This is a genomic window from Streptomyces sp. JLBG701 (genome assembly GCF_058544905.1).
The window spans coordinates 4,020,217-4,076,630 of sequence record NZ_CM178588.1 but is presented as its reverse complement, the minus strand read 5'-3'; the positions used below and the strand labels follow the sequence as shown (position 1 = coordinate 4,076,630).

Annotated in this window: 52 protein-coding genes and 1 pseudogene (2 of these 53 only partly in view); 26 read left to right on the top strand and 27 right to left on the bottom strand. The window is 69.2% G+C overall.

The window, feature by feature from the left end; genetic code table 11:
• A protein-coding gene (locus AC5DRG_RS18670) for an ROK family transcriptional regulator (RefSeq protein WP_491811675.1) crosses the window boundary here: on the bottom strand, positions 1-619 show its 5' portion. The gene continues 593 nt to the left of window position 1, outside the view; the window shows 619 of its 1,212 coding nt (coding positions 1-619); the start codon lies at positions 617-619; the stop codon falls past the left edge of the window.
• A 244-nt stretch (positions 620-863) separates the two neighbouring features.
• Positions 864-1,697 carry a hypothetical protein gene (locus tag AC5DRG_RS18665; RefSeq protein ID WP_491811674.1) on the bottom strand — a complete coding sequence of 278 codons (834 nt, stop codon included), beginning with the start codon at positions 1,695-1,697 and terminating at the stop codon, positions 864-866.
• Positions 1,698-2,049: 352 nt separating this feature from the next.
• On the opposite strand from AC5DRG_RS18665, the gene AC5DRG_RS18660 reads away from it, so the two are divergent.
• The 4 genes from AC5DRG_RS18660 (at position 2,050) to AC5DRG_RS18645 (ending at position 3,736) form a co-directional block, all read left to right on the top strand.
• Complete coding sequence (locus AC5DRG_RS18660; protein ID WP_491811673.1) at positions 2,050-2,289, top strand: hypothetical protein; 240 nt, start codon at positions 2,050-2,052, stop codon at positions 2,287-2,289.
• Positions 2,286-2,933, top strand: a complete 648-nt coding sequence (locus tag AC5DRG_RS18655; protein WP_491811672.1) for a hypothetical protein — start codon at positions 2,286-2,288, stop codon at positions 2,931-2,933. The genes AC5DRG_RS18660 and AC5DRG_RS18655 overlap by 4 nt, the downstream gene beginning before the upstream one ends.
• Before the next feature lie 8 nt (positions 2,934-2,941).
• The gene (locus tag AC5DRG_RS18650) at positions 2,942-3,235 is read left to right on the top strand and encodes a hypothetical protein (protein WP_491811671.1); all 294 of its coding nucleotides are present in this window, start codon (positions 2,942-2,944) and stop codon (positions 3,233-3,235) included.
• Positions 3,236-3,370: 135 nt separating this feature from the next.
• The gene (locus AC5DRG_RS18645) at positions 3,371-3,736 is read left to right on the top strand and encodes a hypothetical protein (RefSeq protein ID WP_491811670.1); all 366 of its coding nucleotides are present in this window, start codon (positions 3,371-3,373) and stop codon (positions 3,734-3,736) included.
• A 202-nt stretch (positions 3,737-3,938) separates the two neighbouring features.
• Here the strand turns inward: AC5DRG_RS18645 and AC5DRG_RS18640 are convergent, their stop codons facing one another.
• The 3 genes from AC5DRG_RS18640 to AC5DRG_RS18630 all read right to left on the bottom strand — a co-directional run bounded on the left by AC5DRG_RS18640 (position 3,939) and on the right by AC5DRG_RS18630 (position 4,906).
• Entirely contained in the window at positions 3,939-4,430 is a 492-nt protein-coding gene (locus AC5DRG_RS18640; protein WP_491811669.1) for a Uma2 family endonuclease, read from the bottom strand.
• Between the two features lie 72 nt (positions 4,431-4,502).
• A complete protein-coding gene (locus AC5DRG_RS18635; protein ID WP_491813080.1) occupies positions 4,503-4,688 on the bottom strand; it encodes a DUF397 domain-containing protein in 186 nt (61 codons plus the stop codon).
• Positions 4,688-4,906 (bottom strand): Scr1 family TA system antitoxin-like transcriptional regulator, encoded by a 219-nt coding sequence (locus tag AC5DRG_RS18630; RefSeq protein ID WP_491811668.1) that lies wholly within the window; start codon positions 4,904-4,906, stop codon positions 4,688-4,690. Before AC5DRG_RS18630 ends, AC5DRG_RS18635 begins: the two co-directional genes overlap by 1 nt.
• A gap of 48 nt (positions 4,907-4,954) precedes the next feature.
• On the opposite strand from AC5DRG_RS18630, the gene AC5DRG_RS18625 reads away from it, so the two are divergent.
• Both AC5DRG_RS18625 and AC5DRG_RS18620 read left to right on the top strand, forming a co-directional pair.
• Positions 4,955-7,663, top strand: coding sequence for a helix-turn-helix transcriptional regulator (locus AC5DRG_RS18625; RefSeq protein ID WP_491811667.1), 2,709 nt, complete (start codon positions 4,955-4,957; stop codon positions 7,661-7,663).
• Between the two features lie 136 nt (positions 7,664-7,799).
• Positions 7,800-8,813 (top strand): hypothetical protein, encoded by a 1,014-nt coding sequence (locus tag AC5DRG_RS18620; protein WP_491811666.1) that lies wholly within the window; start codon positions 7,800-7,802, stop codon positions 8,811-8,813.
• 105 nt (positions 8,814-8,918) lie between these two features.
• Here AC5DRG_RS18620 and AC5DRG_RS18615 read toward each other — a convergent pair whose 3' ends face one another.
• Positions 8,919-10,019 (bottom strand): mechanosensitive ion channel family protein, encoded by a 1,101-nt coding sequence (locus AC5DRG_RS18615; RefSeq protein WP_491811665.1) that lies wholly within the window; start codon positions 10,017-10,019, stop codon positions 8,919-8,921.
• A gap of 313 nt (positions 10,020-10,332) precedes the next feature.
• On the opposite strand from AC5DRG_RS18615, the gene AC5DRG_RS18610 reads away from it, so the two are divergent.
• Positions 10,333-10,869 (top strand): HNH endonuclease, encoded by a 537-nt coding sequence (locus AC5DRG_RS18610; RefSeq protein ID WP_491811664.1) that lies wholly within the window; start codon positions 10,333-10,335, stop codon positions 10,867-10,869.
• Positions 10,870-11,027: 158 nt separating this feature from the next.
• On the opposite strand, the gene AC5DRG_RS18605 is transcribed toward AC5DRG_RS18610, so the two are convergent.
• From AC5DRG_RS18605 to AC5DRG_RS18595, 3 genes are read right to left on the bottom strand one after another with little or no spacing between them, the layout of a single operon-like run.
• Positions 11,028-12,401 (bottom strand): ABC transporter permease, encoded by a 1,374-nt coding sequence (locus tag AC5DRG_RS18605; RefSeq protein ID WP_491813079.1) that lies wholly within the window; start codon positions 12,399-12,401, stop codon positions 11,028-11,030.
• A 14-nt stretch (positions 12,402-12,415) separates the two neighbouring features.
• The gene (locus tag AC5DRG_RS18600) at positions 12,416-13,117 is read right to left on the bottom strand and encodes an ABC transporter ATP-binding protein (protein WP_491811663.1); all 702 of its coding nucleotides are present in this window, start codon (positions 13,115-13,117) and stop codon (positions 12,416-12,418) included.
• Positions 13,114-13,647, bottom strand: a complete 534-nt coding sequence (locus tag AC5DRG_RS18595; protein ID WP_491811662.1) for a PadR family transcriptional regulator — start codon at positions 13,645-13,647, stop codon at positions 13,114-13,116. The genes AC5DRG_RS18600 and AC5DRG_RS18595 overlap by 4 nt, the downstream gene beginning before the upstream one ends.
• Positions 13,648-13,857: 210 nt before the next feature.
• On the opposite strand from AC5DRG_RS18595, the gene AC5DRG_RS18590 reads away from it, so the two are divergent.
• From AC5DRG_RS18590 to AC5DRG_RS18580, 3 genes are all read left to right on the top strand, one after another.
• Entirely contained in the window at positions 13,858-14,082 is a 225-nt protein-coding gene (locus AC5DRG_RS18590) for a hypothetical protein (protein ID WP_491811661.1), read from the top strand.
• On the top strand, positions 14,083-16,233 hold the full coding sequence (gene malQ / locus AC5DRG_RS18585; RefSeq protein WP_491811660.1) for a 4-alpha-glucanotransferase: 2,151 nt from the start codon (positions 14,083-14,085) through the stop codon (positions 16,231-16,233).
• A 67-nt stretch (positions 16,234-16,300) separates the two neighbouring features.
• On the top strand, positions 16,301-16,558 hold the full coding sequence (locus tag AC5DRG_RS18580) for a hypothetical protein (RefSeq protein WP_491811659.1): 258 nt from the start codon (positions 16,301-16,303) through the stop codon (positions 16,556-16,558).
• Between the two features lie 304 nt (positions 16,559-16,862).
• Here AC5DRG_RS18580 and AC5DRG_RS18575 read toward each other — a convergent pair whose 3' ends face one another.
• Positions 16,863-17,735, bottom strand: a complete 873-nt coding sequence (locus AC5DRG_RS18575; RefSeq protein ID WP_491811658.1) for a trypsin-like serine protease — start codon at positions 17,733-17,735, stop codon at positions 16,863-16,865.
• A gap of 112 nt (positions 17,736-17,847) precedes the next feature.
• Positions 17,848-18,351 (bottom strand): MarR family winged helix-turn-helix transcriptional regulator, encoded by a 504-nt coding sequence (locus tag AC5DRG_RS18570; RefSeq protein ID WP_491811657.1) that lies wholly within the window; start codon positions 18,349-18,351, stop codon positions 17,848-17,850.
• Positions 18,352-18,457: 106 nt separating this feature from the next.
• Between AC5DRG_RS18570 and AC5DRG_RS18565 the strand changes: the two genes are divergently transcribed.
• Both AC5DRG_RS18565 and AC5DRG_RS18560 read left to right on the top strand, forming a co-directional pair.
• On the top strand, positions 18,458-19,411 hold the full coding sequence (locus tag AC5DRG_RS18565; RefSeq protein WP_491811656.1) for an EamA family transporter: 954 nt from the start codon (positions 18,458-18,460) through the stop codon (positions 19,409-19,411).
• 268 nt (positions 19,412-19,679) lie between these two features.
• Positions 19,680-20,165 carry a hypothetical protein gene (locus tag AC5DRG_RS18560; RefSeq protein ID WP_491811655.1) on the top strand — a complete coding sequence of 162 codons (486 nt, stop codon included), beginning with the start codon at positions 19,680-19,682 and terminating at the stop codon, positions 20,163-20,165.
• A gap of 194 nt (positions 20,166-20,359) precedes the next feature.
• Here AC5DRG_RS18560 and pepN (AC5DRG_RS18555) read toward each other — a convergent pair whose 3' ends face one another.
• The gene (gene pepN / locus AC5DRG_RS18555) at positions 20,360-22,939 is read right to left on the bottom strand and encodes an aminopeptidase N (protein WP_491811654.1); all 2,580 of its coding nucleotides are present in this window, start codon (positions 22,937-22,939) and stop codon (positions 20,360-20,362) included.
• 229 nt (positions 22,940-23,168) lie between these two features.
• Here pepN (AC5DRG_RS18555) and AC5DRG_RS18550 point away from each other — a divergent pair, with 229 nt between their 5' ends.
• Positions 23,169-23,645 carry a DUF1203 domain-containing protein gene (locus AC5DRG_RS18550; RefSeq protein ID WP_491811653.1) on the top strand — a complete coding sequence of 159 codons (477 nt, stop codon included), beginning with the start codon at positions 23,169-23,171 and terminating at the stop codon, positions 23,643-23,645.
• Here the strand turns inward: AC5DRG_RS18550 and AC5DRG_RS18545 are convergent.
• Positions 23,642-24,658 (bottom strand): aspartate-semialdehyde dehydrogenase, encoded by a 1,017-nt coding sequence (locus AC5DRG_RS18545; RefSeq protein ID WP_491811652.1) that lies wholly within the window; start codon positions 24,656-24,658, stop codon positions 23,642-23,644. The two genes, AC5DRG_RS18550 and AC5DRG_RS18545, sit on opposite strands and share 4 nt — an antisense overlap.
• Positions 24,659-24,968: 310 nt before the next feature.
• Here AC5DRG_RS18545 and AC5DRG_RS18540 point away from each other — a divergent pair, with 310 nt between their 5' ends.
• The 3 genes from AC5DRG_RS18540 to AC5DRG_RS18530 are packed head-to-tail and all read left to right on the top strand — an operon-like array spanning position 24,969 to position 26,747.
• The gene (locus AC5DRG_RS18540; protein ID WP_491811651.1) at positions 24,969-25,502 is read left to right on the top strand and encodes a sigma-70 family RNA polymerase sigma factor; all 534 of its coding nucleotides are present in this window, start codon (positions 24,969-24,971) and stop codon (positions 25,500-25,502) included.
• Between the two features lies 1 nt (position 25,503).
• A complete protein-coding gene (locus tag AC5DRG_RS18535) occupies positions 25,504-26,289 on the top strand; it encodes a hypothetical protein (protein WP_491811650.1) in 786 nt (261 codons plus the stop codon).
• Entirely contained in the window at positions 26,280-26,747 is a 468-nt protein-coding gene (locus AC5DRG_RS18530; RefSeq protein WP_491811648.1) for a hypothetical protein, read from the top strand. Before AC5DRG_RS18535 ends, AC5DRG_RS18530 begins: the two co-directional genes overlap by 10 nt.
• 78 nt (positions 26,748-26,825) lie before the next feature.
• On the opposite strand, the gene AC5DRG_RS18525 is transcribed toward AC5DRG_RS18530, so the two are convergent.
• Positions 26,826-30,134, bottom strand: coding sequence for a S8 family serine peptidase (locus tag AC5DRG_RS18525; protein WP_491811647.1), 3,309 nt, complete (start codon positions 30,132-30,134; stop codon positions 26,826-26,828).
• A 279-nt stretch (positions 30,135-30,413) separates the two neighbouring features.
• On the opposite strand from AC5DRG_RS18525, the gene AC5DRG_RS18520 reads away from it, so the two are divergent.
• The 4 genes from AC5DRG_RS18520 (at position 30,414) to AC5DRG_RS18505 (ending at position 35,510) form a co-directional block, all read left to right on the top strand.
• The gene (locus AC5DRG_RS18520; RefSeq protein WP_491811646.1) at positions 30,414-30,851 is read left to right on the top strand and encodes an NUDIX hydrolase; all 438 of its coding nucleotides are present in this window, start codon (positions 30,414-30,416) and stop codon (positions 30,849-30,851) included.
• A gap of 245 nt (positions 30,852-31,096) precedes the next feature.
• A complete protein-coding gene (locus AC5DRG_RS18515) occupies positions 31,097-32,854 on the top strand; it encodes a TIGR03767 family metallophosphoesterase (protein ID WP_491811645.1) in 1,758 nt (585 codons plus the stop codon).
• 156 nt (positions 32,855-33,010) lie between these two features.
• The gene (locus tag AC5DRG_RS18510) at positions 33,011-34,168 is read left to right on the top strand and encodes a serine hydrolase domain-containing protein (RefSeq protein WP_491811644.1); all 1,158 of its coding nucleotides are present in this window, start codon (positions 33,011-33,013) and stop codon (positions 34,166-34,168) included.
• A 223-nt stretch (positions 34,169-34,391) separates the two neighbouring features.
• Complete coding sequence (locus AC5DRG_RS18505; protein ID WP_491811643.1) at positions 34,392-35,510, top strand: TauD/TfdA family dioxygenase; 1,119 nt, start codon at positions 34,392-34,394, stop codon at positions 35,508-35,510.
• A 23-nt stretch (positions 35,511-35,533) separates the two neighbouring features.
• Here AC5DRG_RS18505 and AC5DRG_RS18500 read toward each other — a convergent pair whose 3' ends face one another.
• Positions 35,534-36,238, bottom strand: a complete 705-nt coding sequence (locus AC5DRG_RS18500; protein WP_491811642.1) for a hypothetical protein — start codon at positions 36,236-36,238, stop codon at positions 35,534-35,536.
• 359 nt (positions 36,239-36,597) lie between these two features.
• Between AC5DRG_RS18500 and AC5DRG_RS18495 the strand changes: the two genes are divergently transcribed.
• On the top strand, positions 36,598-38,922 hold the full coding sequence (locus tag AC5DRG_RS18495) for a hypothetical protein (protein WP_491811641.1): 2,325 nt from the start codon (positions 36,598-36,600) through the stop codon (positions 38,920-38,922).
• Between the two features lie 154 nt (positions 38,923-39,076).
• On the opposite strand, the gene AC5DRG_RS18490 is transcribed toward AC5DRG_RS18495, so the two are convergent.
• Together AC5DRG_RS18490 and AC5DRG_RS18485 are read right to left on the bottom strand one after the other, a co-directional pair.
• Positions 39,077-39,298: a DUF397 domain-containing protein gene (locus tag AC5DRG_RS18490; RefSeq protein WP_491811640.1), complete on the bottom strand. Its 222-nt coding sequence runs from the start codon at positions 39,296-39,298 to the stop codon at positions 39,077-39,079.
• A gap of 4 nt (positions 39,299-39,302) precedes the next feature.
• A complete protein-coding gene (locus tag AC5DRG_RS18485; protein WP_491811639.1) occupies positions 39,303-40,223 on the bottom strand; it encodes a helix-turn-helix domain-containing protein in 921 nt (306 codons plus the stop codon).
• 165 nt (positions 40,224-40,388) lie between these two features.
• Between AC5DRG_RS18485 and AC5DRG_RS18480 the strand changes: the two genes are divergently transcribed.
• Entirely contained in the window at positions 40,389-40,805 is a 417-nt protein-coding gene (locus AC5DRG_RS18480) for an ATP-binding protein (protein ID WP_491811638.1), read from the top strand.
• Positions 40,806-40,948: 143 nt separating this feature from the next.
• Positions 40,949-42,136, top strand: coding sequence for a glycosyltransferase (locus AC5DRG_RS18475; RefSeq protein WP_491813078.1), 1,188 nt, complete (start codon positions 40,949-40,951; stop codon positions 42,134-42,136).
• Positions 42,137-42,231: 95 nt separating this feature from the next.
• Here AC5DRG_RS18475 and AC5DRG_RS18470 read toward each other — a convergent pair whose 3' ends face one another.
• Positions 42,232-43,269: a hypothetical protein gene (locus tag AC5DRG_RS18470; protein WP_491811637.1), complete on the bottom strand. Its 1,038-nt coding sequence runs from the start codon at positions 43,267-43,269 to the stop codon at positions 42,232-42,234.
• A 229-nt stretch (positions 43,270-43,498) separates the two neighbouring features.
• Positions 43,499-46,084: an aminopeptidase N gene (pepN, locus tag AC5DRG_RS18465; protein ID WP_491811636.1), complete on the bottom strand. Its 2,586-nt coding sequence runs from the start codon at positions 46,082-46,084 to the stop codon at positions 43,499-43,501.
• A gap of 157 nt (positions 46,085-46,241) precedes the next feature.
• Here pepN (AC5DRG_RS18465) and AC5DRG_RS18460 point away from each other — a divergent pair, with 157 nt between their 5' ends.
• On the top strand, positions 46,242-46,913 hold the full coding sequence (locus tag AC5DRG_RS18460; protein ID WP_491811635.1) for a mycothiol-dependent nitroreductase Rv2466c family protein: 672 nt from the start codon (positions 46,242-46,244) through the stop codon (positions 46,911-46,913).
• A gap of 7 nt (positions 46,914-46,920) precedes the next feature.
• Here AC5DRG_RS18460 and AC5DRG_RS18455 read toward each other — a convergent pair whose 3' ends face one another.
• The 7 genes from AC5DRG_RS18455 to AC5DRG_RS18425 all read right to left on the bottom strand — a co-directional run bounded on the left by AC5DRG_RS18455 (position 46,921) and on the right by AC5DRG_RS18425 (position 53,800).
• Positions 46,921-47,136 carry a hypothetical protein gene (locus AC5DRG_RS18455; protein WP_491811634.1) on the bottom strand — a complete coding sequence of 72 codons (216 nt, stop codon included), beginning with the start codon at positions 47,134-47,136 and terminating at the stop codon, positions 46,921-46,923.
• Positions 47,137-47,267: 131 nt separating this feature from the next.
• Positions 47,268-48,161, bottom strand: a complete 894-nt coding sequence (locus tag AC5DRG_RS18450; RefSeq protein ID WP_491811633.1) for a TauD/TfdA dioxygenase family protein — start codon at positions 48,159-48,161, stop codon at positions 47,268-47,270.
• 69 nt (positions 48,162-48,230) lie between these two features.
• Positions 48,231-49,565 carry an LLM class flavin-dependent oxidoreductase gene (locus tag AC5DRG_RS18445; RefSeq protein WP_491811632.1) on the bottom strand — a complete coding sequence of 445 codons (1,335 nt, stop codon included), beginning with the start codon at positions 49,563-49,565 and terminating at the stop codon, positions 48,231-48,233.
• Positions 49,566-49,738: 173 nt separating this feature from the next.
• On the bottom strand, positions 49,739-50,470 hold the full coding sequence (locus AC5DRG_RS18440) for an ABC transporter ATP-binding protein (RefSeq protein ID WP_491811631.1): 732 nt from the start codon (positions 50,468-50,470) through the stop codon (positions 49,739-49,741).
• Positions 50,446-51,294: an ABC transporter permease gene (locus AC5DRG_RS18435; RefSeq protein WP_491811630.1), complete on the bottom strand. Its 849-nt coding sequence runs from the start codon at positions 51,292-51,294 to the stop codon at positions 50,446-50,448. The genes AC5DRG_RS18440 and AC5DRG_RS18435 overlap by 25 nt, the downstream gene beginning before the upstream one ends.
• Positions 51,291-52,358, bottom strand: coding sequence for an ABC transporter substrate-binding protein (locus AC5DRG_RS18430; RefSeq protein WP_491811629.1), 1,068 nt, complete (start codon positions 52,356-52,358; stop codon positions 51,291-51,293). Before AC5DRG_RS18430 ends, AC5DRG_RS18435 begins: the two co-directional genes overlap by 4 nt.
• 218 nt (positions 52,359-52,576) lie before the next feature.
• Positions 52,577-53,800 carry an ROK family protein gene (locus AC5DRG_RS18425; protein WP_491813077.1) on the bottom strand — a complete coding sequence of 408 codons (1,224 nt, stop codon included), beginning with the start codon at positions 53,798-53,800 and terminating at the stop codon, positions 52,577-52,579.
• Positions 53,801-54,249: 449 nt separating this feature from the next.
• On the opposite strand from AC5DRG_RS18425, the gene AC5DRG_RS18420 reads away from it, so the two are divergent.
• Entirely contained in the window at positions 54,250-54,825 is a 576-nt protein-coding gene (locus AC5DRG_RS18420) for a biotin transporter BioY (RefSeq protein WP_491811628.1), read from the top strand.
• A 79-nt stretch (positions 54,826-54,904) separates the two neighbouring features.
• Here the strand turns inward: AC5DRG_RS18420 and AC5DRG_RS18415 are convergent, their stop codons facing one another.
• The gene (locus AC5DRG_RS18415) at positions 54,905-55,633 is read right to left on the bottom strand and encodes an LPXTG cell wall anchor domain-containing protein (protein WP_491811627.1); all 729 of its coding nucleotides are present in this window, start codon (positions 55,631-55,633) and stop codon (positions 54,905-54,907) included.
• Positions 55,634-55,829: 196 nt separating this feature from the next.
• On the opposite strand from AC5DRG_RS18415, the pseudogene AC5DRG_RS18410 reads away from it, so the two are divergent.
• Positions 55,830-56,414: pseudogene (locus AC5DRG_RS18410) on the top strand (serine/threonine-protein kinase); its annotated part runs 180 nt beyond the window's last position; the annotation flags it as partial.

Below are 56,414 nucleotides of genomic sequence, written 5' to 3'. Positions count from 1 at the left end.
GGCGCTGTTCGGCTACGGCGGCGAGGTTGACGTCGTTCTCGTACTCGACCGGCATCGGCAGGGCGGCGGCGAGTTCGTCGAGGAGGGTCGGGGCGTGCCAGCCGGGCAGGTGGGAGGCGTAGCGCAGTCGGCCGGTGTTGGGGTCGAAGGCGCCGGGGGTGCCGATGACCAGGCGGTGGAGGTCGCCGCGGGCGAGGCCGGCCGCCTTGACGGCTCCGTCGAGGGCGTCGGTGACCTGGCGGGCGACGGGCTGGGCGGGGCGTCTGCCGGGGGTGGGCAGCTCGTACTCGCCGACCGTCCTGCCGGTGATGTCGGCGACGGCGGCGCGGATGCGTTCGGGGGTGACGTCGAGCCCGGCGGCGTACGCGGCGGTCGGATTGACCTCGTACAGCTGGGCGTTGGGGCCGGGGCGGCCCTCGCTGGTGCCGGTGGCCAGGACCAGGCCGGCCGCCTCCAGGCGGGCCAGCAGTTGCGACGCGGTCGGCTTGGAGAGGCCGGTGAGCTTGCCGATCCGCGTGCGGGACAGGGGGCCGTGCTCCAGGAGGAGGTCCAGGGCGGCACGGTCGTTCATGGCGCGCAGGACGCGCGGGGTGCCCGGCGTACCGGCGGTTCCTGCCATGGGGACGACACCTGCCCTTTCGACTGATCAGCGGCTCGGTTGCTTGGCTGCTCAGCTTCTCATCGATCACTGTTAGGAAAGTTTCCTATCGGTGGGAGGAAAGTAGGCCTCCAGTGGTGGGGGCGTCAATGGGGGGAGCGGGCGGCAACAAAGTCGTTACTTGCGGGGGAACGGGAAACGCAGCGAGGGCTCCCCCAGGAGAAGGGGAGCCCTCGAAGCGACGGTGGAGCGAGCCGCGTATCGACTACTGCACGTCGACGTAGTCGCCCGTGGAGGTCTTCGGGGCGGTCGTGGAGGTGCCCGCGAACTTGTAGCGGTAGGAGCCGTCGGCCGAGGCCTTGACCGTGGTGGAGAGGGCGCCGGCCGTGCCGGACGTCACCGTCTTCACGGTCGTGTAGGTGTCGCTGCCCTTGGCCTTGAACTGGAGGGCCACGGACTGACCCTTGTAGCCGGAGTACTTGCTGGTCTCCCAGTTGGCGCGGGTCAGCGCGCCCTTGACGGTGAGGGTCTTGCCCTTCTTCACCGGCTCCGGGGTGGCGTTGGTGGTGAGCTTGGCGAGCCGCTTGACCTGGACCTTGCCGAGGCCGCCCCAGATGTCGTAGCTGTACGAGAAGCTGATGTGGTTGTCGGAGTCGTCGGAGTCCGACGCGACCTGGCCGTAGAGGGCGCCGACGTTCCACGTGGTCGCGTCCGCGGCCGCGTAGAGGTATTCGTACGGGTCGACCGTCATCGTGTCCGAGCAGGACTCGGTCACGGTGGTGTCGGTCGTCGCCGTCGTCGTGCAGGTCGGCGAGGCGTCGCTCTCGATCTCGTTCTGGATGCCGGCGAGCGTGCCGCGGTACAGCATGATGACCGCGGCGTTGTTCTTGTAGTCGATCACCAGGTCGGCCGGGCGGGTCAGCGTGTATGTGACCGGGACCTTCACCGTGGCCGTGGTGCCGAACGAGATGGCCTTGCCGTTGTTGACCGTCACGTCGGCGAAGGTGAGATCCGGCGTCGCGGCCAGCGCGGCGGGCGCGGCCAGGCCGGTCAGAGCCAGGGCGCCGGACACGGCGACGCCTATGGCGAGCTTGCGCATGTAATTCCCCACAATCGAAGCGGGCCCCTGGGCGTTGAGCTCCAGAACAAGGGCCCGCTGTTGGGGTGACGATAGATGGTTCACGGGTGTGACGGGAACGCGGGGATCATGTGAAGAGGATTAATTCGATCGACGCATCACGTCTTCGTCACGATCTCTGAAGTCGCAGGTCAGGCAAGTATTGTGAGCGATCGCAGGCCCTAGGCCCGTTGCGCGGTCGGCAATTGGACAGCGTTCACACGGTGTTGTCACAGGAATGGGTCGCCGGGATCGCCAAAAGCTCCGCGAGACAAGAACATCCACAGGTTCCTGCTCTTTGATCCCGCCAGATCCGACGAGCAGGAGAAGACCGATGAGACGCAGAGGGAGACGCCGACTCCTCTCTTTGACGGCGGCATCCTGCCTGCTGGCGGCGGCCGCCGTGTCCTGCAGAGTGGGCGGCGACGACGGCCGCCCGCCGACCGGGGGTGTGGGGGAGGGGCGTGCGGCCAGGGGGACCCGGCTCGTAGAGGCGAGCTTCGTCCTCGACTGTTCCGGTGTGGCCGTCCGGGCGGAGGCCTACGACTTGGTGTGCGGCGGTGATGGCCGATGAAGCAACTGACGGCGTTTACGACGCTCAAGGCGTTGCTGTCGTGCTGGCGGGCCGCGTTGGCCAGCTGCGTTCCGCTCATGAGCGGGATGCTGGTCATCACCATTCTGGATGACGGATTCACCGTGGGCGGGGTGGCCTGGGAAGTGGCGAAGGCCCTTCTGGCGTGGGGGACCGTGAGCCTGACGTGGGCTGCCGCGGCCTACCTGCTCCTGCGCCGCCGGGCGCGCGGCCTCGGCCTGGTGCCGGCCGGCGACGTGCTGGGCGATCGGCAGACGTATGTGCTCCGTGCGGTGCCCTGCGCGGACGGCTGGCAGGACCGGGTCCGCGACCAACTGGCTGCGACGGAACGGATGTTCCTGGTCGCGGAGCAGGGCCGGCAAGCGATACCGGAGGCGATCACGTTCCGCCGCCGTCTCGGCCGCCGGGACCATTCGGTCTGGGGCTCACTGACCTTCGCTCCGGCCACCTCGGGCCCGTGCACCGTCGTCCTCGACGTCGGGGACGGGGAGGACAACCTGGGAGTGGCGGGACTGCGGAAGGGGGCTCCGTTCGTGGTGGTGTGCGAACTGGCCAGGGAGCTGGGGCTGGTGGCGGTTGATGGGGATGCGGTAGCGCGCAAACTCGTGACACTGGAGCCGAGTTGATAGGCAGGGTGTACGAGTACAGCGTCGTCGTACTGAGCTGCGTCCTGCTGCCGGCGGGACTCGCGATGGTCGTGTCCGGGCGGCTGGTATGGGGGTTCGGGCAGGCGGATCGACCGCGGTGGTTGGGCGTGGCGATGCTGTGCTACGGCGTGTATGGACTCCGCGTACTGCCGGTGACGGGTGACTGGGACCTGCTGCTGTTCTTTCTGGGGGTGGTGGCGTTGAGCTTGAGCCGCTGGGCCCCGTTGAAGAGAAGGAAGCAGAAGGACGACGCATCGCCCGGAGCGACGACCGCCGACTGAACGGCAGCCCTGCCCCCTGGCATTCGGGGTCTCGCCATACGACGATGACCTGGCGCTCGTCGACGATCGGCGGGCCCGCACGATCCAACGGGGCCGGTGGCAGCGCCGGTTGACGTGAAGTGGGGGGACGGTCACGTGTCGAGTGCCGTGCAGAGATCTGGTCGTACGCCCACCGCATGGGAACTGTCGAGGCGGCGCCCCGTCCTCTTCGCCCTGTTCGAGACCGTCCTGACAGCCGCGTGCGCCTGGATGTGGGCGGTGGTGTCGGCCCTGCACAACCTGGCGGACGGCCCGGACGAGGCGGGCGAACCGGAGTCCGCCTTCAACTCCCCCTACGTCGTGGTGGCGTGCGCGGCCCTGCTCAGCATCCCCGTCACCTGGGCCCTACGCGCACTCCCGTCCCGCCGCATGCGCCGGGCGGTGGAGGGGGCGGTGGTGGCTCGGCTGGTGCTGGCGGTTCTTTTCTCGGTCTGGGTCGGGGTGGCGCTGGTGTGGGCGTAGCGAGGCTTCACATCAGGCTCGCTCGTCATGCTGGAGGGGGTGATCGGAGCGTTTGGCCCACGTCGGCAGCAGCCGACCTGCGGCTTTCCCCTCGTCGCCTGGTCCAAAGGGGCCAATCGCTGAGATTGCCCCCTCACCGACGCTCGCGATGAGGCGGCTCGCGCTGGTGCGGTCGGCGGGCTCAGCGGCTGACCAAGAGCCATCAGAAACCGCTTAGGGCGGGATACGGGGCCGGGAGGAGGAGAACGCTTCCGAGGTCGGCCTTGGTCTCGTCCGCGTAGTACGCCTCGGTCGGGTCATCGTCGGGGAGGACCGGGTTGGTGTAGCAGTGGGCCGTCTTGGTGTTGCGGTTGATCAGGACGTAGACGGGGACACCTGCGGCAGCGTAGGCGCGCAGCTTCGGGCCGGTGTCCGTCTCGTGGTTGGTGGCGGTGACCTCGCCGACCAGGGCGACCATGTCGATGGGGTGCCAGCCGGGGTAGCTCTCGTAGTACGACTCTTCGGCCGCCGTCGGCTTGCGGTGCAGGACGCAGAAGTCAGGGATGAGCAGGGCGGCTGTGTTCCCTGAACTGTCCGCGAATCGGTATCCGTTACCAGAGATCCGGCGGGGAGAACGGCACGTAGGCCCTGCCTTCGATGTACTCCGGCCGGACCGGCATGGGCGAAACCGCCTCGTACCTGGCCAGCAAACCAACCGGCTCCAGTTGGGACATGAGGTCCGGCTCGGTTGCGGGGTCGGCGTCCATCGGTGTTCTTCCAGGGGGCGTCATAGGGCTACGTGAGGGTGCGATGTCGTGAAGGATGCCCAGGCGGTGGGGGTGAGGCGGAGTATCGGGTCGTTGGGGGCCTTGGAATCGCGTACGGCTATGGTGCCGGGGACGTTGCGGGCGACCTCGACGCATTCGCCGCTCCCGCTGCTGTAGCTGGACTTCACGAAGTCGAAGCCGTTTATCAATGCATGTCCTTGCTGATGCTGTCGATCAGGGTGAGCGAGTCCCTGGGGGCCAGGCTCAGTCGTGCCGTGCGGTCGAAGAACGAGCTGTACGTGGCGCTTTCGGCTTCGTTCTCCAGCCAGACGGTGGCGGCGATGGTGTCGACGTGGACCACATCCACGGCCTCCGTCTCGGCAAAGGAGACGACGCCATGGACGGCGTGCCGTTTCCTCGCCACGATGCGCGGAGACCGACGGCATGGAGGTGCACCGTGGATGCTCCCTTTGTGGGACGTACTGAGGCGCTCGCGCTGCTGGAGCAGGCGCTGGACCGAGCGCGCACGGGCGTTCCGCAACGGGTGCTGGTGGAGGGCAGGGCGGGCATCGGCAAGACCGCTCTCGTGCGGCGGTTCGTGACCTTCGCGGGCGTGTCGCGTGTGCTCTACGCCGAGGGAGCCGAGGCCGAGTCTGGCCTGGCCTTCGGGGTCCTGGGCCAGTTGTTGGCCGACGCTCCCGGCGCGCCGGGGGGTGGCGACGGATGGGTGGACTCGCCGGCGGCGGGGGCGGGGCTGATAGAGGTCATCGACAAGGCGCAGGGTCCCGGCGGGGACACCGTGGCCGTCGTGGTCGACGACGCACAGTGGGCCGATCATCCCTCATTGCAGGCACTGACCTTCGCGGTACGGAGGCTGCGCGCCGACCGGGTGGTCGCGATCGTGGTGGTACGGGACATCCACGACCAGCTGCTGCCGGAGGGACTGCGCCGGCAGTACACGGCCGCGGACTCGGTGCGGATCAGACTCGAAGGGCTGGCCCCTGCCGAACTCAGCCTCCTCAGCCGCGGACTGGGCACGGGACGGCTCACGGCCCGGGCGGCCGCGCGGCTGCACACGCACACCGCGGGCAACCCCCTGCACGCCCAGGTGCTGCTCGAACAGGCGGGCCCCGGTCTGCTCGACGACCTGGAGCGTACCGACAGCACGCTGCCCGCCCCGAAGTCCTTCACCGCGCTCGTGCTGGCCAGGCTCTCCGCCTGCGCCCCCGAGACCGAGGCCCTGGTGTGCGCGGCGAGCGTGCTCGGCGTCCATGGCGCTCTCGACGCGGCCGCCGTACTCGCCGGCCAGGATGATCCGCTGCCCGCCCTGGAACAGGCCGTGTCCGTGGGGCTGTTGACCGAACGGGTGGGCGATCACGTGGTGCGCTTCCCGCACCCCCTCATCCACGCCGCTGTCTACCATCAGCTCGGCCCCGCCCGGCGGGCCGCGCTGCATTTGCGCGCCGCCGGCCTCACCGGAGACGAGTCGCTGGCCCTGCGCCACCGGGCCTGTGCGGCAACCGGTCCGGATCGTGCGCTGGCAGCGGACCTGGCCGCGCTAGGCCGCCGGCTCGCCTCCGAGAGGGCCTGGTCGAGCGCCGCCGGACAACTGTCCACCGCCGCCAGGCTGAGCCCCGACCGGGCCGCGTACGAACAGCTCACCCTGGAGGCCGTCGAATGCCGGCTGCTCGCGGGCGAGGTGCCCGACACCATTGAAGCCGCCCAGCGGATCCAGGGGTTCACCCAGAGTGCCTGGCGCAGCTACCTCCTGGGCCGGCTCACCCTGTCCGACATGGACCGGTCCGAGGCACTGCTGCACGACGCCTGGAAACGCTGTGACCCCGAGACCGAGCCGGTGCTCGGCGCGCGGATCGCCGGCCAGTTCGCCGCGCTGTACGGAAGCATGCTGCGCGGCACCGAACAGGCCGAGTGGGCGCAACTGGCACTGCGGCTCGCGCCCGACTCCACCGCCACCGACATGATCCGCTTTCTGGCGATCAGCGGGCAGGCGACGAGCGGCCGGGCCGCGGAGGCACTCACCGCGCTGGGCCAACTGGAAGCCGACCCCGCCGTCGCCTCGCCCGCGGAACTCGAGGAGCTGATGGGGCGGGGCGTACTGCGCGGGCACACCGGCGAACTGGCGGGCGCGCTACGGGACTTGACGGGAGTCCTCGGTGCCTGCCACTCGCGCTCGGCGATGTTCCGGGTGATCGCCGCGACCATACTCGCCTGGTACGAGTACCAGACGGGCCACTGGGACGACTCGATGGTCCACTGCGATCTGGCGCTGTCCCTGGCAGCCGACACCGACCAGCCCCACATCGCCTTCAGCTGTCACGTGAACGCCGCGCTGGCCCGCTCCGCCCGCGGCGACTGGGCCGAAGCCGCCGGACACGTGCGTGTCACCCGGGAGTACGCGGCCTCGGGCCACCCCTATCCCGTGGTGCAGGCGGCTCTCTCCGTGGCCTACCTGGCCCGCGCCCGCGGTCGCCCCGAGGAGGTCGTCGCCGCCCTGGAACCTCTGCTCGCACTCGGCAGGCGCGGCCCGTTCGAGGAACCGGGGATGATTCCCTGGCCGGATGTTCTCGCCGATGCCTGGACGGCGCTCGGCGAACACAAACGCGCTGAGGAAGCCCTGGGCCCGTACGAAGAGCTGGCGGCCGAGCGCGCCCATCACGGCGCCCTGGCGCTCGCCGCCCGCAGCCGCGGGACCCTGGAGGCCGCGCGGGGCGACGCGGCCGCGGCGGAACGGGCCTTCCGGGCCGCGCACGGCCATGCCGAGCACACCCGGGCGCCGTTCGACCGTGCGCTGCTGCACCTCGCTCACGGACAGTTCCTGCGCCGGGCCGGCAAGCGCACCCTGGCGGGCGGGCAGTTGCGGGCCGCCAGGGAGATTCTCGTACGGCTGGACGCCAAGCCCGACCTGGAGTGCTGCGAAAGGGAGTTGGCGGCCTGCGGTCTTGAGACCGGGGAGCGCAGGACCCGCGGGGCGGCTCTCCTCACCCCGCAGGAGCTGGCGGTGGCACGCAGGGTGGCGTCCGGGCTCACCAACCGGCAGGTGGCCCGCGAACTCGTCATCAGCGTCAAGACCGTCGAATACCATCTCGGCCGGCTCTACCCGAAGCTCGGCATCGACTCGCGCCACCAGCTCGCCTCCCGGCTCGCCGACGGACAGGACTAGGGAGCCCCCGGGGACGTTCCCCGGTGCCGCCGCGCGGCCTGCTCCCTAACGTCGGTTGTGCCTCCGCAGGAACACCCGCGGAGGGAAGCCCGACTCGGGGGAGCGTGCCGAAGTGCCCGTTAACACCGATTCCATCGTGACCAGTATTCCCAACGCCAAGGTCCAGGCCGTGGCCGAGCGCGTGGTGCGGGAGTTCCAGCTCGCCGCGGACAAGGTCGCGGCACACCATGGGGAACCTGCCAAATTCCCGATGCCCACAGGCGGTTCCGCGACGGAGCACCTGCTGGCCAGGCGGTTCAAGACACTTCCCGAAGGTCAGAAGAAGGAGGCCGCGGGGCGGGTCGCGGCGGACTTGAAGAACGGGGCCGCCCGGTCGAAGCGGCTCGGCGACCTCACCAAGGTCGATCTGCGGTCCCCGACTCCGGTCGAGGCCCAGGTCCGGAGCATCCCCTTCCCGGACAGGCTGAAGTTCCCGGCCGACGAACTGCGCAAGGTGCCCGCGACCGCGGTCCCGGAGAGCGCGCAAGCGACGACCGCCGTGCCGCTGAACAAGCTGGAACTGCGGATCCACCGGGTGACGTGCGTGGATGAGACAAGCGACCTGGGGGCGGACGAGATCGACCTCGCCGGCACCAGCGTCAGCGCGAGCGGCGACACCAAGAAGATCTCCCCGTTCCGGGTGCGCAGCTTCCACACCGGCGATGTGCAGACGTACATTCCGCCCAGGCAGTTCACCTCCTTCAGCCTGACCGAGGGCACGGTGCAGTTCCCGAAGTCGTACTTCGTCACCCTGGTGGTGGCGGAAGTGGACTGGGGCGGCGTCGCGGACTTCCTCGACGAGCTGCTCGCCAAGGTCAAGAAGCAGGTCGGCGTCGCGATCGCGGCCGCCGTCGGCGGGGCGCTCGGTTCCCCCGGAGGAGTCATCGGGGCCGCCATCGGCATCGCCGTGGCCGTGGCGGTGACCGAGATCTTCAAGTACCTCAGCCGCCTGTGGAGCGACGACGTCTTCACACCGGTTCCCGTCCGCACCGACATTCCGTCCCTGACCAGCCGCTGGACCGGCAACACGGACAGTCCGGAGCGCACCGTGGAGTACGCGGGGCACGGCGGCAGGTACCGGCTGGTCTACGACTGGCGGATGTTCAACTGACGTTCGGCTGATGCCGGATGTCGTGGCGTTGTGGATACGGCGGAGGCGGCGCCCGGAACACTTCGGGCGCCGCCTCCGCCGTATTGGCTGCTTCGGTTACGTCGGTTACTTCGACACGCTCGGCGGCACCAGCGGCGTAGCCGCCTGTGCCTGCGGCGACGCCGTGTTGGAGTACGCCGACGGGGCCGCCATTCCCGCCGTCGGGTCCGCGTCCGGGTCCTCCTCGGCCGGAGGCGTCGCGCCGCCGACGATGCGGATGCCGGCCTCGTTGAAGGCTCGTTTGATGCGCCAGCGGAGTTCTCGCTCCACCGTCAACGCCTTGCCCGGCATCGTCTTGGCCGAGACGCGGACGATCATCGAGTCTAGGAGGAGGCTGTCCAAGCCGAGGACCTCGATCGGGCCCCAGAGCATTTCGTTCCAGGGCTCTTCCTTGCTCATCGTTTCGCCTACCTGCGCGAGGGTCGCCTTGAGGCGGTCCAGGTCCTCGTCGGGGCGGACGGTGACGTCCAGGCCGGCTGTGGCCCAGCCCTGGGAGAGGTTGCCGATGCGCTTGACCTCGCCGTTGCGGACGTACCAGATCTCGCCGTTGTCGCCGCGCAGCTTCGTCACGCGCAGGCCTACCTCTATCACCTCGCCGGAGGCGACCCCCGCGTCGATCTGGTCGCCGACGCCGTACTGGTCCTCCAGGATCATGAAGACGCCGGAGAGGAAGTCCGTGACCAGGTTGCGGGCGCCGAAACCGATCGCCACGCCCGCGACACCGGCGGACGCCAGCAGCGGGGCCAGGTTGATCTCGAACGTGCCGAGGATCATCAGGGCCGCCGTGCCCATGATCAGGAACGAGGCGACCGAGCGCAGCACCGAGCCGATGGCCTGGGAGCGCTGGCGGCGGCGTTCGACGTTGACCAGCAGGCCGCCGAACGCCGTGCCGTCCACCGCCTGCGCGGTGCGGTTCATGCGCTCTATGAACTTGGTGATCGCTCGCCGCACGAACACTCTCAGCACCGCCGCGATCACCAGGATCAGCAGCACCCTGAGGCCGATCGCGAGCCACGTCGACCAGTTCTGCTCGATCCAGCCGGCGGCGTTCGTCGCGCTCTCCTGGGCGTCCTGGAGCGAGGGCACCGTAGGCGCCGTCTCCGAGGAGGACGGCGAGGGCGACGGCGACGGCGAAGCGGCGGCCAGTAGGACGGCGGACAAGGACACGGCAGGTACCTCCAGGTGGTGCGGTCCGCCGCCGGGAGAGGAGCTGGGTCAGCAAGGTCACGGGAAGGTCACCGGACGGCAGACTCACCACACTATCGGGGCATCGTGTGTGGATCGTTGCCATGTTCGAGGGAGAGACCGTGCTCACCTGGGGATGAACAGGTAGTGCTCCCGGGCAGTGATGAAAGGTGTGGTCGAAAACACTCCCAGCCCGTTACCGGGACATGGTGGCGCTTCCACCAGGCATGAGGGGAGACTGACTACAGATCGTCCCGGCGCGAGCCACGCGCCGCCGACGCACAAGGAGGCATCCGTGCCGCATGTCCTGGTACTCAACGCGTCGTACGAGCCACTCGGCGTCGTACCGCTCCGCCGCGCGCTCGTCCTCGTCCTGGAGAACAAGGCAGTCTCCCTGGAAGAATCCGGCGCCTTCATGCACAGCGCGACCGTCACACTCCCCGCACCCAGCGTGGTCCGGCTCAAGCGATTCGTCCGGGTTCCCTATCGGGGGCCCGTTCCTCTTACCCGCCGGGCGCTCTTCGCCCGCGACGGGGGCCGGTGCATGTACTGCGGTGGCGTCGCAACCAGCGTCGACCACGTCATCCCGCGCAGCCGTGGGGGCAAACACGTCTGGGACAATGTGGTGGCGTCGTGCCGCCGCTGCAACCACGTGAAGGCCGACCGACACCTCTTCGAGATCGGCTGGCGGCTGCGCCACAAACCTGCCCCACCCTCCGGCCTGGCCTGGCGCATCATCGGCACCGGACATAGGGACCCGCGCTGGATGCCGTACTTGCAGCCGTACGGCGCGGACGACGCGTTGGCCCGGATCGACGGCATTTCTGCCTGACGATCCGGGCTTTTGTATTGCCTGTAGTCGCTTTGCTTGTTTGTGCGCGTCTGTACGGCTGTGCTCGTGGCTTGCCCGTACGACGGTGTGCGTGACGGTGTGTGTCCGGTTGCCTAGGACCGGCCCCGGGGGTCCCCTGTGCCCCCGGGGCCGGAGTTTCATGCGTAGCGCAGCTCCGCCGGGCGCAGCGTGCGGCGCAGCAGGGGCAGCGAGGTGGCCGCCGCGAGGAGACAGGCCGCGTACACCGCGAGGGGGACGAGCAGGGCGGCGTACGGGATGGACCAGGGGACGCCGTTGGCGGCGCCGACAAAGGCGTACCAGATGCCGATCGCCATGCCGCCGACGCTCGCCAGCAGCACCGCCGGCGCGAGCGGCAGCGCCGTCTCCATGAGCAGCGCCCGGCCCAGTACCGGCTGCGGCACCCCGGCGGCGGTCTGCGCGGCGAGGCCCCGGCGGCGGGTGGCGAGTGACTCGGCGGTGCCTACGGCGAGGGCGGAGAGCGTGATCACGGTGGCGGTGAGGATCGCGGCGGCCGTCAGGTTCAGTCCCGTCGTGTAGTAGGTCATGCTCTCGGCGGTGTGGCCCATGCCGCGCAGGCCGGCGAGCAGCACCTGCCGTACCCCCACGAACCCCGTCCCCACGACCGTCACCATCAGGACGGCCGCGTGGGTGCGGGCCGCCGCCCACGGGTCGTCGCGCAGCCGTTCCGCCGCGATCAGCGTCGCCGGGTTTCCCGTGCGGGCCGCGAGCAGGCGCCCGGTGAGCCCGGCCGTGAGCCCGGCGAGCCCCACCGCGGCCAGGCCGACCACGAAGACCAGGCCGAAGACCAGCAGCGGCATCCCCAGTTTGACCGAGTTCGGCGGCATCTGCCTGCTCGTGACGGCCACGGCCCCCAGGCCCACGACCATCACGGCCAGCACCGCCCCGAGGAACACCAGACCCGGCCCGCGACCGGTGCGCGGCCGCACCCGTCGCACCCAGCCGAGCGGCGAGGCCACGACCCTCCGCAGCGCCAGCGCGCTCGTCACCGCGCCCAGCACCGGCACCCCCAGCGCGACCAGCACGATCCCCACCCAGGTCGAGGTGGCCGGGTTCTGCCACTCGCGCAGCATGAACACGACGAAGGCGACGGTGGCGACCGCCGAGCCCAGCAGACAGGCCAGCCCCGTCTCCAGCGCGGCGATCCGCCGCACCTGCCCCGGTGCGGCCCCGGCGAGCCGCAGCCCGGCCAGCCGCCGGTCGCGGTGCACGGCGCCCACGCGGGCGCACTGGCCGAGGAACCCGAGCACGGGTACCAGCAAGAGCAGCAGGGTGACGATCACCCCGGAACGCGTCCCGGGGTCGCCCAGCAGACCGGCGCCGATGGACATGCGGAAGCGCCCCTGGAGCGAGGCCAGCGTGACGGCCCCCAGCGCGAACCCCGTCGCCAGCGCCGCGCCCGCCGCCGTGAGCCCGACCCGCCACCACTCCCGCCGGTCGGATCCGCGGGTGAGCAGCCAGGCCATCCGGAGGTCGGTCCGTAGAGACGTCAGAGAAGTCAGAGAGGTCACGCGGTCACCTCCAGCGGGGTCACGGTCCCGTCGCCGAGCCGCACCTCGCGGTCCGCGTACGCCGCCACCTGGGCGTCGTGCGTGATCAGCAGGATCGCGGTGCCGGACTCGCGGGCCGTGTGGACCAGGGCCGTCATCACCTGCTCGCCCGCCAGGGAGTCCAACGCGCCCGTCGGCTCGTCCGCGAAGACGACCCGAGGGCCGGTGATCAGGGCCCGGGCGAGCGAGACCCGCTGTGACTGGCCGCCGCTCATGCCGCCCGGCCGGAGTTCCTCCTGCCCGCGCACCCCGAACCGCTCCAGCCACTCGCCGGCCTTCGTCTGCGCCTCCTTGCGCGTGGCGCCGGCCAGCATCAGGGGCAGTGCCACGTTGTCGAGGGCCGTCAGTTCGGGGATGAGCTGCCCGAACTGGAAGACCACGCCGAACTCGGTACGGCGCAGCTCGCTCAGCCGCTTCTCGGGGAGCGTGTCGAGCCGCTCCCCGTCGTACGTCACCGAGCCGGCGTCCGGGCGGACGATGCCCGCCAGGCAGTGCAGCAACGTCGACTTCCCGCTGCCACTGGCCCCGGTGACGGCGAGGATCTCGCCGGCGCGCAGCTCGACCGAGGCACCGCGCAGGGCCTCCGTCCTGCCGTGCGCCTTGACGAGGTCACGGGCCGCGAGGAGCGGTACTTCCGGGTTGCCCCCGTTGTCGTTCATGCGGTGTCGACCTCCGCGGTCAGAGTGGTCAGCCGGGCCGCCGTCGTCGTCATCCAACGGAGGTCGGCGTCAAGGTGGTTGAGGGCGTAGTCCGCCGAGAGCACGGTCGAGAGATCGGCGTCCTTGGCGGTCTTGACCGCCGTGAGCTCCCGCATCCGCTCCATGTGTGCGGCGCGCTGCGCCCGGAGGTAGGCGGCCGGGTCGCCGCCGGCCAGGATCGAGACGACGACCTTCGCGAAGATCTCGTTCGTCACGAAGGGCGCGGGCGGGGCGATCTCTCCGGCCCACTCGGCCAGTTCACGCGATCCGTCGGCCGTCGACCGGTACATCGTCCGCTCCGGGCCGCCGTCCGCGTCGGTGCCGTCGACCTCCGCGAGCCCGTCGCGGACGAGGCGCTGCAGGGTCGTGTAGACCTGCCCGTAGGCCAGCGGGCGGGCCTGCGGGAAACGTTCGTCGTGGCGTCGCTTGAGGTCGTAGCCATGGCTCGACCCCGAGGCGAGCAGCCCCAGCAGGATGTGGCGGGTGCTCATGGCGATCAGTATGCACTCGATACATGTACCGAGTGAATAGTGATCGAGGAAAACGTGGCTGTGAGGCCGGAAGACGGTGGTGAGGTCAGAATGAAACGGGACGAGATGCGCGTTCCTGTGCCCCCGCACGTCTGCCGTCGCGCCCGCTGGGTAGGGCTGCTGTAGCCCGTACGAAGCCGTACTCGACGCCATCTCGACAAGGAGGCCCCCGTGGCCGCATCGGCACACCTTCTGCTCTCGGCCTTCTCCAAACACGCGGCGGAGTCGTCCGCCCATCCCCATGTCAGTCCCGACCCCGAGCCCGCGTGCGTGTTCAGCGCCGAGAGCTCCTGCGCCGAAGCCCCCCTCACCAGCGAACCGCCGCTGCCCGACGCCGAACCCCTCACCAGCGAGCCCCCGCTCGCCGCCGCGGACTCCGACTCCACGAGGCCGTAGATGACCGCACCTCCCGCCGGGGACGCCGAAGGCACCGGGGACGCCGAGGAGCTGTCCCGGCTCGCCGAGCTGCACGGTGTCGCCACCTCCTACAGCCCGTCCCCGGACCGTGTCGTCGCGGCCTCGGACGCCGCCGTCATCCGGACCCTGGCCGCCCTCGGCGTCGACGCGAGCACCCCGCAGGCCGCCCGCACCGCGCTGGCCGCACGCGAACGGGAGCTGCGGACAAGGCTGTTGCCGCCTACGGTCGTGTGCTGGGCCGGCGCCGAGTCACCCACGCTCACCGCACTCCCGGCCGGCACCCGGCTGCACATCGAGACCGAGCAGGGCGAGACCCGCGCCGCCGCCGAACAACTCCCGCCCGGCATCCACAAGTTGACGGCCACCGCACCCGACGGGCGTTCGGCGCAGGCCCACTTGGTCGTCGCCCCGCCCCGACTGCCCACGCCCACGGGACGCTCGTACGGACTGCTCGTCCAGCTCTACTCCCTCCTCTCGCAACGCTCCTGGGGCATGGGTGACCTCGGTGACCTCGGTGAACTCGCCGGCTGGGCCGGGCGGGCGCTCGGCGCCGGATTCGTGCAGGTCAACCCGCTGCACGTGGCCGTACCCGGCGCGCCCACCGACCCCTCCCCGTACCGCCCCTCCTCGCGCCGCTTCCCCGACCCGGTGCATCTGCGGGTCGAGGACATTCCCGAGTACGCGTATGTCGAGGACCGCGAGCGGGTGCGCGGGCTGTTGGAGCGGGCCGGGCGGTTGCGTGAATCGGTGCTGGACAAGGGCGCGTTGATCGACCGGGACGCCGTGTGGGAGCTCAAGCGGGAGGCGCTGGAACTGGTGCGGGAGGTCCCCCTCGGGCCCGGAAGGCGCGCCGCCTACGTCGACTTCCTCGCCCAGGAGGGCGAGGCCCTGGAGGACCACGCCACCTGGTACGCCCTCGCGGAGGTGCACGGCTCCGACTGGCAGCGCTGGCCCGCCGGTCTCCGCGACCCCCGGTCACCCGAAACCGCCCGCGCCCGCGGCGAGTTGATGGACCGCGTCGACTTCCACACCCGCCTCGCCTGGCTCACCGACGCCCAGCTCGCCGCCGCCCAGCGCACCGCGCGCGAGGCGGGCATGCCGGTCGGGATCGTGCACGACCTCGCGGTCGGCGTACACCCCGGCGGCGCAGACGCCTGGGCGCAGCAGGAGTACTTCGCGGCCGGCATGTCGGTCGGCGCCCCGCCCGACGCCTTCAACGCACGCGGCCAGGACTGGGGCCTCCCGCCCTGGAGACCGGACCGCCTCGCCGAGTCCGGCTACACCCCCTACCGCCACCTCCTGCGCGCCCTCTTCCGCTACGCAGGCGCCCTGCGCATCGACCACGTCATGGGCCTGTTCCGGCTCTGGTGGGTACCGCAGGGACTGCCGCCCACGGAAGGGACGTACGTCCGCTACGACGCCGAGGCGATGCTCGCCGTACTGGCGCTGGAGGCCTCGCGGGCCGGATCCGTGGTGATCGGCGAGGACCTGGGCACGGTCGAGCCCGGCGTCCGCGAGACGCTCCAGGCACGCGGCGTGCTCGGCACATCCGTGCTGTGGTTCGAGCGCGACTGGGCCGGCGACGGACAGCCCCTGCCGCCGGAGCAGTGGCGCGCCGACTGCCTGGCCACCGCCACCACCCACGACCTCCCGCCCACCGCGGCCCGCCTCGCCGGCGAACACGTCGAACTCCGCCACCGCCTCGGCCTGCTGACCCGCCCCCTCGCCGAGGAACGCGCGGAAGCGGCCGCCGACACGGGGGAGTGGCTCGCCCTGCTCACCCGCCTCGGCCTGCTGCACGGCACGGGCGGTGGCATCGGCACCCCCTCGGAGGAGGCCGAGATCCAGGCCGTCCACCGCTTCCTGCTGCGCACCCCCGCCCGCATGATCGGCATCTGGCTCCCGGACGCCGTCGGCGACCGCCGCCCGCAGAACCTCCCCGGCACCTGGGACCAGTACCCGAACTGGCGCCTGCCGATCGCGGACACGGAGGGCCGCCCCGTGACCCTGGAGGAACTGGCGGCCTCACCGCGGCTGCACGCCTTGGTGGAGGTGGTGCGGGCACCTCGCGCGGGCGGTGCGACGGGGGGTGGCGCGGGCGATGTCGCGGGGGGTGCCGCGGGGGATTGAGGTGCCCGGTGTCCCCGTACGGCACCCCGGACGCGCGCCCCGTTCGGGCGTTCGCTACTTTTGCACTGTGGACAAGAAGAACGCCCTGCGCGCCGGCGCCCTGGCTGCCGGTACGACGCTGATGATGCTGCTCATGTCGTCCCCCGCGCTCGCGCTCAGCCGCGACGACGGCGACGACCCCGGCACGGGCCTGAGCGTCATCGAGACGCTGGGCCTCTACGTCGTGGCCCCGATCGCGCTGTTCGTGGTCATCGCGGGCCTGGTCATGGTCCTGGACAAGTCCAAGGACCGGGTGACGAAGCCCAAGTCGAAGGCAACCGTCTAAGGCTTTTCCGCCGAGGGCGCCGACCTCGCCGTACGTACGCGCATCCGCCGTACGTGGGTGAGGCCGGCGCCCTCGGTGTGTTCGGAGACGCTCCGGCTCACAGGCCGAGCGCCACCCGGTCGGCAAGGCGGTCCTGCGCAGCAGTGGCGGGCTGGTCCGGCTGGCCCGGGCACAGAGCGCTTCGTGTTGATCACTCCGGAGGCGCACGAGGTCCAGGGCGCCCGCCAGAGCCGCCTGACCGTGGCGCACTGGGCGGGCGAGCGCCGTACGACCCTCCTCACGCGTTCACCGGCACCCGGCGGAGCTACGGCAGCTTCACGAACGGCGACAGGAACGCGCGTGCGCCGGCGGTGTCCAGGCGGTACGACACGTTGGTCGCGTAGCACGGGGTGTCGCCCGTGATCGTGGTGGCGGCCAGGACGTTCCTGCCGTCGATCACCGCGAAGTTGGGGCCACCCGAATCGCCGTAGCAGGCGCCGCCGTTGCCCTGCGGGGCGGTCATCGCGAGGCGCACCCACGCCTTGTTGAGGGCGTCGAACGTGACGGGTGCCTTCATGCGGACGCCGCCGCCGGGGTGGGTCTGGCCGCCGGGGCCGTTCACGGCCTCCTGGGTGCCGAACCCGGCGACGAACCAGTCGGTGGAGTTGAGGCCCTGCGCGCCGAGCGCGTCGAGTTGGCCGGCGGTCGGCAGTGTCGCCGGCGTGAAGGTCCAGCGGGCCCTGACCTGTGCGGCGGGCAGTTCGATCACGGAGATGTCGTGCGGGTCGGACGCGGGCCCGGGGTAGTCGGGGTGGCTGTGAGCGGTGCCCTGGACGGCGACGGCGTTCGCCTGTGCTGCCGGGTCACCTGGGTACTTCTTCGCGGCGGCGTCGAGCCCGGACTGCACGTCCTGGTCCAGCGACACGTAGAACTTCACGTTCTCCGGCCAGTCGGTGGTGCAGTGCGCGGCCGTCAGGAACGTGTCCGCGTCGATCATGGTGCCGGAGCAGACCCAGTCGACCCGGTCCGGGGTCGCGGGGTCGTCGTCGTTGTCCCACGTGGCGACGAGCGCGCCGACCTCGGTGCGCTCGGGAGCGGGCGTCGCGTTGTAGGAGTTGATGGCCGAGGACGGCAGTGCGGTGGTGAGCACGGCCGCACAGGCCGCCGCGGTGACGGCGGTGGCGCGAATCGCAGACAAAAGAACTACCCCTTCTGCAGGTGGGAGCGGGTGTTCTCCTGTGGGAGGTGCGCCAAGTGAAGCGCCTGGGGCGGGCTACGGCAAGAGCGGGGAGCAACCATGAGAAAAGGGTCTAGGGCTCGGCCCGCCGCGTCCCCGCCAGCAACTCCCGTAGCAGGACGGCCAGTTGACCGGCCTTTTCGGCGTCGAGGGTGTTCAGGGTCTCCGTCTGGACGGCCAGGCCCGCGCCGACCGCCTCGTCGATCAGCCGCAACCCCTTCTCGGTCAGGGTCACTTGGAGGCCTCGGCGGTCGTGCGGGTCGGGGGAGCGGCGGAGCAGTCCGGCCCGTTCCAGCTTGTCCAGGCGTCCGGTCATGCCGCCCGTGGTGAGCATGAGCGTGGCCGAGAGCCGACGGGGCGAGAGGGCGTAGGGGGCGCCGGCGCGGCGCAGGGTCGCCAGGACGTCGAACTCCCCGCGCGAGATGCCGAACGGCGCGTACGACTTCTCCATCCGGTCGCCCATCGCGCGCGAGAGCCGGAAGATCCGCCCGAAGACCTCCATCGCGGCGGTGTCGAGGTCGGGCCGCACCTCCGCCCACTGGTCGATGATCGCGTCGACGGCGTCTCGTTCGCTCATGGGTCGAGTATCGGGCGGGGGATGGTCGCCCGCAAGAAAGTGGCTTGACGATAAGTAGCTTAGAGCTAAGCTACTTATCGTCGACCTACTTCGAAGGGTGCCTCCCATGGTCAGTTCAGCAACCGCCGCAAGTCGCCCGGCGCTCATAGTCCTCACCGCCCTCGCCCCCGTCTCCTGGGGCACCACCTACGCCGTCACCACCGAGTTCCTCCCGGCCGACCGCCCTCTCTTCACCGGCCTGCTTCGGGCGCTGCCCGCCGGGCTCGTCCTGCTGGCCCTGGCCCGGGTGCTGCCGCGAGGTGCCTGGTGGTGGAAGTCGTTCGTCCTGGGCGCGTTGAACATCGGCGCCTTCTTCCCGCTGCTGTTCCTGTCCGCGTACCAGCTGCCCGGCGGTATGGCCGCGGTCGTCGGCTCGGTCGGCCCGCTGTTCGTCGCCGGGCTCGCGACGGTGTTCCTGGGCGAGCGTCCGACCGTACGGACGCTGCTGACCGGGATCGCGGCCGCGCTCGGCGTCAGTCTGGTGGTACTGAAGGCGGCCGGGGCGCTCGACCCCGTGGGCGTGCTGGCCGCCCTCGCCTCGACCGCGTCGATGTCCACCGGCACGGTGCTGACGAAACGCTGGGGGCGTCCGGCGGGCGTAGGCCCGCTGGCGCTCACCAGCTGGCAGCTGACGGCAGGCGGACTGCTCATCGCGCCCGTCGCCCTCCTCGTCGAAGGCGCGCCGCCCGCGCTGGACGGCCGGGCGGCCGCCGGCTACCTCTACCTCGCGCTGGCGAACACGGCCGTGGCGTACTGGCTCTGGTTCCGCGGCATCGGCCGCCTCACCGCCACCCAGGTCACCTTCCTCGGCCCGCTCTCCCCACTGACCGCGGCCCTCGTCGGCTGGGCGGCCCTCGGCCAGGCCCTCACGGCGGTCCAACTGGCGGGCATGGCACTGGCGTTCGGGGCGACGGTGGCGGGGCAGCTCGGCTCGCGCCCCGCACCGCCGGTCTCCACCACCTCGCTACGGCGCGAGGCGGAACGGGGCTCGCGGCCGGGGGTGTTCGCGCGGACGCGGTAGCCGGCGTCACGGCGTTCCCGTGTGACGCGTTGTGCGGGCCCGGTGCGACCGTCGCGTCCGGGCTGCCGCTGCGCCGGTGACGACGTCGCCCCAGATCGACGCTCCGACGCGCTGACATGACACCCGAATGGTTACTGTCCGTAGTGCATGTGTCGCAATCCGTGTATTCCTTGGGTCCATTCCGGGATATGAACGTGGCACCGACTCGCCCCAGGGGCGCCCGTCGAGCATCCACTCCCACTACCTGCACGAAGATACGGAGAACTGCATGCGACGCGTGTTCAACACCGCGCTCATGACTCTCGCAGCATCTGCCATCGGCATCTCGACCGCGACGGCCGTGAGCCCGCACTTCGTCGGCGACGTCACCTGCACCAAGTCCCTCAGCGCCGGACTCCAGTGCAGTGGCAAGGCCGCCGGTCTCGGCAACACCCCCACCGACGCCTTCCTCACGGCGTCCTCCGTCGAGGCCGAGTACGTGTGCATCAACTACGGCGGCAACGTCGCCCCCGGCCAGGGCACCGAGTTCCAGGACGTGAAAGGCCCCGTCCAGCACATCACCCCGCACAACGGCCAGATCACCTTCCGGAACGTGAAGATCCCGCCACCGGCGACTCCCTCGCCCAGCGAGGTGTGTCCCAACGCGAACTGGCGTGTCAGCCTGATCCACCTCACCTTCAACGACGTCGAGCTGCACCTGCAGCAGAACGGCCAGGACATCCTGACGAAGGACCTCGGCGACATCGACCCGTGATCTGTCCGGGACTTGACGGTTCGGAGGGCCTTCCCATTCCGGGAGGGCCCTCCGGCCTTTACCGCGCACAGCAGGTCAGCCGGGATGACCGGCGCGGTCATCGCGAGGCAATCCCGAGTACTGCGTTTTTCCCGGGGGCGGTCGACCGATGAGCGGCCGGGGTCCGAGGAGAAGCCGGCCGCCGTCGACACCGCCTACGCCTGCGCTGCCTGCGCGTCCGCCGCCTGCGCCTTCAGGGCCCGCTCGACGCCCGAGCGGGACTCCGAGACCAGGCGACGCAGGGCCGCGTTGGGCTCGGCGGACGCCAGCCAGGTGTCCGTCTTCGTGAGCGTGTCCTCGGAGACCTGGATCGACGGGTAGAGGCCGACCGCGATCTGGTGGGCGATCTCGTGCGAGCGGGACTCCCACACGCCCTTGGCCGCCGCGAAGTACTTGTCCGTGTAGGGCGCGAGAAGTTCACGCTGGTCGGTCTGGACGAAGCCCGAGATGACCGCCTCCTGCATGGCGTTGGGCAGCTTGTCGGACTCGACGACCGACGCCCACGCCTCCGCCTTGGCCTCCTCGGTCGGGCGGGCGGCCCGGGCGGTGGCCGCGTGCCGCTCGCCGGCCGCCGTCTTGTCCCGCTCGTACTCGCCCGCGATCTCCGCCTCGTCGAACCGGCCGACCGCCGCGAGCCGTTCCACGAACGCCCAGCGCAGCTCGGTGTCGACGGCCAGACCCTCGACCGTCTGCGTACCCTCCAACAGCGCGTCCAACAGGTCCAGTTGCTCCGGAGTCCGGGCCGTCGCCGCGAACGCCCGCGCCCACGCCAGCTGGTGGTCGCTGCCCGGCGCCGAGGCCCGCAGGTGGGCGAGCGTGGCGTCGGTCCAGCGGGTCAGCAGCGCCTCGCGGGCGGTCGGGTCGGCGTACAGCTCGATGGCCAGCTTCACCTGCCGCTGCAGCGACTGCACGACACCGATGTCGGACTCCTTGCCGATGCCGGACAGCACCAGCGACAGGTAGTCGCGGGCCGCGAGTTCCGCGTCCCGGGTCATGTCCCACGCCGACGCCCAGCACAGGGCGCGCGGCAGCGACGACTCGAAGTCGCCGAGGTGCTCGGTCACGAAAGCGAGCGACTGCTCGTCCAGGCGGACCTTGGCGTACGACAGGTCGTCGTCGTTGAGGAGGATGACATCCGGGCGGCGCTTGCCCAACAGCTGTGGTACGACTGTCAGTTCGCCGTCGACGTCGAGCTCGACGCGCTCGTCGCGCAGCAGCTTGCCGCTGTCGTCGTCGAGGCCGTACAGGCCGACGGCGATGCGGTGCGGGCGCAGCGTCGGCCGGCCCTTCGCGCCCGCCGGGAGGGCCGGGGCCTCCTGACGGATGGCGAAGGAGGTGATGACACCGTCGGCGTCGGTCTCGATCTCCGGGCGCAGGACGTTGATACCGGCCGTCTCCAGCCACAGCTTCGACCAGGTCTTCAGATCACGCCCGGAGGTCTCCTCCAGCGCGCCGAGGAGGTCGGAGAGACGGGTGTTGCCGAACGCGTGCCGCTTGAAGTACGCCTGCACGCCCGCGAAGAACTCGTCCATGCCGACGTACGCGACGAGCTGCTTCAGTACGGAGGCGCCCTTGGCGTAGGTGATGCCGTCGAAGTTGACGAGCACGTCGTCGAGGTCGCCGATCTCGGCCATGATCGGGTGGGTGGACGGCAGTTGGTCCTGCCGGTAGGCCCACGTCTTCATGGAGTTGGCGAAGGTGGTCCAGGAGTGCGGCCAGCGCGACTGCGGGTGGTAGGCCTGGCAGGCGGCCTCGGCGTACGTGGCGAACGACTCGTTCAGCCACAGGTCGTTCCACCACTCCATGGTGACCAGGTCGCCGAACCACATGTGGGCCAGCTCGTGCAGGATCGTGGAGGCCCGCGTCTCGTACGCGGCGTCCGTCACCTTCGACCGGAACACGTACTGGTCGCGGATGGTCACCGCGCCCGCGTTCTCCATCGCGCCCGCGTTGAACTCCGGCACGAACAGCTGGTCGTACTTCTTGAACGGGTACGCGTAGTCGAACTTCTCCTGGAACCACTCGAAGCCCTGCCGCGTGACCTCGAAGATGGCGTCGGAGTCGAGGAACTCGGCCAGCGAGGGCCGGCAGTAGATGCCCAGCGGCACGGACTGCCCGTCCTTCTCGTACACGCTGTGGACGCTGTGGTACGGGCCGACGATCAGTGCCGTGATGTACGACGAGATCCGCGGCGTCGGCTCGAAGGCCCAGGTGTCGTCCTTGGGCTCCGGCGTCGGCGAGTTGGAGATGACCGTCCAGCCGGTCGGCGCCTTCACCGTGAACTTGAAGGTGGCCTTCAGGTCCGGCTGCTCGAAGCTCGCGAACACCCGTCGCGCGTCCGGGACCTCGAACTGGGTGTAGAGGTAGGCCTGTTGGTCGACCGGGTCGACGAATCGGTGGAGGCCCTCACCGGTGTTGGTGTAGGCGCAGTCGGCGAGGACGCGCAGGACGTTGCGCCCCTCCAACAATCCCGGCAGGGCGATCCGCGAGTCCTTGAAGACCTCGGCCGGGTCGAGCGCGTCGCCGTTGAGGGTCACCTCGTGGACGGTCGGCGCGACCAGGTCGATGAACGATTCGGCGTCGCTCTCGCTCACGTCGAAGCGCACCGTGGTCAGTGACCTGTAGGTACCGCCCTCCTGCGCGCCGGAGAGGTCGAGATCGATCTCGTACGAGTCAACGGTGAGCAGCTTCGCCCGCTGCTGCGCCTCTTCGCGAGTCAGGTTTGTGCCAGGCACGCGGTCATCTCCTCGTTATGGGTGGGTTCCGTCATCCTTCCATGCGTTGGGGCGCGCGTCCCTGGGGGCTGCGCCCCCAGACCCCCGCTCCGGCCCTGAAGGGCCTTGTCCTCAAACGCCGGACGGGCTGAGATTGCCTGGACCGGCATTGAAGGGTGCTGGTGGTGTCGGCAGCGCCATGTCCGTATTCCGCCGGTCATCCGGTTCCGCCCGCGCCAGCCTGGGACGTATGACGACGTACACCGCACGACCGATCACCCCCGCCACCCTGAAGGACCTCCGCTCCGCTGACGACGCGGGACGCGAGATGGTTCCCATGACGGACGAGGAGGGCGGCGCCCCACTCCGCTGCTGCCTGCGCCGCAGCGCGCCCGGGGAGCGGATCGCCCTCGTCTCCTACGCCCCGCTGCGCCGCTGGGCAACGGAAACGGGCGCCGACCCGGGCGCGTACGACGAGCAGGGGCCTGTCTTCATCCACACGGAGGAGTGCGCGGGCCCGGAGGGCAGCGGCCTGTCATTCACGAACGCCCACCGCACAGTCCGCCGGTACTCGGCCGAGGGGCACATCCTGGGCGGGCGGCTGGTGTCCGGTTCCGAGAGCTTCGACAGCGCCTTCGCCGAGGCGTTCGCCGACCCGCACGTGGCACTCGTCCACGTACGGGCAGTCGAGTACGGCTGTTTCCTCTACGAGGTGCGCAGGCCCTAGCCGCGCAGCTCGGCGGCGACCAGCTCCGCGATCTGTACCGCGTTCAGCGCAGCACCCTTGCGGAGGTTGTCGTTGGAGACGAAGAGGGCGAGACCGTTGTCGACGGTCTCGTCGTTGCGGATTCGGCCGACGTACGACGCGTCCTTGCCGGCCGCCTGGAGGGGGGTCGGGATGTCGGAGAGTTCGACGCCGGGGGCGGTCGAGAGGAGTTCCGTCGCGCGCTCGGGGGAGATGGGGCGGGCGAAGCGGGCGTTGATCTGGAGGGAGTGGCCGGAGAAGACCGGGACGCGCACGCAGGTGCCGGAGACCTTGAGCTCGGGGAGCTCCAGGATCTTGCGGGACTCGTTGCGGAGCTTCTGCTCCTCGTCCGTCTCATTGAGGCCGTCCTCTACGAGGTTGCCGGCGAAGGGGAGGACGTTGAAGGCGATGGGGCGCTTGTAGACCTGCGGCTCCGGGAAGTCGACCGCCCCGCCGTCGTGGGTCAGCTTGTCGGCGTCAGCCACGACCTTCTGGACCTGGCCGTGCAGTTCCGCCACGCCCGCGACGCCCGAGCCGGAGACCGCCTGGTAGGTGGTGGCGACGAGGGCTTCGAGGCCCGCCTCCGCGTCCAGTACCTTCAGCACCGGCATCGCGGCCATCGTCGTGCAGTTCGGGTTGGCGATGATGCCCTTGGGCCGGTTCGCGATCGCGTGCGGGTTCACCTCGGAGACGACCAGGGGGACCTCCGGGTCCTTGCGCCAGGCCGACGAGTTGTCGATCACTACCGCGCCCTGCGAGGCGACCTTCTCGGCCAGCGCCTTGGACGTGGCGCCGCCCGCCGAGAACAGCACGATGTCGAGGCCGGTGTAGTCGGCCGTCGCCGCGTCCTCCACCGTCACACCGTCCAGCTCCGACCCGGCGGAGCGCGCCGACGCGAACAGGCGCAGCTCGGTCACCGGGAAGGCGCGCTCCTTGAGGATCCTGCGCATGACCGTGCCGACCTGACCGGTGGCTCCGACGATTCCGACCCTCACGGCGACTCCTTCTGCGTGTTCTCTGCGTGTCTGCGGCGTTTCCATGATGCGGCCGACCCGGGTCCGCCTGTCCAATTCTTTGCGCCCTATGCCCGAACCGTGGGACACCCCGGCATGCCCAACGCTCGCGGAACTCCCGCCACACCCCTTCTGAGCTGGATAAATTCGCCCTACGATCGCCCCCGACCGCAAGCTGTGCTGCTTGCCGGAACAGTGTGACGTACGCCTCTGCAGGACCCGGAGAAACTCGGCCGAACGTTTTGGTCCGGAGCGGCGTCATAGGGGAAACGCGGGGACGGGAGGGGTGGCTTTGCTGCGCAGAAAGGCGCGCCGCGGCCAGGGGGACGACGTCATCGACGACCCGCTGGACGCGGCCCAGGAACGCCGGGTGAGAGCGGTGCTCGCACTGGGTGGGGTGCCGCAGGCGGACCTGCTGGACGGGGTACAGCAGGTACGGCTGCGGTTGCTGGAGCGGGCGGCGAGCGGGCGTGAGGCGCCGCGTGACGTGTCCGCGTGGGCGGCGGTCGTCGCCTCGAACCTGGCCATGGACTGGCATCGGGCCAAACGCCGCCAGGATCGCCTGGGGGAGCGGCTCGCCTCCCTGCGTCAGCCCACGGCGCACCCCTCCGGCGAGGAGTCCAGCGTGCTCTCCGTGGCCGTCGCCCAGGGCCTGGACGAGCTGCCCGACGCCCAGCGTCAGGTCGTCGTCCTGCGCTTCTTCGCCGACCTGCCCGTCCGGGGCATCGCCGAGGAGCTCGGCATCCCGGAGGGCACGGTGAAGAGCCGCCTGCACACGGCGGTACGGGCTCTGCGCGCCCGCCTGCACGAGGACGAGGTGGTGTGACGTGTCCGCCGACAACGAGAACCAGGAAAGCAACGAGAACCGGGAAAGCAACGCGTACGACGGCATGGACGCGCTGATGGCCGCCATCCTCGACGAGCCGCTGCCCGAGGACGCCCGCGCGGACGGCGCCCTCATCGCCGAACACCGGTCCGCGATGGCCGATGTGGCGCTGCTGCGGGAGCAGTTGGCGATCATCGGGGACGCGCTCGCCGACCCCTCGGTCGAGGAGCCCGAGCCGGAACCCGCGCCGGAACCGGTCGTCGTCCGGGTACGGCGGTCCCGTGCCCTGCGCCGTGGGTTCGCCACCGTCTGCGGTCTCGCCGCCGCCGGTGCCGTGGTCTCCGGACTGGGGTGGCTCATGGCCACCGGGGGCAGCGGGGCCATGAGCAGCAGCGACAGCGACTCCGGGAGTAGCGCGGACAAGGGGACGGTGTCCGGCGGCAGCCCGGAAGCTGCCATGCAGGACGGGCGGGCGAACTACCTCGCCTGCGCCCGCCTCGTCGCCGAAGGCACGGTCACCGACGTCGAACAGGTCCCCGGCACCGCCCAGGACCGCGTCACCCTGCACATCACCCACTTCTACAAGCCGGAGACGGGCAAGGACGAGGTCGTCTTCGTGATGCCGGAGGAGCTCGCCCGCTTCGACGAGGGGGACAAGGCCCTGATCGGCCTCCCGCGCCGCTCCGCCACCCCGGACGTGTGGGCCATCGGGGAGAAGGACATCGCCACCGAACGGAAGTGGATCGTCCGGGCGCTGCCCCAGTCGAGGTCGATGACGTGCGACTGACCGGAAGAATCGCGGCAAGGGTCGCGGCGGCCACGGCCGTCGCCGCGCTGCTGGGCACGGGCACGATGTATCTCGTGGCGCACAACGGCACCGTCGGCGGCGGCTCCGAGCCCCTGCTCACCCCCGAGGGGCTGATCGCCTGCGCCCGTGCCGTCGCCGAGGGCACGATCGAGCGGGTCGAACCGCTGGGCGGGGACGAATACCGGGTGGTGCTCGACGCCGACCGCTACTACAAGCCGGCGGACGGGCAGGGGCGCCTGACCTTCGACACCGGTTGGTCGCCGCACCCGGACTACTTCAAGGCTGGGGAACGCATGCTCGTCGTGGTGTCGAGCCTCCCCGACGAAGGGCCGGAGACCTACCGCGAAAGTGACGCCGGGGAGCTGGAAAGGGGGCGCCAGTGGATCCAGGCCGCGCTGCCGGGATCCCGGGGCGCCACCTGCGACGGCCCCGGCTGACCCCCGTACACGGCGAAGGGCGGGCGCCCGTACGGACGCCCGCCCCCATAGCCGTAGGAACTACGACTGCCGTAAGAACTACGGCGTGACCGTTTCGATCTTCACGTTGCCGAAGCCCGCGACCGTGCCGCGGGCGTTCACCAGCTGGACCTGGCCGAAGAACTCGCGTCCCTCGGGGGCGGCCGCGGCGGCGGTGACGCTGCCGGAGACCGTCGTGGACTCGCCCGTGCCCAGGTTCACCGGCGTCGACTCATCGACGGTGACGGTGCCGAGGGTGGTGGAGTAGAACACGTCCAGGTAGTCGTACGCGGTGGAGCCGGACGGCACCGAGTAGCCCACGACCTCGATGGTGTACGTACCGGCGGCCGGCGAGGCGACCGAGACGGCCTCCTCCGAGTCGCCGTCGGCGGACTGGCCGACGACCGCGCCGTCGGCGTCGTACACCGTCAGGTCGAGGTCGGCGGCCGTGTCGGAGACGTTGCCGATGGAGACGTCGAGCGACGTGGCGCCCTCGGGCACCTCGACCGTGGTGGTCTGGGTGGCCGCGTCCGCGATCGTCGGCCGGGCCGACTTGGAGGAGCCGAGCGCGCCGCCGACGAGCTTGCCGTCGATCGCCGCGAAGTTGTTCGTCACCGTCCAGGACGCCTCGGCCGGCACGCCGACCTTGGCCTCGGGCACGGTCACGGTCTCCGGGTCGAAGGCCGCGCCGAGCACGGTGACGTTCACCTTGTACGGGTTGTCGAGCAGCGGCGACGTACGACGCGACTCGACCTCGATCTCCCAGACACCGGCCTGCGGGTCCGCGTACGCACGCACGTCGGGCTTGCAGCCGTTGCCGGCGAGGTAGTTGTTGTAGCAGTACGGGGTGCCGGTGTTGTCGACCGGAACGCCGTACGGGTGGATGGCGATGAACCGGGTCTGGCTCTTGTCCGCGAGCCCGCCGATCGCGACCTCAAGGGACTTGGCGCCCTCGGGGACGGTCACGAAGTAGGACTTCGAGCTGTTGCGCTGGATCGAACCCGACGCGGAGAACGTGTAGTTCACCGGGGCCGAGACCACGACCGTCGTCAGGATCTGCTGGTCGACGCCCTCGGTCCTCGGGTCGTCGACCTCCAGGCTCGCGCTCTTGATGCCCTTGTCCTTCGGCGCGGCCTGCACCTTGACGGTGACCGGGGTGTTCAGCGGCAGGCCGATCACGTCGGAACCGAGGATCTTGAAGGTGTCGCCGGCGTTGTTCCGGAAGTACAGCTCGTGCTTGATCGCCTTGTCGGCGCCGGACGTACGGGTGATGGTGACCTCGTACGTCTTCTTCTGGCCGGCCTTGAGGCCGCCCTCACGGTCGTAGAGACCCGTGCCGTAGCCCGGGGTCTCCAGGAACTGGTCGATCGCGGTGTCGACCGGGGCCTTCACCGTGTACGTGTGGGCGGTGGCGTGGTCGAGGATCGAGTCCCAGGCGTCCACGATGTTGATGCGGCCCGCCCCCTCCTCGTACGCCTGCACCGCCGTGATGTGGTCGGCGGTCGAGGTCAGCGCGGTGCGCAGGGTCGCCGGAGTGAGGGCGATGCCCTTCTGCTTGGCGGCGCTCAGCAGCAGCGCGCTGGCGCCCGCGGCCTGCGGGGACGCCATCGAGGTGCCCTGGAGCATCGAGTAGCCGGCCGGCAGCGTGTAGCCCGCCTCGGCGACCGGGCCGCCGGGCAGCCAGGTCTGGGTGGTGTTGATCGCGGCGCCGGGCGCGACGAGCGTCGGCGTGAAGCCGCCGTCCTCACGCGGGCCCCGGGAGGAGAAGGGCAGCAGCGCGTACGACTTCGACACGGCCGAGCCGTAGTTGGCCGCCCAGGTCGCCTTGGAGATACCGGCGCCGACCGAGATGACCTTGTCGGCCAGACCGGGGTCGCCGATGGTGTTGGCACCCGGGCCGGAGTTGCCCGCGGAGATCACGAGCTGGACGCCGTAGTCGTCGATGAGGCGCGTGTACAGCTCGGCGCGCGCGTTGTTGCCGTCGTTGAGGGCCGGCAGGCCACCGATCGACATGTTGACGATGTCGACACCGCGCTTGGTGACGAGGTCGATCATGCCCTCGGTGAGCGCGATGTTGGTGCAGCCGCCGGACCAGGTGCAGGCACGGGACGACACGATCTTCGCGCCGGGCGCGGCACCGTTCATCTTGCCGCCGAACAGGCCGTTGGCGGCGGTGATGCCGGCGACGTGCGTGCCGTGCTCGGACTCGATGACGCCGATGTTGACGAAGTCGCGCTTCTGCCCGACCCAGTCGCCGCCGTAGGGGTCCATCGGGACGTCCTTGCGGATCTCCACGACGAACGGCTGGCGCTCCACGACGTCGGTCGCCGGGTTGTCGGTACCGAAGTAGCCGACCTGGAACCCGTCCTTGTACGGCTTCATCGACGTGTCGTCGCTGAAGTCGTAGTTGTTGTTGAGGTCGAGGGTGACCGTGCCGGTGGCCGCGTCGTACAGCACACCCCACGTGTCGGTGGTGTCGCCGTCCCGGTTCGCGTCACCCGCGGCGTCGCCGCCGGTGGTGGCGGACTCGCGGAACAGGCTGACCTGGTACGACCCGGCGGGCGCCGTCCAGGTCCGGCCGCCGTAGGTGAAGCTGGGGCCGGCCACCGAGGTGACCATCGGACGCCAGGTGGCGTCGCTGTCCAGGATCGGGTCGGTCGCCGTCACCCAGTCGACGATCTTCCGCTCACCGGTGGTGGTCTTCTGCAGCGCGGGGTGCGCGAGGTCCACACCGGAGTCGAGGATGCCGATCGTGATACCGCGGCCGTCCGCCTTCGGGTGGTCCTCCACGAAGTCGACGGCACCCGTCTCGAAGGACGGGTTGTACGGGTTCTCGGCGGGCGTGCTCGCGCTGGGCCCGGAGTAGGTGGCGGCCGTCGAGACGTTGGCCGCCTTCTTCGCGGTGTCCGCGGTCGGCGTCGGATCGTCGAGGGCGATCTCCTGCCGCAGGTCGATGCCGTGCACGGAGGAGAGCTTGACGGCGGCGGCGATGGCCGAGTCCGCCTTGGCGGTGGGGACGGTGGCACGGACGTAACCGAGCTTGTCGTACGTCTGGCCGACCGAGCCGCCCTTGACCGCGTCCAGCTCCTCGGCGACCTGCTCGGTCTTCCCGGGGGCGGTGGCGATCATCATCGTGACGTTCTTGTCGCCGGCCGCCTTGGCGTCGGCGAGCAGGTCGGCGTCGTCCGAACCGAGCTTGTCGTCCGCCGACTTGACGGCGGCGTCGGCCACGGCGGACGGGTCGTCCACGGAGAAGGCCATGGGTATGGGCCCCGCCGCGGAGAGCGCGGCCACCAGGCCGGCGGCCACGGCTATCCGTGCCACACGTCTCGCGCCCGATATCGGTTCGCGCTGGGGGGTGAGGGTCATCGGCATCCCTTGTAGGTAAAGGAACGAACGGGTGGCGGCCGGGGCTGATCGGTCCTGGTCGCTGTGGTCCGGAATGCAACCCCGGACGGTCGCACAGCTTTACGCATGGGAAGGATGTTTAGGGAGAGTTGACCGAATCGATATGGCCGAATGGGGAAACCCCTCTATCTCCTTTGGGGAGATGAGTTGCGAAAGGTGCAAATCGTCCAGAAGGTGAGCCGTGGGGCGTAAGCGGTTGCTGTCCTGGGCTAACTTCCTTTCGTGCGAAGGACTTTGAGGGTGGCGGCCTACGCCATATGCGTCCGCGACGACCAGATCCTGCTCGCCCGCTCACCCGCCCCCGACGGCACCCCCGAGTGGGTCCTGCCCGGCGGCGGCATGGAACACGGCGAGGATCCCTACGACACCGTCCGCAGAGAGGTGGAGGAGGAGACCGGCTACCGGATCGAGGTGACGGGCCTCCTGGGAGTGCACTCCTTCCACCGCACCTTCCTGCACCGCTTCGGCCGCAAGTCCGACCACCAAGGTCTACGGCTCTTCTACGAAGGCCGGGTCACCGGCGGCGAGTTGCGCAACGAGATCGGCGGCTCAACGGACCTGGCGGCGTGGCGGGACCTGGCGGACGTACCCGGGCTGGCGCAGGTGCCGATGGTCGATATCGGTCTGCGGCTGTGGCGCGAACGGCCGCCGGCGGGGCGGGTCGGGGGCGGTTCGTGAGGGGGGTGGAATAGCTTCAGTACCCAGAAAGATGAACGCGGAGTGACCCCCTCCCGGCCGTTCGCCCAGCGCTCGGGGGCGCGCAGGGTAGTCCAAGATCGACGTACGGTGATCGGCGCTGCGCGTTGCCGCCTCGTTTACGCGCAGGTCACCCCGGCTGCCAACGATCCAGTGAGAGCGGGATGTTCGCGCAAGCGATCGCCCGCGCCCACTGTCGACGCGTTCGCACTCGGGGAGACCGCGCCATGTCGCGCATACGCTCTGTCGCCAGCTCCGCGCTGGGGGTCAACCGCCGTACCCTTCTCGCCGCCACCGGGGCGGTGTCCCTCTCCGCAGGCGTCGGTTACGCCCTGCGGCCCACCGACAGCCAGGCCGCCACCACCAACGCGACCGCCGCCGAGGCGCCGGTCGCCGCCGCCCGCAAGGCGGACCCGGTGGCCCTCGCCCCCTACACAAGGGGCACCACCCTCTCCACCGTCGCCGCCGCCCGCACCTCCTCCGGCTACCGTCGCCTCGGCAACGGCCCCGGCTGGAAGCGCGTCGTGCGCAGCGAGTTGGCCGCACCCAAGGCCGGCCGGGCGTCCCGCCGTACCGCGCTCGCGGCGTTCGTGCAGCTCACCGACCTGCACCTGATGGACAGCCAGCACCCGCTGCGCCTCGAATTCCTGCGCTCTACGGACATACACGCATGGCGCCCGCACGAGGCGCTCTCGGTCCAGGGCGCGATCTCGCTCGTCGAGCGCGTCAACGCACTACGCGGAGCCCCCGTCACCGGCTCCCCGCTCCACTTCGCAATGACGACCGGCGACAACACGGACAACAACGCGAAGACCGAGCTGGACTGGTTCCTGAAGGTCATGAGCGGCGGCCGAATCGCCCCCAACTCGGGCGACCCGCGCCACTACGAGGGCGTCCAGAACAGCGGCCTCAAGGCGTTCTGGCAGCCGGACTCGACGACCCACGACGCCGACAAGCAGCGCGGCTTCCCGCACATCGAGGGCTTCCTGGCGGCGGCGATCCGCGAAGTCCGGAGCCCCGGCCTGAACCTCCCCTGGTACTCGACGGTCGGCAACCACGACGCCATGCCGCTCGGCACCTACGGTCACGGCGAGTCCTTCCTCACCGAGTTCGCCGTCGGCGGCAAGAAGCTGATGAACATGTCCGCCGCCGACGCCAAGAAGCTCCAGGACGCCATCAAGAGCTCCAAGGACCCGGTCGGCATCGAGTACCGCGACCTGATGAAGGCCCACGCCCGCGACCTGCGCTCGGTCACCCCGGACGAGAACCGGGCCCCCTTCACCGCCGTCGAGTACGTGAAGGCACACCTGGACCCGGCCTACCTGGGCCAGGGCCCGGTAGGCCACGGCTACTCCTCGGCGAACGTGGACGAGGGCACCCAGTACTACACCTTCCGCATCGCCGACGACGTCATCGGCATCAGCCTCGACACGACGGACGCGGGCGGCCACTACGAGGGCTCGATCGGCACGGCCCAGCTGAAGTGGCTGGACAGGACCCTCCGCCAGAACAAGGACTCGTACGCGGTCATCTTCAGCCACCACACCAGCGAGTCCATGGACAACACCCGCCGAGACCCCGCCCACCCGGCGGAACGCCGCCACAACGGCGCCGAGGTGATCGCCCTCCTCGGCAGCCACCCCAACGTCCTCGCCTGGGTCAACGGCCACATCCACCGCAACGCCATCACCGCCCACTCGGCTCCCGACGGCCGCTCCTTCTGGGAGATCAGCACGGCATCCCACGTCGACTACCCCCAACTCGCCCGCGTCATCGAGCTGGTGGACAACAAGGACGGCACGCTGTCGATCTTCACGACGTGCGTGGAATCGGCGGCTCCGCACGCCACGGACTTCACGGACCTGTCGCAGACGGGGCTGGCGGCTCTGTATCGGGAGCTGTCATACAACGCGCCGGGTGCGCGGACGGACCTGTCGGGCGAGGCGAAGGACCGGAATGTGGAGCTGGTGCTGAAGAAGGGTTGAGAGAAGAGGGGTTGAGAGAAGAGGGGTTGAGAGAAGAGGGGTTGAGAAAGGGCCGAATCCCGCTCAACCGGCGTACAGAACTCAACCTTCGTGGATAGTCGCTGTGTCCCATCCCTCGACCGAGCAGAGTGGCTCGGCCGACGGATGGGGGAAGACATGCACGTACGTACGATCCTGGTGGGGGCGACGGCGGTAGTGCTGTCGGCGACGGTGCTGGCGGGCCCGGCGATGGCGGCGTCGGCTGGTCACGGTCAGGGGGAGGGCCACGAGGCGACCCGTCGGGCCATGGAGGCGGCGGTCAAGGACGGCGTGCCTGGTGTGACGGCGACGGTGAGGGACGGCCGGGACAGGTGGTCGGCGACGACGGGCGTGGGCAACTTGGAGACGGGCCAGGCACGTTCGACGCACGACCGCTACCGCGTGGGCAGCATCACGAAGACCTTCGTGTCCACGGTGATGTTGCAGTTGGAGGCGGAAGGACGCCTGTCGCTGGACGACAAGGTGGAGGAATGGCTGCCGGGAGTGGTGAGGGGTAACGGCCACGACGGCCGGGACATCACACTCCGCCAGCTCCTCAACCACACGAGCGGCATCTTCAACTACACGGAAGACGAGACGTTCGTACGGACGTACTTCCTCAAGGCCGGCTTCCTCGAGCACCGTTACGACACGAAGAGCCCCGAGGACCTGGTAGCGATCGCCATGTCCCACAAGCCCAACTTCGCGCCGGGCACGAACTGGAGCTACTCCAACACGAATTACGTCCTCGCGGGCATGGTGATCGAGAGGGTCACGGGGGACTGGTACGGCGACGAGATCGCCGACCGCATCCTTGAACCCCTCGGCTTGCACGCGACGTCGGTCCCCGGCACGAGCGTCACGGTGCCTGGGCCCAGCAGCCGCGGCTACGGCAAGCTGGCGGAGACGACGACGGGCCCGACGTACGACGTGACGGAACTGAACCCGTCCCTGGCATCGGCGGCAGGCGAGATGATCTCGGACTCGTCGGACCTGAACCGCTTCTACGGGGCCTTGCTGGGCGGCAAACTCCTCCCGCCGAAGCAGCTGAAGGAAATGAAGACGATGGTGACAGCCGAGGGCCACCCCAACGCCGGCTACGGCCTCGGCCTCATCGAACGCACACTGAGCTGCGGCGTCCACGTCTGGGGGCATGACGGCGGCATCCACGGTTCGTCATCGGTGGCGGTGACTGCGGGGGATGGGCGGCACTCCCTGGCGTTCAACTTCAACGGGGACTGGGGTGGGGATGCGGAGGCTGTGGTGGAGGGGGAGTTTTGCGGAGGGGGTGAGTGATCCCGCAGGGGTGATGCAGTGGGCGCGTGATGGATCCGTAGCCTTTCAGGCCTCGCCGACAAATCTCCATCCGAGGCCACTGACGTGGTTGAACACGCGCGTATCCGATGGGCGATGGTGTACGGGGGTGCAGATTCGCGTTGTTGCCCTCCTGCGAAGGCAGTGAGCCGATAGGAGGCGCCAACCCGGTGACGGTTTCCATGTACTGGGTCATCATGGCGATATGACGAAGCGTGGGATCAGCCGATTAGAGTCCGCGTTCACTGCACAGCACAAAGTATTCTTGGAGGCGGCCCTTTCACGCTTCCCGGATGCTCCGAAGTCGGTCAGTGAGGTGCTCGCTGCAGCCCCGCAACCCGTGCAACCGGTGATCATCGGTGACTTGCACGCGCCCACCGAAAGCGAACTCACGGCCGTGGCGAGCGCGCTCCAACAGGGATGCGGGGTCGTCCACGTGGTTCCTCGCCAGTTCACGCTGCCGGTTGAGGGCGAGCACCACCCGTTGCTGCGGTTCGCCGCGCGACTCACGTCGCTTGGGGTGATCGGCCATCCGGTGGACCACCCAATGGAGCGGCACTCGGAAGCACGATCCCGGTTCGGCGAGTCTGACGGAACTCTGAAGCTGTACGACCTTCCTATCCCGGAAGGGTTGGACCGGTATCGGGAGCAAGCCGAGACGAGCGACCGATTCGCGGCGCACAACGACGGGCTCGGGTACGCCGGCCTCATCCAGCATGTGATCATGACTCTTGATCGCCCCCCGATGGCGGGTGGCTACACATACTTCCAGAACCTTGTCGCCCTTGCCCCAGCACTAGCCCGCAGTGACCCCGAAGCCTTCGAGGCGCTGTTCCTGCCAGATGCCATTACGGCACTCCGCCCGCGGGGGAAGGGCGCGATTCGGGTAACTTCGCCTGTCTTCTTCATCGGCCGAGCAGGCGCACCACAGGTGTTCTTCCGGATGGCGAGCGGTGAGTATCGGATCGAATGGCGAGACCATCCAGCTCTGGCACGCTCTCGTGCCGTACTGGAGCGTGCTTGCGGCCCCTTTGGGCCAGGATCTCGATTCGTGCACTTCATGCGGCCTGGCGACACGGTTCTCGTCGACAACCGGCAGGTGGTACACGGCCGTACGTCGTTCATCGATACGACCGATTCTGGACGAGTACTTGCCCGTAAGTGGTTCGTTGCGTCCGTGGGAGACGCTGCATACCGGCATGTACCGGGCGTCGCCGTGCACGAGACCTGGGCTGAACTGTTCCCGGGCCGCTTCAGCGGCACAGCCGTCGAGGGGGAGTGGCACTACGACCCGACGCTCCGGGATAATGCGCGGGTCGACTGACCTGACGCATGGCCGGATTGGTGTCAATAAAACGCGTGATGACTGGCGAGCTGAGGTTCGGTCAGCTGCGCCAGGCCAGGATCGTGCGGGGCTTGGCAGACGGCGGCGAATGGGCATTCGCCTGTGCGGGCTTGCTCAATCACGTGGGCGACCGGCTTGTCAGGGCGTGCCGGTCCGGAGCAGCGGGGCGTCTCGCGATCGCAGTAGGAGCGGCCGATCTGCCACTCGATCTCGTTGATGTCTCCGAGTGTCAGCCCGGCAGCCTTCGCGGTGCAGCGCATGGCATCCTCAACCGCCACACGTAGGGTTGTGACGCTGTCGAGGTCACTAGCGCGACCTGCATGCGCCCCGAGCCAACGCTCATCCTCGTGTGTGACACGTCCCGTGCGCAAGTAGAGCCGGATGAGGTGGTACTCAATCGCCGGGAGCAACTCGTCTGGGTCGGTAGGGGCGATGATGCCGAACCTGAGCAACTGCTGTACGAAGACACGCGACTTCTTACGACGCGGGTCAGAGTGGAAGGGCCCCAGTCGATCCAGGGCTGAGTAGATCCCCAGCGGGCCGCCGAGTCGGTGTGGGCCGGAACGGAGGCGGAGGCCGTCAAGGACCCCACCATCCTCGGCAAAGGCAGCAGCCACAGAGGTGAACATGCCATGGCGACGGGGCAGATCACGCACGGTGTCCGCGAACGCCTCTCCGAATTCGTTGACGAACTCGTTCCTGGTCAAGGCAGCAAGTCTGCTCGGAGTGAACCGCTTCGCTCCGCCCTTTGCCGCGTTCATCAAGTGGCCTCGCAGCCGGTCCCAGTTCGTCGCGTGGCAGACCGCCGCAGCCAGGCATTCCACCAACACGGCCATCGGAGGGTCGGCAGCCAGGGGATGTGACTCGCGTGGTAGCGCCATGCCACGCAGCGATCTCCCCTGTTCGAAGCAACGCTGCGGCTGCACCAGCCAACTGCCTTGAGTATTGATTGCCCTGCTCCTCAACACGGAGTTCGTGCCCTACTCTTCCAAGGAGGTTCCGAGGCGTCAGGCTATACCTACCGGTGCCGCTGAGACTCGGATCGGTGAGGAGTCGTCAAATCGCTATGCTGAGCGGGGCGGATGCGATTCTCACCGCCTTGATTCTCTTCGCTCTCGCCGCGCTGATGCTCGGTATCCGGAATGTATACACGAGTGCGACAGCGGTTTTTGGCCAGGAATGGGCTCACCATGCGGTCGAGCAGGCCAAGCGTATGCGTAGCCTTCGTGAGGCGCGACGTCGCGTGCGACAAGGCGCCAGCCTTGTCGTGTTGCTCGCCGCTGCGGCCCCGGCTCCCTCTCGGTCAGTTGCGCTGGAGGCTCAGCGTGAACTGGCCAGACGCATCGCTCCCACTCCCGGCGCAGCTGCTCTGATTCACACGATCGAGGACACAGCCTCCCCGTTCCATGGCCGACGCGCGGCGCTGATCGGAATCGGTTCGGGAATATGCGGCGAGCTCGACGTGGCACTTCGCGCAACCGGTCGCCGAGCCGTGGGCGACTGGGCCTTTGCTGTTGATCCCAGGCCGAGCGCGACGCGAAGCGATCGCGTGCTGACCTCGAGCGGGGATGTCTGGAACCAACTCGACACGGCGCTGAGATGGGCACAGCGAGCTATCGAGACCGACCAGGCCGAGTTTCTGGCTGTTCTGCTGCGAACGCCTGTCATGGGCGATTGGCTGCAGGATACGACCATCGACGTGCCTCGCTTGGTCCGAACCCTCTTCGCGCAGCGCGAACACCCGATCTGGCTGACCTTGACCGAGCCAGCCGACCCCACCGCGTGGCCAGATGAGGTCACCCTGACCTTGCCACTGTCAGCGCGGAGTTTCCAGCGCACGCTGCGCCGATCTGGCTTCCGGCCGGCAGTCGCACACGCCCGCACAGGGCGGCGAACTCTACACATGCGATCCGTCGATGCAGCTGGCTTGTTGATTGCAGCTTCTACTCCTCTCTCGGTGCACCCAAGTGAGATGACCTCCGGAGCTGTAACTCGCCGATACAGCGCTGAGATCACCCTCGCCCTGCGCGACGCGGCCAGGGCAGGCGATGCCCATGTGGAGCTTGAGGACAGCGTCAGTCGAGGCCTGCAGGCACTGTTCGACGCCGCCGGTGCCAGGTTCACCACCGGTAATCCCAGCGGTGCTGACTTGCTGCTCCCGATGTCTGTCTACCCCAACCGTCTCATCGCATGGCAGATGCCGGGCCAGAGTGAGCCAGTCTCGTCCCACCGGCCCGTCAGCCCCATGGCCGCACTGCCCTCACGATGGCTGTCCGAGGCATGCGAGAGTCAGGATGAGTCGGTTGCCGCAGCAGTTCTTGCCGATCACGGGCGCGCCTGGATCGAATCGCACAACCTCGACTCCGCTCTGCCGCTTCTGGAACGTGCGCTGCATGCGTTCCCCCGGGGCTCTCGTGCCCACCTCTGGGCCCACTACCTGGTGGCTCTTGACGCAGCACTACGCCTGAGCCGTCCCGACGCGCGATGGTTCGACAACGAACTCTGCTCCCTGGCCGACCACACCGAACTCGGGCTTCTCTACCGGGTCGAGCGCATGGAATTCAGCAGGTTGCGCGGCGACCTTGGCGCCGCCTGCTCCGATCTCAATGCCCTCGCCGACCGACTCAACGACCCGATTGGTGCCGTGAACAGCGCTGACGCTTACGCGCAAGGGACTGCTCGATATGTGGCGGCCAACACGTTGCGGCGCGGAGGACGATACGACCGTGCTCGAGATCTCATCGACGCCGCAGTCGCTTCCTACGACACGGCTGTACCCGCCCACAGAATAGAACTCACGCATGGAACCTATGCGATTGCCGTATGCGACAGCCTCCGCGGCGTTGCATCGGTGCGAGCCACTAACTGGGGAGAGGGGCAAGGTGTCTTCGCGAGCAGCCTGGTCACGCTTGCCAACTCGCATGCGTCGTGGTTCGTGGAGGACTATCAGCGTGCTGTCGACTTTGCCCATCAGGCAAGAACGGGATTCGAAAGCATCGGGTACCAGCGCTACGCGAACCGGGCGCGGGACCTTGCACGGCTCATTTCCGAATGGGCTCGCCGGTCGGGCCGTCTTGTCGATTCAGCTATGGACCAACCCGACGAGCGAGTATGCGAACTTCTGTCTGTTCCCCGTGAGGGGCGCACAGGGCTACTGGTGAACGAGCGTCCTTCCCGCGCGCTCAGCCTCCTCCACTTCGCGGTCTCCTTCGGTGACGAGCCTGACGCGCCTCGAACCGTGGAGCTACCTCAGTACATCGCGATCCAGCCGGATAACAGCTATCTGCTCCGTACCCCGCCGCCGGCGAGTTCCTTCCGCCAGGCCGAACAGGCAATGAGGAACATCTTGGGGGTAGGCACGGGCACTCGGCTGCCACTTAACGCAGACTAGAGCCGCCCGGCGTGCAGGCGAGGCGCGACCGCGCTCGTCCACCCGGGCCCGCAGTGCAACCGACGGGTGTCGTCGGCGGACCTGGGACCCCCGCTTTCCTGGCCGCCCCAACGGTCACGCGAAAACCCCTCGCAGGAGACACGCTCCCACACCTCTACGACGCTTTCGGCTGATCCCGGGAGACGTGGGTGACGAACGGTGTCCAAGCGGACGCGGGGAGGAGGAGGGCGGGGCCGGTGGGGTTCTTGGAGTCGCGGATGGCGATGCTGGGGGTGAGGAGGGCTACCTCGACGCAGTTCTGACCCGCGTCACTGTAGGAGGACTTGAACCAGGCCTGCTCAGAGGCGAGTTCGGGGGCAAGGAAGCGCGGGTGCATGGGCCTACAGCTCTCGTTCTAGTCGGTGCAGGAAGCCGGCGGTGTCCTCGGGAGGCAGTGCCGATGCTGTCATGGCGTCGAAGCGGCGGCTGAACCGGTCGACCTCACGGGGCTTGTCCGAGGTGGAGACGGAGCCCCAAGCACTGTCCGCCTGGACGCGCGGCGGGAGCTCGTTGCCGAAGTCGAGGATCGCGAAGTCGTGGATGGAGCGATAGCTGGGCCGGAATGGCAACACCTGGACAGTGATGTGGTCCCACCCCGACAACTTCTCGATGCGGGCGAACTGTTCACGCATCACATCGGCGCCGCCGAGCGGATATCGCAAGGCGGCTTCGCCCAGGATGACGTGCAGCTTCACGGGGTTCTCCCGGGTGAGGACCTCTTGGCGCTTCATCCGGAGCTCAACGCTACTTCGGATGAACTCCGTCGTGTACTCCTCGATCGGCTTCTGCACCTCGTGCACGGCAAGTGCGTAGCGCTCGGTCTGGAGCAGGCCGTACACCAGGGTGGGGTGGTAGGCCTTCATGGCGTGGGCTTCCGGTTCAAGACCGACGAAGCCCGGCATTCCGGCGGGCAGGAGCCCTCGGTACTGGGTCAGCCAATCCTGTTGATTCGATTCACGGTTGAGGTTGATCAGTGAGTCGATAACCTCTTCGTCGGTCACGCCGTACTTGGCGAGCAGCTTCCTCAGGTCGCCCACGTTACGGAAGTTGAGGGACCCGGTCTCGATTCGCTGCAAGGACGCCTCGGAGATCCGCAGCCCTTGTACCGCCTGCTTACGGGTGAGCCCGGTTCCGTGGTCGCCCCCATTGCAGTTTTCGCGCAACTGACGCAGTTGAAGCCCAAGTTCGAGCCGCTGCGCCGTCCGCCCGCGCTTTGCCGCCATCTGCACCGCCCTCTTGCCGTAGTACGTGTCCGTGGTCATGCTGCGCCGAGTCTGGCACCGTCTGCTGCACCCGCGCAGGTGCTTGTGCAGGTTCCGGCATAGTCCATTTTCTCCACCGCTGAATATTCAAAGCATGTTCGATTGCGGCAGCATGGGCAGGCCGAACACGCTGGTTGGGAACCCGGTCAAGAAGGGACCCCCACCATGCCCACCCTCCTCACCCCCACCTGGTCCATGACCTACCCCATGACCCCTCGCAGCCCACGCCTCGCCCGTCTCCACACCCGCCGCCGACTCACCATGTGGAACTGGCCCGGTGACATCGACGACGCCGTACTCGTCGCCTCGGAGCTCGTCACCAACGCCGTGGTGCACGGCAAGACCATCGGACACGAACTCCTCCTGAAGCTGGCCGTGTTGGAGTGCGGAGGGCTGACAGTCGAGGTGTCGGACCCGGTGCTCGTATTCCCGGAGATCAAGGACGAACCCGACAGTGAGGGCCGCCGGGGTCTCCTCGTCGTCGCTCAGCTCGTTGCCGAGCTCGACTGGTTCCTCCGGCAGGACGTCGGTAAGACAGTCCGCGCCCGCTTTGTCGGTCCCGGCGCGCTGACCAGTCCGTAACCAAAGATGTCGGTATATGAAACGCCGAATTCATCCGCTTGAAAGGTTCGAGCCGCCTGATAACGGCAAACCCGCACTTGACGGGACTGGCTGGAATTCGGTGCAAGGCGGGTGGTCGTATGCGTGCTAGACGCGGACTGCGTGTGCTGTCTGTCTACGAGGGTTTCTTCGCAGGTGGGGCGCGGATCGTGCATACCGATGTCGTGCTGGGGCTGCAGGAAGGCGGCCAGCAGCGACATCACGTTCTGAGTATTCACGGGGAGGTGCTGCGCGAGGCCACCCGGCAGGTGATGGAAGAGAATGCCTCCTATCGGGCGCTCACCTCCGCCGGGGTCGACGTCACCTCGCTGGGGCGCAGCTTCGGGCCCGCCGTGACCGCGCCCGCAGGCTTCAGCGGGCCCGAGCTCGCCGACACGGCCCGTGCGATGGCCGGTGCCGACGTCATCCTGTCCCTCAAGGAGCAGCCGCTGGCTCTCCTCAACCAGGCGGGACTGCCCCGCCGCCCCGTGCTGGTCTGCCTCCATCGCTCGGACCCCGAGAACCAGGGCCCCGCCCTCGACGAGCTGAAGGCGGCCATCGCCGACGGAACCGTCGTCGCCTGCGTCTGTTGCGCCGAGTCGACGCGGGACGCCTACGAGGCCGCCGGTATCCCGGCCGAACTGCTGCACGTCATCCCCAACGGTGTCGACCTGTTCCGCTTCCGGCCCGACTCCGCCCGGCGGGTATCTCTACGCGCGTCCCTCGGGATTCCGGATACGGCGCCCGTCGTCGTCTTCGCCGCCCGCTACGACACCATGAAGAACGTCCCCCTCTTCCTTCGCTCCGCCGCCGCCTGGCTGCGGCGGACGCCCGACGGTCACGTCCTCATGTGCGGCGCCGGCATGTCGGCCGCCAACAACGCCCTGCGCGCGGACATCGCCCTCGCCTTCGAGAAATTCGAAGGAGAAGCCCCGGGGCTCCACCTCCTCGGCGTCCGCCGCGACATGGAGACCATCTACGCGGCCTCCGACGTGGTCGCGCTGACCTCTTCCTGGGGCGAGGCGGCTCCCCTGTGCCTCATCGAGGGCATGATGTGCGGCGCCGTTCCGGTCAGTACCGACGTCGGCGACAGCGCCTCGATCGTTTCCGGCCACGGCATCGTCACCCCGCCCGACCCCGACGCCATCGCCCTGGCCTGGACCGATGCCGTCAACAACCGTGCCGCCTTCACCCCGGCCCTGGTCGCGAGCCGCGAACGTTTCAGCCGCACCCGCATGATCGCCTCGTACGCGGCCCTCATCGACGGCCTCCACGCAGAGGCGACGCTGCCGCCTTTGCCCGACCCTCACTGAGACGCCCGTAAAGGTCACAAGGTCATACGAGGAGGGGCCACCGGCAACCCCCGATGGCCCCTCCTCTCCCTCCTGCTGCCCGCCCCCGTCCGTCACTACCGGGGCAGCACCACCACATACGCCGCCGGTTCGCGGTCGCCGGATGCCATCAGGGCCGTACGGATCACCGCTGCCTGCTGCTCGAACGCGTCGCGGAGTTTCCTGGGCGTGATGTGGACGACCGTGATGCCGAGCCGCTCCAGGTGCTCGCGCTTGCGGGCGTACTCGGACCAGAGGGCGTCCTCGTCCTGGCGGGGGGCGCGGGTGTCCAGCTCGACCGCGACCGCCTGCTCGGGCCAGTACGCGTCCAGGCCGCCCAGGTGGGGGCCGCCGGGGAGGCGGAGATCTACGTTCCACACCGGGTCCGGCAGGCCGTGCTCCTGGACCATCCGGTACAGGCGGTCCTCCGCGATCGCGCGGCCCTCCGCCAGTAGGGAGTCGACCGCGTCCACCACGTGCGGGCGGCCGAGCAATTTCGCGTTGCTCAACTCCCGTACCACCGCGGCCGGTTCACAGTGGCCGCCCCGTACCGCCTCGGTGAGTAGCCGACGCACCGCGCCCGCGTCCGAGAGGTCCGCCACCGCGTCGGCGAGGGCGCGTGGCACCGGTGCGACCGGGAGGCCCGTGACCTGCTGCGGGGTGGGGAGCGCGGCCGTACGGACGATGCGCGCGCAGCCCGTCGCGCGGAGCCGGCGCAGGCGAGGGACGAGGACGTCGATGCGCTCCAGGGACATCAGCGGGGGAGCGGACGTGAAGCCGTGGAGGGTGAGGGCGGCCAGGCCCGTGATCATGGTTTCCGTGTACGTCGGGCGGTGGGGCTCGTTCGCGCTCGGCTGGGACGGGACCGCGGGGGTCGTCTCGCGTGCCGCGTACATCAGGACCGCGTGCAGTCGTTCCTCGCTGGTGGGTGGGCCGGGGTGGAGCAGGAGGACGCCGGGGAGGATCTGCTGCCAGGGGCCGCCGGGACGGCACTGGTCGTTGATCTCGGTGGTGGAGACGCCGTGCGAGCGGAGCTGGGCTGCCGTGAGGACGCGGCGGTGCACCTCGGCGAGGTGGCGGAGGGGGCGGGGGGAGAGCGGGGTGTTGTGGTTCATGACCCGGGGTTTCCCGCGCCCCACCGGCCTCTTAACCGGTGTTACACGCCCGTCGACAAATCCGGACAAGCCCGCACTAAAGGACAGGCGTTCGGTTGCCGAAAACCCCTGGTCCGTACGGGCGAGGACCAGGGGTTACGGCTCCTATTGCCTGAATTCCGTAACGGTGACGGAACACCCAAGCGTGGGCCAGAGGTCGGCAGGAGATCAGCCGAAGGTCAGCCGGTGATCAGTCGGCCTGCCCCGCCGCCGCATCACACGCCTGTCCCCGCAACCCCCGCGCCAGATCGTCCCGCGCCTCAAGGACCAGCCTGCGCAGCGCCGGTGCCGCGTCCTCGTGGGACGTCAGCCAGGCGTCCGTCGCGTCCAGCGTCGCCTGCGAGTGCTGGAGTGCGGGGAACAGGCCGCTGACCACGTCCATGGCGATCTGGATGGACCGGTCCGCCCACAGCCGCTCGATCGCCGCGAAGTACTTCTCCGCGTACGGCGCGAGCAGCTCCCGCTGCGAGGACTGTTCGAAGCCGGCGATGGTCGCCTCTACCAGCGCGTTGGACAGCGCGTCCGACTCCACCACCTGCGCCCAGGCCTGCGCCTTGACCGCCGCCGAGGGGCGGGCGGCGAGGCAGCGGACCTGGTGGCGCTTGCCGGAGGCCGTGTCGTCGCGGGCCAGTTCGGCGGCCAGCGTCGCCTCGTCGGCGACACCGTGCGCGGCCAGCGGTTCCAGGAACGACCAGCGCAGCTCCTGGTCGACGTCCAGACCGTCGATCTTCGCCGTGCCTTCCAGGAGGCCCTTGAGTAGTTGCAGGTCGGCCTCGCCCGACGCGACCGTCGCGAAGAAGCGGGCCCACGCCAGCTGGTGCTCGCTGCCCGGCGCGGTGAGGCGCAGTTCCTTCAACGCGCCCTCGGCGAGCAGCCGTTCGCCCGTCTCGCGCCACTCCGGGGCAGCGTAGTTGACGAGCGCCGAGTTCGCCCACGCGTGCAGCATCTGCAGCACCCCGATGTCGGACTCGCGCCCCGCGAACTTCAGCACCAGGTCCACGAAGTCCCGCGCCGGCATCAGCGCGTCCCGCGTCAGGTTCCACAGCGCGGACCAGCACAGGGCACGGGCGAGCGGGTCGGTGATGTCACCGAGATGACCGCGCAGCGTCTCCAACGACCCCGCGTCGAAACGGATCTTGCAGTACGTCAGATCGTCGTCGTTGACCAGAACGAGCTCAGGCTCCTCGGCTCCCGCCAGCTCCGCCACGACCGTCCGCGCACCGTCGACGTCCACCTCGGCCCGCGCGTACCGCTCCAACTCCCCGCCCGCAGCCCGCCGGTAGAGGCCCACGGCAACCCGGTGCGGCCGCAGCTCGGGATGCGACTCGGCGGCCTCCTGGAGCACCGCCAGTTCAGTGATCCGGCCCTCCGCGCTCAACATCACATACGGAGTAAGGGAGTTGACCCCGGCCGTCTGCAGCCAGGCCCGCGCCCACGTGCCCATGTCGCGCCCGCTGGTCTCCTCAAGGACCGACAGCAAGTCACCCAGCCGCGTATTGCCGTACGCGTTCCGCTTGAAGTAGCGCCGCGCGCCTTCGAGGAACGCGTCCTCACCGACGTACGCCACCAACTGCTTGAGAACCGAGGCCCCCTTGGCGTACGTGATGCCGTCGAAGTTGAGCTTGGCGTCCTGGAGGTCGCGGATGTCGGCGGTGATGGGGTGGGTGGAGGGGAGCTGGTCGGCGCGGTAGGCCCAGGCCTTGCGGCGGTTGGCGAAGGTGATCCAGGCGTCCTTGAAGCGGGTCGCGCCGACGTTCGCGAACGTGCCCATGAAGTCGGCGAAGGACTCCTTGAGCCACAGGTCGTCCCACCACACCATGGTGACGAGGTCGCCGAACCACATGTGGGCCATCTCGTGCAGGATGACGTTGGCCCGGCCCTCGTACGAGGACCGCGTGACCTTGCCGCGGAAGATGAACTCCTCGCGGAAGGTGACCAGTCCCGGGTTCTCCATCGCGCCGAGGTTGTACTCGGGCACGAACGCCTGGTCGTACTTCCCGAAGGGGTACGGGTAGTCGAAGTGGTCGTGGAAGAAGTCCAGGCCCTGCTTGGTGACCAGGAAGACGTCGTCGGAGTCGAAGTAGGGCGCGAGGCCCTTGCGGCACAGGGCTCCGAGGGGGATCTCCAGCGTCGTACCGTCGGCGAAGGTGCGGGAGTAGGAGTCCGTCACGTAGTGGTACGGGCCTGCCGTCACACAGGTGATGTACGTCGAGATCGGCTTCGTCTCCGCGAACTTCCATACGCCGTCGGTCAGTTCGCCCGCGCCGTTGCTCCACACGACCCAGCCCTCGGGGGCCCGCACCTCGAAGCGGAAGGGGGCCTTGAGGTCGGGCTGCTCGAAGTTGGCGAAGACGCGGCGGGAGTCGGCCGGCTCGTACTGCGTGTAGAGGTAGACCTCGCCGTCCTCGGGGTCGACGAAGCGGTGCATGCCTTCGCCGGTGCGGGAGTAGGCGCACTGGGCGTCGACGATCAGCTCGTTGTCGGCGGCCAGGTCCTCCAGGAGGATCCGGGAGCCGTCGAAGACCGCCCCCGGGTCGAGGTCCTTGCCGTTCAGCGAGAGCGCGGTGACGGCCGGTGCGATCAGGTCCGCGAAGCTCGCCGCGCCCGGCTCGGCGCAGCGGAAGCGGATCGTCGTCACGGAACGGAACGTCCGCGGCCCCTCGCCGTCCGCGTCGCCCACCGCGGACCGCAGGTCGAGGGAGACCTCGTACCCGTCTACGGACAGCAGGGCGGCCCGCTCCCGGGCCTCGTCGCGGGACAGATTCTCACCGGGCACGGGGGCACTTCCTCGTCATGTCTTGGGCAGCTGTGAACATCACCGATCCTGCCATGCGCCCCTGACCCCGGACAGCGGGAATGGGATGGGGCGCGGTCGGTGTTGCCGCTGAAGGGACGCCATTCCTGCCGTAAAGACGCCATTTCTTAGGAGCGCCATGCCCGAGACACCCCTTGTTGCGAGCACCTCCGCGAAGACCCCCGTCGACTTCTGGTTCGACCCGCTGTGCCCCTGGGCCTGGATGACGTCCAGGTGGGTGCTGGAGGTGGAGAAGGTCCGCGACATAGAGGTCCGCTGGCACATCATGAGCCTGGCCGTGCTCAACGAGGACCGGATCGACGAGCTTCCCGAGGAGTACCGGGACATGCTCGCGACCAAGGCGTGGAAGCCGGTGCGCGTGGTGACGGCGGCCGCGCAGAAGCACGGCGCGGACATCCTCGGCCCCCTCTACACCGCCCTCGGTACCCGCATCCACAACCAGGGCGAGGGCCCGACCGTCGAGGCGATCATCGGCGCCCTGGCCGACGTCGGCCTGCCCGCCGACCTGATCGACTACGCCGACCAGGACGACTTCGAGTTCGAGGCGGAGCTGCGCGCCTCCCACAAGGAGGGCATCGAGAAGGTCGGCCAGGAGGTCGGCACCCCCGTCATCGCCGTCCCCGGCGCCGACGGCGAACAGATCGCCTTCTTCGGCCCGGTCGTCACCCCGACCCCCAAGGGCGAGGACGCGGCGAAGCTCTGGGACGGCACGGTGGCGGTCGCCTCGGTCCCCGGCTTCTACGAACTCAAGCGCACGCGCACGAAGGGGCCGGACTTCAGCAACCTGTAGGACGGTCTCAGTCCAGGTCGGGGACCCGGAACCCGTCGGCGAAGGGCCTCTTCTTGAACGTCGTACGCGGGTGCCGGCACCCTTCCTCGGTGCAGAGGAAGTAGCCGTCCACGTACTTTTCGCCACTGTTGTTCCTCAGCCAGACCCGCTCGGCCTGGTTCAGCGGCTTGTGGGGTTTGTCGCCCCTGCATGTGGCGCAGTACAGCGCCTTGGTCGCAGCCATCCCGTAACTGTGCCCTGGAACCTCCCATACCGGCAGACCCCCGCGAGTCGTGTCCTCGCGGGGGTCTGCTTTCTTTCCGCCTGAAAAGGCCCCCGCGTGTGTCACACGAGGGCCTTTCGGCAGGCAAGGGGTTACGCCGCTACGGGTGTGTAGTGCGACGCGTCCCCCTCGATCGAGTAGCTCTCCTTGCCCTCGATGCCGATCGGGACGTCTCCGGCGACGGTCACGCGGTGGAGGCGGCGCGGCTGGGCGTCGTAGTTGTCGATGGCGTAGTGCTGGGTGATGCGGTTGTCGAAGAGGACGAGCTGGTTGGGGGACCAGCGGTGGCGCAGGACGTTCTCCGGGCGGGTGACGTACGCCTGGAGCAGGTCGAGGATCTTGCGGGACTCGCCCACCGACAGACCGACGATCCGCTGGGCGAACCCGCCGATGAACAGGCCGCGTTCGCCGGTCAACGGGTGGACTCGGACGACGGGGTGGGCGGTGCGGTACTTGATGGACGTGAACTGGGCGCGCTGGGCGGCCCGTTCGGGGTCCACGTCCTCCTCCGGTACGGCGTAGTCGTAGTCGTTGGTGTGCTCGGCCCACAGGGTGTCGGCGAGGTGACGCAGGGGCTCGGGCAGGTCGCGGTAGGCGGCCGCCGAACTGGCGATCAGGGTCTCGCCGCCGTACGGCGGGATCGTGATGCTGCGCAGGGTGCTGGCCTGGGGCGGGTTGAGGACGAAGGTGACGTCCGTGTGCCAGTGGTTGGCGCGGCCCTGCTCGCTGTCGACGGGGAGGACGTTCGGGGCGTCCGCGACGGCGGGCACCGTCGGGTGGGCGGTGGTGAGGTCGCCGAAGTGGCGGGCGAAGGCCTGCTGGCCCTCGTCGTCGAGGTGCACGTCGTCGAAGACGAGCGCCTTGTGGACGTTGAGGGCCTCACGGAGGGCGGTGACCGTCTCCTCGTCGAGCGGCTTGGCGATGTCGACGCCGCCGACCTGGGCGCCGATGTTCCCGGTGACCTTGCGGATGGTGATCTCGGACATGTGCGGGGTCCTTTCAGACGTCAGATTTCAGATAGCAGATGCCGGATTTCTGATGCCGGATTTCAGATGTCAGACGAGTGCGGGGGTGACGTACTGGTTGGCGGGGCGCGGGAGGCCGTATCTCTCCCGGAGGGTCTGGCGCGGCCCGTATCCCCTGCGGAGCAGACCGCGGGTGCGCAGGATCGGGACGACGTGGTCGACGAAGGCGTCGAGGCCGGACGGCAGGACCGCGGGCATGATGTTGAAGCCGTCGGCGGCACCCTGGGTGAACCAGGTCTCGATCGCGCCCGCGACCTGCTCGGGCGTACCGGCGAAGGTGAGATGCCCGCGCCCGCCGCCGAGCCGCCCGATCAGCTGCCGCACGGTGAGGCGTTCGCGCCGGCCCAGTTCGACGATGAGCGTGTAGCGGCTCTTGGCGCCCTCGATGGCGCTCTCGGGCGGGAGATCCGCTGGCAGCTGGGAGTCCAACTCCAGTGTTCCGGCGGGCAGTTGGAGAAGACCCTCCAGCCGTTCCACACCGTGCGCGTACACGATGTGGTCCTCCAGGACCTGCTCGTTCGCCAGCGCCTCGGCCTCCGTGGAGCCGAGCACCGGGACGATGCCGGGCAGCACCTTGATATGGTCGGGGTCCCGACCGGCCGCGACCGTACGGGACTTGAGGTCGGCGTAGAAGGCCTGCGCGTCCTCGATGGTCTGCTGGGCGGTGAACACCGCCTCCGCGTAACGGGCCGCGAAGAGCTTGCCGTCCTCGCTCGATCCCGCCTGCACCAGAAGCGGGTAACCCTGGGGCGTGCGGGGGACGTTGAGGGCACCCTCGACACTGAAGTACGTCCCCTGGTGCCGAGGTGGGTGGATCTTGGCGTCGTCGCCCCAGACGCCGGCCGCCTTGTCGGCGACGATGGCGTCGTCCTCCCAGCTGTCCCAGAGCTTGAGGGCCACGTCCAGGAACTCGGCGGCACGGGCGTACCGGTCGGCGTGGGCGGGTTCGGCGTCGAGACCGAAGTTACGGGCGGCCTCCGCACCCGCCGTGGTGACGATGTTCCAGCCCGCCCGGCCGCCGCTGATGATGTCGAGCGAGGCGAACTTGCGGGCCAGGTTGTAGGGGGAGTTGTAGGAGGTGGAGGCGGTCGCGATCAGACCGATGTGCCGGGTCGCCGTCGCCAGCGCGGTGAGCAGGGTGAGCGGCTCCAGGGCGCCGGCGGGGCGCTGGGCCAGGTTGCCCCACAACTGCGGTCCGTCGGCAAGGAAGAGGGAGTCGAAGGTGCCGCGCTCCGCGATCCGGGCGAGGCGTATGTAGTGGTCGAGTTCGACGTGGGCGTAGGGGTCGCTCTCGGGGAGCCGCCAGGAGGCTTCGTGGTGGCCGGTGTTCATGAGGAAGGCGTTGAGGTGGAGGTGCCGGGGCATGCCAGGTCCTTTGCTTATAAATGAGGGGTGTGCAACTCAGCCCGTCTGGCGGTGGTTTTCAGCGCCGGTCCAGGCAATCCCAGCCCGTCCGGCGTTTGAGGACGAGGCCCCTTAAGGGCCGAAGCGGGGGTCTGGGGGCGCAGCCCCCAGGGGACGGTCACCCCAACCGACGGTCACCGCGCATCCGGCGTAACGCCCAGCGCCTTCAGCAACCGCAACCGATACTCGCCGTGCGCCTGCACATCCCGCACATCCCGCTCGATGGCCAGATCAAGCCCGATCCGCCCCTCTTCGAGCACAAGCACCCGATCGGCAAGCACAATCGCCTCGTCCACGTCATGGGTGACAAGCAGCACCGCCGGCCGATGCCGCTCCCACAGCTCCCGCAACAGGGCATGCATCTTGATCCGCGTAAGAGCATCAAGCGCCCCGAACGGCTCATCGGCCAACAGCAGTTCAGGCTCCCGAACCAACGACCGTGCCAGAGCCGCCCGCTGAGCCTCACCCCCGGACAGCTCGCTCGGCCAGGCCCGCTCGCGCCCGGCGAGGCCGACCTCGGCAAGAGCCTCACGCCCCCTCTCGGCGGCCTCTTTGCCCTCGCTCCCCAGCAGTACGTTGTCCAGCACCCGCCGCCAGGGCAGCAGCCGCGAGTCCTGGAAGACCACGGACACCCGCTCGGGGGCGGTGAGTTGACCACTCCCCGCCACCTCGTGGTCGAGCCCCGCGATGGCCCGCAGCAGCGTGCTCTTGCCGGAGCCGCTGTGCCCGAGGAGGGCCGTGAACTGCCCGGCCGGCAGGTCGAGGTCGATGCCGTCGAGGACGGTACGTCCGTCGAACGACCGTGTGAGCCCCCGGAGTTGGACCGTAGGCCGGGTTGTGGTCAGCTGCTCAGCGTGCGGCGCCATGACAGCACCCTCCGTTCGACGATACGGACCGTGCTGTCGGACACCAGGCCGAAGACGCCGTAGATCAGGAGCCCCACGAGGATGACGTCGCTCTGGCCGTAGTTCTGGGCCTGGAACATCATGTAGCCGAGTCCGCTGGTGGCGTTGATCTGCTCCAGGACGACCAGACCCAGCCAGGAGCCGGTCACCCCGAGCCGGAGTCCCACGAAGAATCCGGGCAGGGCACCGGGGATGACGATCTGCCGGATGAAGGCGAACCTGGACAGGCACTGGACTTCGGCGAGTTCGACGAACCGGTGGTCGATGCCGGACAGCGCGGAATGCGTGTTGAGGTAGATCGGGATGTAGACGACGATCGCGATGATCGCGACCTTGAAGGTCTCGCCGATGCCCAGCCAGAGGATGAACAGCGGGATCAGACCGAGCGTCGGGATGGACCGATTGAGCTGCACCGTCCCGTCGATCAGCGCCTCGCCGACCCGGCTGAGCCCGGAGGCGAGCGCGAGGACGATCCCCGCGGTCAGTCCGATCGCGAACCCGGTCGCGGCCCGCTGCAGCGAGGTCAGGATGTCGGTCGGCAGCGTCCCGTCGGTCCACAGATGGCCGGCGGTCTCCACCACCGTCCAGGGCGCCGGGATCGCGGCCGGGTCGAGCTGCCCGGCGGCGGAGGCGGCGGCCCACAGGGCGAGGAAGAGGACCGGGCCGATGAGCCGGGCGGCGGGCAGACGCTTGCCGGGGGAGAGACGCCGACGCCTGCGGACCTGGGGGAGTTCCTCGGCGGCGGCAACGGATGTGACGGCGGCGGTCGTGGTCACGGCGGTCACTTCCGGTACTCCGCCGGTACGGCCTTCGCCGCGATGCCCTCGAAGCGCCGGTCGAAGAGCGAGTCGACCTTGAACTCCTTCACGAAGCCGCCCTCCGCCAGCAGATCGGCGGTCTCCTGCTCCCACTTGACCGCTTCCTCCCAACTCGGCGGGAACAGCGGCTTGTTGGCGAGCTCGGTGATCGACTGCGCCTGCGCGAGAGTCAGGTTCTGCGTCTTGACGTAGAACTCCTCGTTCCAGGTGTCGGGGTGCTCGTACTGCCACACCTGCCCCTTGGCCCAGTACGGGACGTACGCGGCGACCGCGGCCGCTTTCGCGGAGTCGTTCAGCACGGAGGCCGGCGCCCACAGCAGGTTGAGCAGGTCGACGACGTCGGTGGTGATGGCGCGGGCGCCCTTGGACGCGTACTGCGCCAGATAGGCGGGCGACTGCTGGTTGGCGAGCGGCGCGATGTCGACCTGGCCCGACTGCAGGGCGGTGAGGAACTGGTTGCTGGTCAGCGGGACCAGCTTCACGTCGTCGTACGCGAGCCCGGCCTTCTTCAACGCCCGCAGGAGTACGACCCCTTGCGCCTGCCCCTGCGAGAACGCGAGCTTCTTGCCCTTGAAGTCCGCGACCGACTCGATGTCGCTGCCGGGCTTGGTGGCGAAGAGGTAGTTGGGCTTGCGGGTGATGTTGATCGCGACGATCTTCGCGTCGTAGCCCTGGTAGTGCGCCTGGATCGGCGGGATGCCCGCGTTGTTGGCGACGTCCAGGGACTTGGCGCGGAAGGCGTTGATGACGTCGGGCCCGGCGCCGATGTTCGCCCAGCTGCTGACCTCGAAGGGCAGCTCGCCCAACTTGGCCAGCTTGAACTGGAGTTGCTGCACGTTCTGGTACGAGGCGATCTTCAGACTCGTACCGGCCGGAACCTTGTCGGCCAGCGGGGCGGTCGAGGCGCCCTTGGAGGTGGTGGCGGCGCTGCTCTCGGCGCAGCCGCTCAGTCCGGCGACACCGGCCGCGGCGCCCAGCAGGGAGGTGAGGAAGAGCCGTCGGTCGACACCCGACACGGGAGAAGAAGGCATGGGAGGACTCCGTGAGTTCAGAAGGCAGGAAAGCATGCGGAATTCAGCCCACAAGGCATGCCAGGGGAAAGGGAATTCACGCAATGTACGCAGGGAGAAATGAGCGCTTCACACGCGGCAACGTGTCAGCAACAAAGGGTGCGACAGCTCACGAACAGGCTCATGAGCAGGATGTTCCTGGTCAAGCGCCCCTCCTGTCAACATTCGGAGTTTCTGAATTAAATAGCCTCAGGTGAGGCGGTCAGCGGATCCCGGTAGAGCACGTCGAGCGCCACCGAACCGCCGGCCACGGCAAGTACGGAATCCGGGAAACTCGTCGGCACGACGGAAACCGCGCGCTCGTCACCGACCCCCTCGCGCAACGCGCTGAGACAGTCCTCCCGGTGAATGACACCCAACTCCGTGACGACGACGGTCTCAGGATTGAGCACGTCAAGCAGCAACCCCGCCGCCCGCCCCACCATCCGCGCCCGCTCCAGCAGCAGCCGCAGGGCCACCAAATCCCCGTTCGCCGCCGCGTCGAGCACCCGCATCGGATTCGTACCGTCGATGACGCCTGCCGCACGGGCCCGTCGGCACAGCGTCAGTTCGCTCAACTCGGCCTGGAGGCAGCCGACTCGGCCGCAGTCGCACGCCTCGGTGCCACCACGCAGGGGCAGATGGGCGATCGCCCCGGCCTGGGACCGAGGCCCGTGGTGCACCTCGTCGTTGGTCGCGAACGCCGCGTCGACGACATTGCCGGCGAACAGATGCAGCACGCTACGGCTGCCCCGGACCCGCCCGAACAACCGCTCCCCGTTCACCAACGCCCGTGCGTGCCCGTCCACATGGACCGGCAGCCCGGTGCGCGCGCCGATCACCTCACCCACCGCCACGTCCCGCCAGTCAAGCAGCGGATGCTCGACGACGGTCCCGGAGTCCCGGTCCACCCAGCCACCGACGGCCACGCCGACACCCAGCGGCCGACGTCCGGGTGCCTCGGCGAGCAGCGCCGTCAGCCCGTCGGCCGCCCGCCCCAACACCCGGTCGGGATCGGTGTGTTGGTGCGTCAGCCGCCGCTCCGCCACCACCCGCCCGCGCAGATCGAGCAGCGCGACCGTGGTGTACGGCACGGCCACATGGACCCCGCCCACCACGAACCGCGAGTCGTCCAGATCGACGGGCACGTGCGGACGCCCCACCCCTTTGGAACGGCGAGGCACCGCGGCCTCACGGATCAGCCCGAGCTCGGCGAACCGGGCGCAGTAGTCCGTCACCGACGCCGGGGACAGCCCGGTCAGCCGGGCGATCGTGCTGCGCGCCACCGGCCCGTGCTCCAGTACGGACCGCAGCACGACGCTGGCGCTGGTGCGGCGCCGGTCGCTGTCGGCGGCACGCGGTACGGGGGATCGGGATATGAGGGGAGGGGAGGGGGAAAGAGCGGGTGCGCCCATGGCGATCATCCTCGGGAACGGGTCCGACACTGCGCCGTCTCGGGAGGTGAGGCGCGCCGGAGCCGCCTCAGCCGAGGGGGCGACAGGCGGCCGCGCCCACGCGTCGCAGGTCGACATGGCGACGCGACGAGAAGTTCAGGGCCTGGGCAACCATGCGCTCGAAGCTAGCAAAACGGTCCACCGCTGCCCAGACCATGACCGACGGGCGAGACGGGGCCGCGCGCGAGGGCCGGCTTGTTTGGCGGGAACCTACAGATGCCGCCCACCTCGTCCCCGTACGCAAAACCACTCCACCACAGTGACCGGCATCACGCCGTACCGGGTGTAACCCCCATCCTTTGTCCGGAGCCCACCATGCGTCCGGTCTCCCCTTTGTCGGTCGCTGACGGTGTTCGGGTCAACCGGCCCGGGATAGCGTCACGGTGTCCCTCACTGCCCACTCTCTCCGCGGAGTCCCCATGAGCACCGCCGCCGCCACTTCCGCCCGCGCCGGGCAGGTCCTCGCCGACCTGATCCCCGCCTCCCGCGTCCGGGACGCGGCCCTCGTGCTCGGCGGCGCCGCGCTCACCGGGCTCGCCGCGCAGATCGCCGTTCCCGTGCCCGGCTCGCCGGTGCCGGTGACCGGGCAGACCTTCGCCGCGCTGCTCGTCGGCACGGCTCTCGGCGCCGGCCGCGGCTTCCTGTCGCTCGTCGTGTACGCGCTGGCCGGCCTCGCCGGTATGCCGTGGTTCGCCGGCGGTACATCCGGCGCCGGTGCCTCCTTCGGCTACATCGTCGGCATGATGCTCGCCTCCCTGGCCGTCGGTGCCCTGGCCCGCCGCGGTGCCGACCGCTCCGTGCTGCGCATGGCGGGCACGATGCTGCTGGGTGAGGCGATCATCTACGCGATCGGCGTCCCGTACCTGGCCCTGAGCGCCGACCTCTCGGCGAGCGCCGCGATCGCGGCCGGCCTCACGCCGTTCCTGATCGGCGACGCGCTGAAGGCCGCGCTGGCGATGGGCGTGCTGCCCACGGCCTGGAAGTTCGTCAAATAGGCAAGAGGCAAGGAGACAGCCGGGGTGCGGTACGCCGCACCCCGGCTGTCGTGTCTTGCTGTCGTGTTGCCGTGGTCGCTCAGGCTTCCTGACGCGGCCTCGGCCGCCGCTGCGACCACCACAGCCCGGCCGCCCCCGCGGTGAGGAGCGCCGCACCGGCCGCCCCCAGTGGCAGGACATCACGGCCGACCCCGGTCTTCGGCAGTTCGTCACCGCCGGGCCCCACCGGAGTGTTGTCGGTGCCCAGCAGCAGCGGTGTGGCCGGAGCGTTCGGCGACGGGTTCGTCGTACCGAATGGCACCGGGCCCTGCTGCCAGTACGTCTTCTTGCCGTCCGCGGTCTGGACGGGAAGGCAGATCTTCCCCGTCTTGCTCAGATCGAATGTCGCGTCGACGTCGTAGGACTTCGACTTTCCGGCCGCGAGATTGTCGATGGCACAGGCGTAACCGCTGTTCGATCCCTCAGGTAGATCGCTTTCGGCGATCGCTGAACAGCCCTGTACGTTCTTGACCGTAAGGCCGTCGAATCCGACGACCAAAAGCCTGATCTCTCCGCTGTCCTTGGTCCCTTCGTTCTTGACTGTGGCGGTAATCGCCGTCTCCTGCGAGCTGTTGTCGACGGAGATCGTCTCCGGGAGTTCGGTCTTCAGCTCCACCCCCGCCGGTGCCTCGTCAACGGCCTTGCCCCCCTTGCTGCTTCCGGGTCCCTGGTCATCCGCGCCGGCGGCGGTGAACGGAAGGATCATCACTGCCGAGAAGGATGCTGCAACCAGCGATCCCGCGATGGTCGTCGTACGACGAGAACTCATGTTCGTCCCCCTTGGCTGCGCCTGAATTCGCAGTACTTGAAGAGGTACCACAAGATTTCTCCGCACTATGCTGGTACGGCACGAAGTGTGACCATCGTGTTTCAATTGGGCAGTCATTGAAGGTGGTTAAGGAGCCTGAGGGGGGTGTAGTGGATTGCCGGGGAATACGAGGAGCGGCGGAGTTCCCGGGTTGTTGGTGACGGGCCGTTATCGGCTTGTCGAAAGTATTGGGCAGGGGGGAATGGGGCGGGTGTGGCGAGCCGCCGACGAGATACTCGACCGGCAGGTCGCCGTCAAGGAGATGCGCATCGACGGCCTCGACGCGGAGGACACCCGCACGCGCCGTGAACGCACCCTGCGCGAGGCCAGGGCCACCGCCCGGATCGACCATCCCAACGTCGTGCGGGTGTACGACGTCGTGGACGAGGGCGAACACCTGTGGATCGTCATGGAGTTGGTCGCCGGCCGCTCCCTGGAACGGCTCATGGTGGAGGAGGGGCCGCTCGGCCCGCGCGAGACGGCACAGATCGGACTGGGCCTGGTGGCGGCACTCCGTCAGGTGCATGCGGGGGGAGTTCTGCACCGCGACATCAAACCGGGGAACGTGCTCGTCGAGGCCGGTGGGCGACGGGTCGTGCTGACGGACTTCGGCATCGCCGCGATCCAGGACGCCAAGGCGCTCACCATGGTCGGCATGCTGGTCGGCTCGCCCGACTACATGGCCCCCGAACGCGTCTCCGGCCGCCCGCAGGGCCCGCCGTCCGACGTCTGGTCCCTCGGC

Bases quoted from the DNA above. Each gene is read 5' to 3' on its own strand.
- AC5DRG_RS18480 (WP_491811638.1), top strand. From the start codon at position 40,389: ATGCCCACCCTCCTCACCCCCACCTGGTCCATGACCTACCCCATGACC.
- AC5DRG_RS18485 (WP_491811639.1), bottom strand. From the start codon at position 40,223: ATGACCACGGACACGTACTACGGCAAGAGGGCGGTGCAGATGGCGGCA.
- AC5DRG_RS18515 (WP_491811645.1), top strand. From the start codon at position 31,097: ATGTCGCGCATACGCTCTGTCGCCAGCTCCGCGCTGGGGGTCAACCGC.
- AC5DRG_RS18665 (WP_491811674.1), bottom strand. From the start codon at position 1,697: ATGCGCAAGCTCGCCATAGGCGTCGCCGTGTCCGGCGCCCTGGCTCTG.
- AC5DRG_RS18560 (WP_491811655.1), top strand. From the start codon at position 19,680: ATGCGACGCGTGTTCAACACCGCGCTCATGACTCTCGCAGCATCTGCC.
- AC5DRG_RS18430 (WP_491811629.1), bottom strand. From the start codon at position 52,358: ATGCCTTCTTCTCCCGTGTCGGGTGTCGACCGACGGCTCTTCCTCACC.
- AC5DRG_RS18655 (WP_491811672.1), top strand. From the start codon at position 2,286: ATGAAGCAACTGACGGCGTTTACGACGCTCAAGGCGTTGCTGTCGTGC.
- AC5DRG_RS18440 (WP_491811631.1), bottom strand. From the start codon at position 50,470: ATGGCGCCGCACGCTGAGCAGCTGACCACAACCCGGCCTACGGTCCAA.
- AC5DRG_RS18425 (WP_491813077.1), bottom strand. From the start codon at position 53,800: ATGATCGCCATGGGCGCACCCGCTCTTTCCCCCTCCCCTCCCCTCATA.
- AC5DRG_RS18525 (WP_491811647.1), bottom strand. From the start codon at position 30,134: ATGACCCTCACCCCCCAGCGCGAACCGATATCGGGCGCGAGACGTGTG.
- AC5DRG_RS18470 (WP_491811637.1), bottom strand. From the start codon at position 43,269: ATGAACCACAACACCCCGCTCTCCCCCCGCCCCCTCCGCCACCTCGCC.
- AC5DRG_RS18600 (WP_491811663.1), bottom strand. From the start codon at position 13,117: ATGAACGACAACGGGGGCAACCCGGAAGTACCGCTCCTCGCGGCCCGT.
- AC5DRG_RS18490 (WP_491811640.1), bottom strand. From the start codon at position 39,298: ATGCACCCGCGCTTCCTTGCCCCCGAACTCGCCTCTGAGCAGGCCTGG.
- AC5DRG_RS18420 (WP_491811628.1), top strand. From the start codon at position 54,250: ATGAGCACCGCCGCCGCCACTTCCGCCCGCGCCGGGCAGGTCCTCGCC.
- AC5DRG_RS18455 (WP_491811634.1), bottom strand. From the start codon at position 47,136: ATGGCTGCGACCAAGGCGCTGTACTGCGCCACATGCAGGGGCGACAAA.
- AC5DRG_RS18460 (WP_491811635.1), top strand. From the start codon at position 46,242: ATGCCCGAGACACCCCTTGTTGCGAGCACCTCCGCGAAGACCCCCGTC.
- AC5DRG_RS18415 (WP_491811627.1), bottom strand. From the start codon at position 55,633: ATGAGTTCTCGTCGTACGACGACCATCGCGGGATCGCTGGTTGCAGCA.
- AC5DRG_RS18550 (WP_491811653.1), top strand. From the start codon at position 23,169: ATGACGACGTACACCGCACGACCGATCACCCCCGCCACCCTGAAGGAC.
- AC5DRG_RS18450 (WP_491811633.1), bottom strand. From the start codon at position 48,161: ATGTCCGAGATCACCATCCGCAAGGTCACCGGGAACATCGGCGCCCAG.
- AC5DRG_RS18510 (WP_491811644.1), top strand. From the start codon at position 33,011: ATGCACGTACGTACGATCCTGGTGGGGGCGACGGCGGTAGTGCTGTCG.
- AC5DRG_RS18495 (WP_491811641.1), top strand. From the start codon at position 36,598: ATGCTGAGCGGGGCGGATGCGATTCTCACCGCCTTGATTCTCTTCGCT.
- AC5DRG_RS18660 (WP_491811673.1), top strand. From the start codon at position 2,050: ATGAGACGCAGAGGGAGACGCCGACTCCTCTCTTTGACGGCGGCATCC.
- AC5DRG_RS18595 (WP_491811662.1), bottom strand. From the start codon at position 13,647: ATGAGCACCCGCCACATCCTGCTGGGGCTGCTCGCCTCGGGGTCGAGC.
- AC5DRG_RS18505 (WP_491811643.1), top strand. From the start codon at position 34,392: ATGACGAAGCGTGGGATCAGCCGATTAGAGTCCGCGTTCACTGCACAG.
- AC5DRG_RS18570 (WP_491811657.1), bottom strand. From the start codon at position 18,351: ATGAGCGAACGAGACGCCGTCGACGCGATCATCGACCAGTGGGCGGAG.
- AC5DRG_RS18445 (WP_491811632.1), bottom strand. From the start codon at position 49,565: ATGCCCCGGCACCTCCACCTCAACGCCTTCCTCATGAACACCGGCCAC.
- malQ (WP_491811660.1), top strand. From the start codon at position 14,083: ATGACCGCACCTCCCGCCGGGGACGCCGAAGGCACCGGGGACGCCGAG.
- AC5DRG_RS18565 (WP_491811656.1), top strand. From the start codon at position 18,458: ATGGTCAGTTCAGCAACCGCCGCAAGTCGCCCGGCGCTCATAGTCCTC.